Source organism: Catenulispora yoronensis, assembly GCF_039531695.1.
In the GTDB taxonomy this organism is placed as follows: Bacteria; Actinomycetota; Actinomycetes; order Streptomycetales; family Catenulisporaceae; genus Catenulispora; species Catenulispora yoronensis.
In genome coordinates this window covers 1-42345 of sequence record NZ_BAAAQN010000086.1, presented here as the reverse complement: position 1 = coordinate 42345, position 42345 = coordinate 1, and the positions used below count along the sequence as shown (strand labels likewise).

Genomic DNA, 42345 nt, shown 5'->3' with positions numbered 1-42345 from the left:
GAGCGATCCGCCCACGACATCATGGTCAGTATCGAACTCGGCCACGAGCTCCCGCTCCCGGCCACCCAGGAGCAGACCACCCCGGTCGCCGACGTCGCCGAGCTGTCGTCCGCCGTCGACCCGGCGGTGCTGCCGGCGCAGCGGGACGCCGAGCCCGAGCCGCTGCCGCACCCGCTGCCCTGGCAGCGCCAGCACGGCCGGCTCAGCGACGCCGAGCTGGCCAAGGCCTACGCCGCAGCCCAGAAGACCATCGGCACTGGGCAGGCCAAGGCCACCTCCGCCACGACGCAGGCCGACGCCATTGATGCCGGACTCGGCCCGGCGTCCGTTGCCCTGGCCGAGCGCCGGGCCGAACTGGCCCGCCAGGCCGGGGCGATCGAGCGGGCCCGCCTGACCGGCAAGGCCTACCGCGAGGCCGCCGGCCGCTTCGATGGGCTCCAGGCCGAATGGCGCGACGCTCACCGCCGCAAGCGCGAGGCCACCGGCAAGATCAGTGACCGCAAGGACCGCCGGGCCGCCGAGGCCGACATCGTCCGCCTGGACGCGCTGATTGAGCAGGCCGCCCCGATGAAAGCCGCCGCCCAGAACGAGTACTTCCGTGCCCAGGCCCTGCTGCCGCACGGCGGAACCGAGGCGAACGAGCGCATCACCGCCGAACACCGCCACCACATGGACAACGCCGCAGCCATGACCGCCGCGGCCGCAGCCGCCGACGCCGAGCGTGCCGGACAGCTGCGCCGGGAGGCCGCCCAGGCCGCCGCCGCCGTGGCCGCCGCCGAACGCAACGCCGCCGGCCTGCGCACCGAGGCGCAAACCCGAGCGTCGATGCCCGCCGGCTACCGGGCGCTGGAGGACGGCGTCCGGCCGATCGCCGAGCCCAGTCGGTTCGTCGAGCGGGCACTGATTGCCGCGCTGCGCGAAGCCGATCGGCTCCCCGACGGCTACCGGGCGGCGACCGACCGCCCCTACGGCCGCCACAGTCCGGACGGAATCGCCGAGGGCAGAGAGCAGTTGGAGACCGCCGGAGCACAGGCCGCCGCCACCCTGGCGGCCAACCAGGCCGCCTCCGAGGCCCGACGATCGGCAGCCGAGCAGGGCCAAGGCCCGGCGACGGCCGGGCTGCGCGCCGAGCACGAGCGGCTGCGGGCCGAAGCCGCACGGGACGCGGCCTGCGACCCGATCCGCGAACGGCTGGCCGACGCCGAATCCCGAGCCGCAGCAGCCCAACAAGCCCAGGACGAGATCGCCCCCGAACTGGCCAAGCCCGCCTGGCAGCTGCGCGCGCAGCTGAAGAACCCGGCGGCGCTGAAGGCACGGGCCCAGGAGTTCGGCAGGCTCGCCGACGCCGCCGACGCCGACGCCGAGACCGCCCGCCAGCAACTGCGCGCGGCCTACGGCGGCCACGAACCGCCGGAGGAAGGCGAAGGCCGCCAGGCACTGAAACGCTTCGAGGGAAACCTTCCCGTGCGGGCCGAGGCGGCACTGGAGACCGACCTGGCCGACGCGCTGCGCCGCGACTCCCTGACGGCCCACTCCACCATGCAGGCCCGCAAGGCCATCGCGGCGGCCGGTACCGGGCTGGAGCAGATCGAGCAGGAGACGGCGCTGCGCGAACAGCTCCCGCCGGCCGCCGTCGACCTGGAGGGCTACGTCCGCACCGAGGCCGGCCGCCGCGCCGCCGCTGAGGCCGCCGAACAGTCCAGCCGCCGGGCCCAGGCCGCCGCAGCCCGCACCGCCGGGCGGGGCCGCAGCCCTTCACCCGGGCACGGCTACTCCCCCACGCGCTCGATCACCCGCGACCCCGGAGGTCCCCACCTCGGCCGGTAGCCCCGGGAGCACGGTGTAAGCCCCGCCGACGCGGCCGGACGCCCGAGAACACATCGCGCTGAGCAGGAACAGCGCGAACACCACGGCGGCGCTGCAGGCGTCGCCGGCGCGAACCGCACGCCCGCCGACCTGCGGCAGCCCGAGAAGATCAGCGGGTATTACCCGCCGCAGAACGCCAAGGGCGCACAGGCGCGCGTTTGTGCGCACGAGGGGATAGCGGCCGGTCGAGGGTCGGGCCGGGCACCGGACCACGCCTAAGGCTCGTTCGTGAAACTGGTTGCACAGCTGGCAAATGCTCGCTACCTTGAAACCAGTTGCAGACATCAGAGTTCTGCGAAACCAGGGGAGGGCCCCATGGCCACCGCGCCGACCGCACCGCCGCTCACCGTCCAACACCTCACCGACCAGGACGCGCGCAACCTGCTGCCCGACAACGGCGACTGGTCCCGCAACGGGATCATGTACGTCGTCGTCGACGTCGCCGGCCGCACCGTGTACCCGTACGTCCCGCAGACGCACGACGACCACGGGCCCGGCCAGCACATCAGCTTCGGCGAGGACAGCTATCTGTACGCTCCGCCGGTCATGCGGTTCGTGCTCAACGTGAGCCACCACCCGCAGCTGGCCGCCGACACCACCGCCCTCAACGGGCTCCTGGACGAGGTCGCCTCCGCCGTCGCCGAGATGATCGAGGGCATGGTCCAGGGCCCCGGCGGGGTCCCGGACTGGTCGGTCCGCTCACGGCAGATCGCCGAGGAGCTGGACCACCGCATCAACCGCCGCCCCTACCGGGGCACCGAGCACGATTTCCCGCACAAGCCGAGCATGGTCATCGACGCCGAGGAGCTGTTCGCGACCTATCCCCAGTTGGTCAAGGCGGAGTGGGCCGAGATGGACACCGAGGAGCTGGACCGGCAGGCCAAGCACACCCTGCTGACCGCCGAACGCCTCGGCGGTGAGGACCAGCGGCTGCACGTCGTGGGCGTCCGCGCCTGGATGTACGGCTATCGCGACCAGAACGACACCGGACGGCGGGCGATGGACGCCGCAGCCTGGCCGGGGATCGTCGCGCACCGCGTCACCGTGCGCGACGACTCCACCTTCGCCGAGCTGGAGCGGGCCGCCCAGGCGGCCACCGCGGCGGCCGACACCGAGGGCGTGCGGCTGGTCGGCGCCGTCAAGTTCATGCGCAACGTGCGCGAGCAGTGCCGCATCGACGTCCGCGCCCAGCTCAAGGGCGAAGGCGAGCGCATCGCAGAGCTCGAAGCGCAGCTCAAGCCAGCCAAGGTCCGTCGCCGGGCCCTGGTCGCTCGCGTCCTGAGCTGGGGCCTGGAGTCCGACACCGACACCACGCTCGGCCGCGAGGCGGCGATGTCCCACACCGCCGTCGGCGGCATCCGCACCAGCCTGAACGCCGACAACGACGACAACGAATAGGCCGGCCTCGGCGGCGGCCGGAGCCACCTCAATTGGCCCCGGCCGCCGCCACCGATCACACCACGACCGGAAGACCCAGTGCCCCGGCGCGTCACGCGCCCGGGGCACTGCCCGTGTGACTCGACGTCCGACCCGGGCGCGTCCGGCGTATCAGGCCACTGCGCCGCCGCCGGGCCGTTGAGTGAACAGGCAACCGTTCCCGCGCCCTGTTCCCGCGGATAGCGTGGAACCGAAGCCTTGAGCAGATGGGGGGAAGCGCCGTGAGCGAGGACAACGTCTCGGGCGAAATGATGGCGGAGGTCGCCGGCCTGCCGGACATCTTCGAGGTACAGCAGGCCCGAGCGGTCCGCGACCTCCTACGCGCCGGCCGCTACGAGGAGGCCTCCCGCGTAGGGGAACACCTCCTCGCAGAGGCGGCCACCACCCCGGAGGAAGAGGCCACTTTCCGGCGAACGCTCCTCCTGTCGACCATGCTCGCCGAGTCGATCAGCATCAGCGGCGAAGGCGACAAGCAGCGCGGCGACGAGATCATGACGATGATCACGGCCATGGCCACCCGGGAGGAGATCAAGCAGCTGCTCTGCGCGCTGTTCCTCCAGATCGGCCAGCACCAGGGATGGCTGCCGACCGAGCACTACGACATGGTGACCGACCACATCGGCGCCGGATCCCCGGACCTCCAGAACCTGACGGCCGGCATCACCCGAGGCAAGCCCTCCTGATCCGCTGGCGCTGAGGCGGCGGCGGGCACCAGGTCCGTCGCTGACGGCCCCTGCTGCGCAGCTCTTGCGTCCTGCGCCTCACTCGACACCTAGCCGGTGTGCACAGACGCCCGTCTGTGCGCGTGTGGCGGGCTGCCGTTCGGCTGGCGTGTTGGGCGTGTCGCCGAACCAGGGGGCGCCCGGAGCGGGCCAGCCTCTACGGTCTGAGTCAGGGAGCTCCGGCTCCCGGCGACAGTAAGCGCCGCGCGATCCGCGTGCGGAGCCGAAACAGACCCACAGGAAGCGAGGCGGCGATGGCCGCTACCCGGAAGCAGAACGTCCAGGCCGCTGCGGGCCTCGTGCCCGCGCCCCGGCGGCGGCGCACGATCGTCCTGGCGATGATCCACGGCAAGGGCGGCGTCGGCAAGACGATGATCGCCGTCCACCTGGCGGCGGTCCTGGCCCACATGATCGACCCCGGACACACCCGGCCGCACCGCGTCGCGGTGGTGTCCTTCGACCCGCAGTTGTCCGCTGGCGAGTGGGCGGCCTCGGCCGGCCGCAGGGGCCTGCGTCTGCGGTTCGACTACTACCCGCTGCACAACGATCCCGAGGGGATCGAGGAGCTGATCGAGTCCGGGCAGTACGACTACATCCTGATCGACACCGGCGGCTGGCTCGACAACAACGAGGGGATAGACGTCGCGATGCGGCACGCCGACCGGGTCCTGATGCCGGTCACCCCGGACTACCTGGTGCTGCCCCCGACCGTGAAGACCGTCCGCGAGGTCATCGTGCCCTCCGGCCTGCCGTGCTCGGTCATTCCGAACCTCTGGGACACCCGCAACGGCACCCGGAAGATCGACAACTTGAAGGGGTGGATCGACCGGCAGGGCTGGCCCCGGCCGCAGCGGGCGATCCGCCGTTACGACGACCTGTCGGATTCCCCCGAGCGCGGCCTGACCGTGCCGGACTTCGAGGCCCCGCACATAAGGCTTCAGACGATGCTCGACTTCTCCTCCCTGGCCCACGCGGTGTGCCCCGAGGCCCAGGACGCCCTGCGGCCGATCGTGGCCATGCTGGAGGAGCAGGAAGAGCAGGCGGAGATCGCGAAGATGGCGGCGAAGGCACGATGACGAAGAACAGCTTCGGCGACTACGACGCCGACACCCAGCAGGCCGACCGCGACGAGCAGCTCAAGGCGCCGGCGCACACCGCGCCGCTGCGGAAGTTCGCGCTGAACCCGTTCAACCGGGTCCTGCCGCCCGGGGACGTCCGGGACATGGCCGCCTCGCTCCGGCGCTGGGGCCAGGTGCAGCCGATCCGCGTCGTCACCCGGGGCGCGTTCGAGAAGCGCTTCCGAGGCCGGGACTACAAGCCGTTCAAGACCTCGGTCGACTTCGTGGTCATCATCGGCAACAAGCGGCTCGCCGGCGCCGACCTGACCAAGCTGGACAAGCTCGAATACGTCGTGGACAACGCGCTGGTCACCGACGGCCGGCACCCGGCGGAGATGATCCTGGAGGAGAACAGGCGGCGCACCGACCTGACGTGCATGGACGAGGCCCGCCAGGTCGTGGAGCTGCTGCCGCTGCACGGCGACAACCTCACGCGCCTGGCCGAGCACCTCGGCCCCGGCTACGGCCGCTCCTGGGTGTCCACCCGCAAGGCGCTGCACGACAAGCTCCCGCAGATCGCAAAGGACGCCGTCGACCTGAGGCTGATCGAGTTCACCCAGGCCCGCAGCCTGATCACGCTCGCCCTCCCGGAACAGCTCGCGCAGCTGGCCGAGTGGGGCGTCGACGTCGGCGGCCAAAAGCCGGAGGGGACCGTTACGGCGGAAACGCTTGTCGTCACTCCGACGAGAAGCGTTACGCGCGTAACGGCTCCCCGCGCCCCTTCCGAGGCGTTCATGGTCCAGAAGGTGCGGGCGTTCGCGGGCAAGCACGGTCCGGCGACGGCCGGCCGGGTGCTGCGCGAGCAGCTCGACGACGACCAGGCCGTCCAGGCCGTCGAGGCGATGGTCGAAGGCCTGAACCCGGCCGCGTTCGAGCGGCTGCTGGACTCCCTGGCCCAGAGGCACGCCGCGACGCGCGCGAGCGTCCCCGGCCAGGGAACCGCGCCGTGAGGGGCTAGCCGTTGCAGCACGAAGCGCCTGCCGGAGGAGACCCGGCAGGCGCTTCGTCGTGTTCGGAACCCTCGTGGTCGGCGCAGCGCGTCACCCGTGGGACTCGGCGGCCATCAGACGGGATCGCCGGCGTCGCCGGCCGCGTCGGCGTTGGAAGCCAGGATCATCGCCAGATCGCGCAGTCCTGCGATGCCCGACCACTCCTTGTGCATCGCGGGATTCAGCCCGTCAGCCTTGGCCTGGGTCCAGACCCGGTCGGCGTGGGAGTACAGGGCCCAGCGCGCGCGGGACTGCCGGGCAAGCTCCTCGGCGCTGAGCGCGGCCAGAGCTGCGACGTCCTTGGGCTCGATCGCCTCGATCACCCCGGTCATGGCGAACTGCGCCCATCCGGGCCTGGCCGCGCCGATCCCCTCCGACCGCGTGGCGTCGTCCGGGCTCTGCACGACCGTCAGCCGCCGGCCGGACGTCGCCGCCGGGGCGGCCGGGCTGTCCGAGGCGGGCTCGACGCCGGCGGACAACTGCGGGCTGCGGCCGTCGAAGATGATCGCGGGGCGGCGCCGCCAGGCCCCACGGAATGCCAGGACGGACAGCAGCGACCAGCCGATCACCACGACCGCGGCGGCCAGGGCCCGGCCGCCAGACGGGCTGCCGGAGTAGGCCATCGCCGCGGTGGCCGCGCCGTACAGGACCCAGCCGATCCGGGCGCCCCATGAGGAGGCGAACGCCAGCACCAGCAGCGCCACCCCGGCGACCGCCCAGCCCTCGTACAGCGTCTGGGCCGAGGCCGGCAGGTTCGCGGCGTGGACGACCAGGTAGTCCTTGACCGGGTCGACGACCACGGCCGCCAGGCCGCCGTGCGACCGGTTGCCGACCATCCCGGAGCCTCGGCCGCTGCCGATGAGGTGGCCGACCGACCGCAGCGTCATGGCGATCAGCCCGAACAGGCCGGACACCACCACCGCGACGAGCCCGAGCGCGCCGGCGGCCACGCCGAGCACCGCGGCGGTAACCCACCACGGCCCGGCGTCGATCGTCGGACCGGTCTCGACCCCGGTGGCCCGGCCCAGGGCCTCCAGGGCCCGCCGCGAGGCGGCGATGGTGCGGCTCCAGAACCGGAACCAGACGTCGACGTACATGGGATCCCCCTTCGGAAAATCGTGATCGCTTTAGATGGCCGTGACACCCGTTACGCCCGTGACACCCCGCGAGGAAGGGCCGTTTTCGGCTCTCGGAGCCCGGAAACGGGCCTCGCGTGACGGGGGCGTCACGGGCGTAACGGGGGCCTGTAACGGCCGGACGTTCCAGCTCAGAGGCTGTGACACCCCTGTCACACCGAGGCGTGACAGGGGTGACACCCGTGACGGGCCCGGGTTACGTCTGCGGCGTGTACGGCGGCAGCTTCCAGTCCCGGACCTCAGGCGGCGGGACCAGCTCGCCGGACAGGATTCGGGCCACCGCCTCCTCGACGGCGGCCCGCTTGTACCCGCGCTTCTGGGACCCGCCGATCCGCAGCGGGTTGGGGTGCGCGCTGATGCCGGCCGCCGACATCAGCCGGTTCGTGTTCTCCACGGTGGTGTTGAGCCGGATCGCCAGCAGCTCGGTGTGGATCCCGTCCTCGCCGCGCAGGATGGACAGCACCTTGGTCAGTAGCGCCGGAACGGCCGGCGTCGCCGACGCTGGTGCTGACGACTCCGACGGGGGAGTCGGGGCGGTGGCCGGGCTTGGCCGGGGCGGGGCGGGGGTGCGGGGGCCGGCGTTGCGCTGCGACTCGTCGATGGTGCCGAACTGTTCCTCGATCTCGCGCATGAGCTCGGCGGCCTGGTCGGCCAGCAGGCCCTCGGCGGCGGCCCGCGTCGAGCTCAGGTTCAGTCCCGGCGTCACCGGCATGGGTGCCGGCGCGGCCGGCGCGGCTCCGGCGTTCCACAGCCAGCCGGCGCGGTCGGTGCTCCACCGCTGCGCGTAGACCTCACCGACTGCGACCGACGAAGCCTCGTCCAGCCATGGCCGGCGGTGGTTGGTGGCCAGGCTGACCCGCCTGGCCAGCGACGGAGCGGTGCGCCACCCCTTGAACGGCCCCGGGGCGAATCCTTCGGAGCCGTAGGATCCGATGACGCCCGAGCCCTTGGCCGTCAGCTGCGAGGTGTCGATCCGCACCCCCGGGAACAGCTTGGACAGGTTGTTGCCGCTGGACTCGCCCGAGGTCAGGGCAACACCCAGCGGGGAGAACTTCCTCACCGACGTGTCGCCCAGCGCCGAGACGTTCCCGTCGACGGCGGTCAGGACCAGCCGCTCGCCCATGGCCCGGGTCATGCGCATCAGCTTGAGCACGGCTTCCTTGAGCTCCCGCAGCTCGGGATCCCGGTGGTTGACCGACAGCAGCTCCGCGCCCTCGTCGATCAGCACCTGGATCTGCGGGATCCGCGAGGAGACCGGCAGCAGCGTGGTGTCGTTCTCGTGCATCAGGTCCGCATACGCGTGCTGACGTGCGACGTTAATGACCAATGCGGCCTTGACCAGCAGCAGCGCCTCCTTTGGGGTGGAAGCCAGCCAGTCGATGCCAGGGCGGGTGTCGGCCGGCGGCCGGTCGTCGCCGGTGCGGGGCTGCTTGTAGCCGCGGGCCTCCAGCCACGGACGCACCCACGGGATGCCGATCGCCCCGCCCTTGAGGTCGATGACCCAGGTCAGGACATCGGTGCAGCGGGAGAACCCCGCCAGTACGACGTCGCAGAACGTGCTCTTGCCGGATCCGGGCGGGCCCAGGATCAGGGCGCAGGCCTCCCGCAGGAACACCAGGATCGGGTCCTGGTTGGTCCACATCCCCCACGGCAGCCCAGTCAGGATCGATAGCGGGGAGAAGTCCTCCGGGTAGTCCACGGTCTCGGTCATCAGGTTCACGGTGGGGACGTCCAGGAGCACCCGGCCCTGCCGCACCCCCTCGATGACGTTGATGGCGCAGCCCAGCGGCAGCCGGGCGTCCGAGGCCAGCGCGCGGGAGACGTTCCTGATCCGGTCCCAGGTCGCCGCCGCCGGGAGCTCGGCCTCCAGGGTGTAGCCGCTGCCGTTGTCCCAGTCCTCCACCGCGATGATGCGGACCTGGACGCCGGCGACCGCCTTGATCCGGGCCTCCCACTCGGCGGCCACCGAGCGGCGCCCGGCGCCCTCGCGCCACTGCTCGGCGGCCTCGCGCTCGGTCTCGACCGCCTCTTCGTGCAGCTCCGCCTCGGTCACGCCGGCGCCGATCCCGACGCCGAGCGCGAGCAGCGAGCCGACCGCGGCCCAGGACAGCGGGCCGTAGCCGATCGCCCACCAGGTCCAGCCGCCGGCGGCCAGCCAGCAGCCGGTGCGGATCCCGATGCTGCGCCCAGTCAGGTTCTTGGCCAGGCTGCGGACGATTCCGTGCCCCAGGCCACCGGCCGCGCACACCGCCGCCGGCACCCAGCCGGGCATGTGCGAGGCGTCCGCCAGCAGCGCGGCGGCGTAGGCCCCCGACGTAGCCGACAGCGCCCCGGTGATGGGCCCGTGCGGGGCGGCCCAGTCCAGCGGCGGGATCAGCGGAGGCTTCGGCGGCACTTTGGTCCTCGTCGTCTTCGTGGTGGTGGTCGTCATGTCATCTCCTCACGCGGAACGGCGCGGGGCGGACCCGGCCAGGGTCCGCCCCGCGGTGGTCGGCTAGTTGTTGGTGGTGTCCCACATCGGCTCGCCCGGACGCGGGTCGGTGTGGCGGGCGATGTCAGCCTCGTGCTCGGCCCGGAACACCAGCCCGACCTGCTCGGAGGCGGTCACGATGGTCTGGAGCAGGTTGTGGACCTCGTTCAGCGCTTCGCCGACCGGCGGGTGCAGCGGGAACTCGGTGTCGCAGCGCTCGGCCAGCATCCGCACGGCCGCGCCGATCGAGGTCATCGCGGGCGTGAAGGACTCCAGCGTGGCCAGGACCTCCATCGCGCCGGACGGCGAGTAGTTCGCTGCCGCCGCCTCCATCTCGGAGGCGGCCTGGTCGAAGAGGAAGGTGTCGGACATGGTGTCTCCCGTGGTCGAAGTGGTCTGAGGCGCGGCGGCCCCGGTGTTCTTGGGCGGGCGTTCGGCCGTGGCGGCCGGGGTGATGACGGTCTGCTCGGCGTCGGTGTCTGCGGCGTCCCGCTGCGCGCGGATTGCGGCGTCGCGCCGCTCGCGGGCGGCCCTGGCCGAGGCGGTCAGGCGCCGGTGCAGACGGCGGCCGGGCTGGCCTCCGAACACCCCGAACAGCGCCCCCACCAGCCCTGCGGCGACCGCGCCGAAGGTGCGGCGGATCCCGTAGCGGGCTGCGGACCTCCGCAGCCGGCGCCGGGCCGGACGGCGGTGGGGGGTGTTGCGGATGCCGGCCTGGCGGTCGCGCAGCTGCCCCGCCCTGCGGGCGTCCCGGGCGGCCCGGGACCGCTGGATCGAGACCGGGTGGCGCCGCAGCAGCCCGGAGCTGCTACGGCGACGGGCGTTCCTGGCCGCCCGGCTGCGAGCCGCCGAGCTGGGGCGCGACCCCACCCCGCCACGACCCGAAGGGGTGCGGTGCGGGGTGCGCCCAGCGCGCTTGGCAGCGACCCGGGCACTCCTGGCCGCCCGCCGGGCGTCGGCGACGCGGCGCCGGTTGGAGGTGTCCCGCATCCGCCCTTCGGCCCGCGTCGCGGTGGCCGCTGCCCGCTGCCGGCGTGCGGCCCGGACCTGGGAGGCCCGGCGGCCGGAGGACGTGGACGCCGCAGACCGGCGCACCCCGCCGGGACGCGCCGCCCCAGAGGCTCCGGAGGACCGGGTCGCGGCACCGGATCGGTTCGCAGCGTTGCGAGCTGCGGGTTTCCGGCCGGGCCGAACCAGTGCGACGCCGACGGCGGCCAGGCCGACGCCGGCGGCGACCGCCAAGCCGACGCCGCCGCCGACGATCGATGTCGCCGATACCGCCGCGACGGTGCTGTTGCCCGCCAGGACTGCCAGCGGCCCGGCGGGCAGGCCGCCGGGCGTGGACCCGGACACCGGTCCGTCAGGTTGTGCAGGGCGCTGCGAGGGCCGCTCCGGGACCGAGACGGGAGACTCGGACTCGGAGGAGGGCTCAGGAGCCGTAGACTCCTGCGACTCTTGCTCGGCGTCCTCAGGACGCTGAGCAGTCAATTGGTTGGGTGTCGTGGGATCCGACATGATTTGGCTACCTCCGAGTCATTTTCGGGGGGAGCGGGACCCGGCCTCGCCCGTCAAAGTTCGGCCGGGTCCCGCGCTTGCGGGGGGTGGATCTTCGGTTGTTAGCTCAGTGTGCTGGTAAACAGCCGATTGCGTAACCGACTTGTCAGATCGCCCTACCGGACGCCGTCGGCCTCCAGGAGCTCGGCCAAGCCCTCGATCGGACCCTCGAAGGTGTCGGTCAGCGGGTCCGCCGGCGGGTCGGCGACCAGCCGGGCCCCCTCCAGCAGTCGCTGTGCCCGCTTCGTGCTGACGCGCAGGCTGTCCTTCACCTGACGCACCGGCACTGAGCCGTCCCGGTTCCGGCGGATCTCGTCCCGCTCGACCATGCCGAGCAGCCGCGCGATCAGAGCCGTGTCCGAGCGGTCGCCCGTGTCCACCGTCTCGTCCGTGTCCGTGTCCATCACCGGTGCGGACACGTCCTGCCGTGTCTGCGTGTCCGCGTCCTGTGCCGTCCAGTCCGTGTCCGCCACGCGGGTGGACACGGAGGCGGACACGGGGGCGGACACGGGGGCGGACACGGGGGCGGCGAACTCCGGGGACACGGCGACACGGTCGGCCGTGTCCGTCTGGGCGTGTCCGGCCGAGGGGCGGACACGGATGTCGGCGCCCGTGTCCGCGAGCGTGGCGGACACGGTGGGGCGGGTCGTCCCGGCCGCCGCGAGCGCGGCGGAGTAGCCGGCGCCGGTGTCGGCGGCCGGACGGGAGTAGGCCGCCGTTCCCGCCTCCTCCAGAGGGGCGGACACGGCCTGACGTGCCGACTCGTCCGAGGCCGACGGGGTGTGGCGGGGGTGCGGGAGCAGTCCGGCCAGCGTGTCGCCCGCCGTGTCCTGCCCCGTGTGTCCGTTCGCGAGGTGAACGCGCTGCACCGTGTCGGCCGTCTCGGCGGTGTCCCGTGCGGAACGCATCCACTCCGGCAGGATCACCGGGACGGACACGGCGGGCGTGTCCACGACAGCCGTGTCCATCGGAGTGGACACGGCGACCGTGTCCACGACCGGACCGGACACGGCAGGCGTGTCCGTGTCCGCGACGGCCGTGTCCACCGTGTCCACCGTGTCCACCGCGCTGACCGTGTCCACTGTGGCCGTGTCCACGACCGGGGCGGACACGGCGGCCGTGTCCGTGTCCGTGCCGTCGATCGCGACGGCGGACACGGCGGCCGGGCGGTTCATGTCCCAGGGGGCGATGCGGCCCTTGGTCGTCAGGCCGTCGGCCGCGCCGAGCGCCCCGAGGTAGGCCAGCAGCGCGTCCTGGATCTTCGTGTCGGTCCCGAGGGAGGCGTGGGTGATCGCCCTGGCCATGGCGGTCTCGACCCGGCGCTTGGCCCGGCGGGAGAACCGCGGTCGGCGGTCCACCTTGCGGACGGCCTTGGCGAGCTTGGCGATCCGGCGGTGCGCGTCGGCCTCGGCGACCGTCTTCAGCGACGGATCGGCCAGCCGGAGCCAGACCAGGACCCGCTCCGGGGTGATGCGCCACTGGATCGAGGTCGCCAGGCCCCGCTCCAGGCGGGCGCGGTGCCGCACGACGTGCGCGGTGATCTCCACGGCCAGGACCCACAGACACGGCAGGACACCGTGGCCCAGAACCGCGAACGCGCTCTTGGCGTCGGCGACGTTGAGGTAGATCGTGGCGGCGGTCAGCGTCCAGGGGACGAACCGCAGCCAGGCCTTCCGCATGTTGAGGCGGGCCAGGATGATGTCCGTCGCGGAGAACGCGCCGATGCCGATGTCGACGCCGACCGGCAGCGACCAGGCCCACCAGCCGAACGAGGGCCTGGCGGCGATGTCGACGTTGTGGAAGGAGTTGGCCAGGCCCAGCAGGCCGAGCACGCCGACCAGGACCGCCACCACGACGATGGCCTTGCGCTCGCCTTCGGTGAGCGGCTTGTAGGGCTCCTTGTCCGGGGGCTGGGGGGCCGTGGCCGGCGCGAGGGGCGCGCCGGCCACGGAGTTGATGCCGTTCACAGTGCGGGCTCCATCTCGGGCTCGTCCTCGAGGCCCTGGAGGAGCTCCAGGCGAGGCAGCGGGTCGGGGGTCGGGTCGGGGAGGCGGACGACGGTGATGGTGACGGGCTGCGGCTGACCGTCAGCGCCATCCCACCAGGCTTCCACTCCGGTCTGCGCCGCCACGGTCTGTGCGGCCCCGGTCGTGGTCTCGGTCGTGGTCTCGGTCGTGGTCTCGGCGCTGGTCTGCGCGCGGGCAGTGTTGTCCGAGCGGTCCAGACGCACCACCTCGCATGCCGCGTAGCCCAGGCAGGCCATCGGCAGGACTGCGTACGGCCAGCCGTGCTGTCCGGTGATCGAGGCCCAAGCCGGGCCGACCATGGCGACGGTACCGATCCCCAGGGACACCCGGACGCGAATTCCGAGGCGGCGCTCCTGCTGGATCGTCAGAGTGCTGCGCGTCATCAGAACAACCGCCCTTCGGGCTGGACGAGCTCGGGAACCGGTGCGGTGCAGGTCTGGGCCTTGTTGTCGCGGTAGGTGGCGCACGGGCGGCACAGCACGACCAGGGCCGTGGCCGGGTCGCACGCCGTCGACGCCGACAGGGTCGGGTCGGCCGGGACGACGAGCAGCTGGCCGGCCGCGCCGCAGTGGTCGGAGTACAGGTGCCGGCGGCTGCACCGGCCGGTATCCGGCTGGACGTGGCCGCACTGGTGGTCGGCCGCCTGCAGAGCGGCGTCGCAGCGTTCCTGCAGGCTGGTCATCGGTACCCCAGCCCGTGGCACTCGTCGCAGATCTCCGGCGCCCCGGACATCGAGGAGCCGTTCGCCAGCCACACCGTCGGGACGTAGCCGCCGTGCCCCTTGCACCGCTCGCAACGCGAACGCGCCGGCGCGACCACGACGAACAGCATCGCGTTCTGCGCCGACCCGGCCGGGGTGGACGCGACGACGGCGGGGGCGGTCATGCCGCCACCGCCTGGGACTCGCGGTGGATCTCGCGGATGATCCGGCAGCTGGTGGACTGCGAGCACCCGGCCAGCAGGGCCAGGGCCCGGCTGGACAGGCACGAGCCGTCCGCGGTGAACATCCCCAGGTAGAGAGCCTTGACGGCCTCGTGGTCGACCCGCGGCTTCCGGCCCGTCTTCTTGGGCCGTGCCGAGATCGAAGCGGCCTGCTTCGCGGCCCGGTCCTGCGACCCGGCGACGGCCGGGAGCGGGAACGGGCAGCAGTCGCAGTCGCAGCCGACGGCGTGGCCGCACTCCAGGCAGGAGGCGACAGAGGTTTGGGCGTGAACCGCCAGCTTGCGCAGCGGCTCGTCGGACAGGTCGAGGTGCAGCTCAGCACGCTGCGCCATGGCGAGGTCGAGCCCGGACGGTGCGCGACGACCGGCGGCGGAGGGCCGCCGGTCGCTGACGCGCGCAGGGACATGCGAAAGGATGGACATGGTCGAGCTACCTCCGGCGTTCACGGAAGTGGTCCGGCAAGGCGGCGTCGGGGAGGTCAGAGCCCCCGGCGCCGCCGTCGTCTCCGGGTGGAAACGGCCGGTGGTTCAGCGTTCTGACTCAGCATGCGCCAATCATCTAGATGAGTCAAGCATGTAGATGTATGGTTCTCTCATGGCGAAGATCCCGATCTACCAGCAGATCGCAGCAGAGCTGCAAGCTGCAATCGAGGACGGGACGTACCTGCCCGGCGCCCAGCTCATGACGATCACAGAGCTCGCCGAAGCGCACGACGTCAACGCCCTAACCGCGCGAGAAGCCTATAAATGGCTTGAAGACGAGGGGTACGTTGTCCTGCTCAAACGGCACGGAACGATCGTGCGAGACCGCACGAGGATCCGGGTTTCCCTAAGTCGCTACAGCAGCGTCATGGCCCCGGGCGGAACGAAGGGCCCCTGGGAAACCGCGACGGCCGCGCTGGGTATGGACGGCCGGATGGTCATGGTCGACGTCGGGACGGTCACGGCCGATCCCGAGACCGCGACGACACTCGGCCTCGAACCCAGTACCCAGGTTCACCGCCGGCGTCGACGAGCGATGATCGGCGACGAGCTGCATCACTTGCAGTCCGCCTGGTATCCGCTGGACGTTTCCAACCGCGCAGGCCTGACCAGCACTCAGACCATCATTGGCGGCATCTATGGCGCGATGACCGGGGCTGGCTGGCCCCCGGTCGAGCTGGATGAGACCGTCAGCGCACGTATGCCTACCCAGCCCGAGGCCGACGCGCTGAGGATCGGCAAGCGCGTGCCCGTGCTCCTGGTCGACCGTGTAACCCGGGACGCCACCGGCCGTGCGATAGAGCGGCTGCACGTCATGGGCCCGGCCGACCGAATCGAGCTGGTATACGAACATCTCCCGCTGATTCGAGGAGGATCCTGATGACCACTCCCGCCCGCGACCTGGCCGAGCAAACGCTGACGGCGGCACAGAACACGCTGGCAGCGGTCGCCGCCGAGGCGGTCCGTGCCGAGCACGTGGCCGAGCTACTTGCCCAAACCGGCCTCACCTACGGCGATCTCGGCGACGGAACCCACTACGTGGCCAACGACGGCGAGCACCTGGGCGATGTCCGTCGCCAGGCAGAAGGGACATCACCCCTGCTCAACTGGTACGCCTATCCCGTGGACAGCAGCGAACCGAGCGGTCCGTATCTGACTGCCCGGATAGCCGCCACCGCGCTGCTCCGCCGCCGTGCCCAGGCCGAAGAAGAGTCGCCGGCTGCGACGTAACGGCGTACCAGGCCGGTGAAAAAGTTCGAACCCTTTCCGCGCGCCGACTCGACGTAGAGGACGCGGAAAGGGCAAGGTCTGGAACCAGAAACGACAACGGCCGCCCGAAGGCGGCCGATGCAGTGATCCGCTTGCGAGTTCGCGAAAACTCGGGACGGATCTAGTTCAAAGCAAGACCCAATGCCAGTGGGGACTTGCCAGCAGCACGGTCAGGAAAGCTTCGTGGACGCCAATCCGTTCCTGATCTGACGCTGGTGCGTCCCTCGTCTTCACGAAGGACGTCACGAGTATGAGAGTACCCAGCGTTACGGCCCTTGGCCACACGACCCCGGCCTCCGACACGCCGAATCATGGCGCGATCACCCCCGGTGGAGACTCATCGGCCACACCAGCCCCGTTACCCACGCGCGTCATCCGCCGGGCGCGGCCGGCGACCCCGGGGCCCAGGCCTTCGCGGGTGTCTCCGATGTGGCTGCGGCGCGGCGGCAACCTCCCGGCAGCCGACAGGGCGGAGAGGGTCGCCCTGGACCTGGGTCTTCGGGAAGCGCTCCTGCGGGTGCTGGTGCTGCTTGCTTCCCACGCCGAGAAGGAGAAGGACGCCGAGGGCAACATCGTCGGCGACTTCGGCACCTGGGACAGCATTTGTCCCTCGATCGACTACATGGCGACGTGGACCCGCCTGTCGCGTAGCGCCGTCGACCGCGCGCTGCGCGAGCTGCGCGACGACTGGCTCCTGCTGGCCTACGACGGCCTGGCTCCGGAGCGGAACCGGCCGAAGGAGACCCTGCCGCCGAAGCGCTACCGCCTGACCGGCACCCCGCAGCATCCGCTGCCCGAGGCCGTCGAGCGCCAGCGCGCCCTCGCCAGGGGCGAGATCTGGTTCGGTGAACCCCTCCAGCCCGACACGGAACCGGCGTCAGGACCCGTGGATAAGCCTGTGGATAACTCCGCATCCCTTATTTCTGAAACCCGAATTGACGTGGCCTCTGACCTGCGAACTGACGTAGAACCCAAAATCTCTACCGGGTTCCCCCCACTCACCCCAGGTACGAAGCCTCCGGTTTTCGAGAAAGATGGAGCAATCGCTCGCCCCGACGCCGTAGGCGGCGGTTCCGTACCAGGCCGAGCAAAGTCGGAGCGGCAAGCCGCACTGACCAAGAGGGCTGCCCCGACCGCGCCGAAGGGCCGTCCCACCAACCCCAGAGGCCCCAAGAAGGCCCCTGAGCGCCACGCACAGCCCCGAACGCTGGTCGAGTGGGCCGTGATGGAGCTGACCGAGCGGATGACCCCCTGGCAGCGCGATGACACCCTCGCCATGGCCAGGGCCGTTCTGACGGGCGAGGCAATCACCGAGGAGCAGCTGGTCCACCGCCTGCGCGCGAACCTGCGCATGATCGGCGGCGGGAACCGGTCCACGTCGCCCTACGGCTTCGCCAGGAAAACCCTGTTCAGGAAGCCGTTCGGCTGCGACGACCCGTACTGCGAGGACGGCAAGGTGTTCACCGCCGACCCCGCCCAGCCCCCCACGGACTGCCCGCGCTGCGCCGAGCGGCGCATGGACCGGGCCGCCAAACGCCGCCAGGACCAGGCCCAGCAGGCCCAGCCCCCCACCTGGCGGGAACCCGGCCCCGGGGCCGCAGGGCCGGCCCGCGGCCCCCGGCACCCCAGCGACCGGGAACAGCCCTGGTGCGGGGCCTGCGACCAGCGAACCCGCCTCATCGAGATCGGGTTCTGGGACCGCGAACCCGCCCCGTGCCCGGACTGCGCGCCGATCCCGGCCTGGATGGTCCCGAGCCAGAAGACCGGACCCGGAAACCTAACGGATCCGTTAGGAACCTGAGACCCGAATCCCCAGGTCAAGTAACGGAAAACGCCGAAAGGCAGTACACTGACGAGCATGGAGACCCGCAGCCGGAAAGCGCCGCACGGCGACGTGATCCTGTGCCTGGCCGTCCCGGCCGGGACGGAGACGGTCTCGTGGTGACCGCGGTGACGAAGCTGAAGCCGGCGGCCCGCCGGAGAATGGCCCGCGCTGTCACCCGCCTGATGCCCTGGGACATTCAGGACCGCGAGTACTACCCGCCGCAGGCTGCGGTCATTGATCTCGCGGTCCGAATCGCCCTGGCCGTTCTCGACGAGGGCCGGGACGTCGAGGACATCACCGCCGACGAGAACGCCGAACTGGTCCAGGCCCTGGTGCCCATCGTCCAAGTCGCCCGCGGCCTCGCCGAGTACGCGCTGGCGCAGGGCCCAGACCACTGCTCCCCGGAGGAGCTGGCGTCGGCGCGGGCCTGCCTGGACGGACGGTGCGAGGCCGAGCTGCTGGACGAGACCCGCTGGGCCATTGCCCGGGGCGCCCAGATGTTCGCCGGCGCCAACGCCCCGACCACCGCCCTCCAGGCCAGGAAACTCGTTGATGACCTGGTCGAACGCCGAGACCGGTCCGTCCAGAGGCGCGAGAAGTGCGCCGTCGACGCGACGGCGGCGCACGAAACGAAACCAGGAGAAGGGCGCGTACAAACGCGCGTTTGTGCGCACTAGGCGAGGCGACCACCCCACCCCCAAGCCCCTGACCAGGCCGGATACCCTCCGGCCTGGTCTTTTTCGTGCTCCGGACGATGATCGCGGCTCGAACGCTCACAAACGCGCGTCTGCGCTCACTTACGTTTCGTTTCGTCAAATAGACTAAACGAAACAAAACGTTTGACGAAAACGAAACGAAAGGCTAGACTGTCAGGAATCGGGCATCCCGCCCGTTGGCCGAGCGTGTAGAGGGAGAATCCTGCGATGACTACCGATCCGAACCCCGCCGCGCTCGTGCCGCCGCCGTCCGGCCCGGCGGCCCCGTCCCTGGCTGTGGCCGCGGTGGCGTCCCGGGACGCCGTGGTGACGCCGTGGGGCGAGACGAAGACGCGGGACCAGTGCAAGTTCCCGTGGTGCAAGAACCCGGCGGAGGTCGGGACCTCCGGCGGCCGGCCGCTGGGCTACTGCGTGCTGACGAAGAAGGACGGCTCCCGGGCGCACACCCGGGGCACCGCCTACACCGAGCGGGAGCGGCTCAAGGCCGAGGCCGCCGGCGGCGCGGCCGTCCCGGCGGTGGCCGAGGCCGACGAGACGCGCCCGTACGAGACGGCGCAGCTACGCGGGGCGGTGCTGCTGGCGGCGGTCCAGGAGACCATCGAGACCGGGCGCGCGGCCATCGCGGCGCTGGTGACGCAGTTCGAGTCGCAGTCCGAGGCGCTGGTCCGGCAGCTGGAGGTGATCGGCGACCCGGAGGCCGCCGGCGTCGACCTGGAGGCCGAGCGCAGCGCGGCGGCCGGCGAGGTCGCGGCGGCCAAGGGCGACCTGGCCCGGGAGACCAAGGCCCGGATCGCCGCCGAGCTGGCCGCCGAACAGGCCCGGGACCTCGCAGAGGAGGCCGAGGGCGCGATCAGGGAGTTCCGCGAGGAGGAGAAGGGCCGGCTGGCCGCGGCCGACACCGCCGTCGCCGCCGCGCGCAGCGCCCAGGCCGACGCCGAGACCGCGACGGCGGACGCGCAGCAGGCCGCCGCCACGGCCAAGGCGGACGCCGAGCGGCTGGTCGCCGAGGCGGCCGAGCGCGAGCGGCAGGTCCGTTCCCAGGCCGCGGCCGACGTCGCCCAGGCGCAGGACCAGGCGTCGGCGGACATCCAGCAGGCCGCCGAGGCCCAGCGGCAGGAGCTGGAGACGATGCGGACGCGCTGCGACACGGCCGTTCACGAGGCCCTGGAGCGCGAGCGCCTGGCCGTCGAAGCCGCCCAGGCCGACGCCGAGACCGCCCGGATCCAGGCCGCCAAGACGGTCCAGGACGCCGCCGAGGCCGCAGCCCGGGACGCCGCCGCGCTGCGCGAAGCCCTGGAGCAGGACAGGAAGGAGACCCGGGACGCCGCCGACCGCGAGGTCAAGCAGGCCCTGGCCGCCGTCGAGACGGCGCGCGCCGCGCAGGCGAAGGCCGAGCTGGACGCCGGCCGCGCCGAAGAACGCGCCGCCGCCACCGGCAAGGCGGCCGAAGCCGCGGCGAGCGCCCACCGCGCGGAGCTCCAGCGGCTGGAGGACGCCTGCAACCAGCAGAACGCCGCGATCGGCAAGACTGCCGAGGCCAACGAGGCACGGGCGCTGCGGGCGGAGAAGGAAGCCGACGCGCTGCGCTCCGAGCTCACCGCGCTGCGTGCCGCCGCATCTCCCGCGAAGAGCCCGAAGGCCTAGGCGCCGGCGATGTCCGAGGACGACGCGATAGCCCTCACCCACCGTTTTCAGGTCATCTCCGATACCTACGACGACGCGGTCATGGCCGCCGGAACTCTGGCCCTGACCCCGGTGACCGACCTGGAGCGCACGGCCCGGATCCTGCGCCGCGCCCTGGAGCAGATCACCGGGAGCTTCACCCTGACCGCCACCATCACGCCCCTGTTCGCCAACGCCGAGGACGCGCCAGCGGCGATGTCGCAAAGCACTGACGACATCTTCGCCGCGCTGGACCGCGGCGAGCGGCCGGCCCCCAGAACGGACACCGGCCCGCCCGAGAAGAACAGGGCAGGGGCGTGAGCGCCATGACGACGAGGACCGTCATCGACGCGGGCGACGGCGGGTACTGCCCGCCGTTCGCCACCGCCAAGGCCTGGCGCCGGTTCCGCCGCAAGGTGGTCGAGACCGCTGGCTGCTCGATCTGGATCGGGGCGATCGGCGACGACGGGTACCCGCGGTTCCACGACCCGGCCTACGGCGACGAGGACGCCGGGGCCGACCGGCGCTCGGACATCGTGCGGGCATCCCGCTGGCGCTGGTGGGCCGAGTACGGGCCGATCCCGGCCGGGCGCAAGGTGCTGCACGACTGCGACGTCCAGCTGTGCGTGCGCCTGGACCACCTGCTCGCCGGCACCCAGTCGCAGAACCTGCTGATGGCCGCGCACCGGGACCGCACCGCCCGCGTCGCGGCCTGGGGCACCGCCCGCCGCGACGCCGGCGACCGGCGTAGCAAGTACGAGCAGTCCCTCGCCATCCGCGACGCCGTGGTCGACGCGGTGGCCGCCGGCCAGCGCGACCGCCACGCCCTGGCCCGGATCGTCGCCGCGGTCCTGGACGCAGGCAGCCCCCTGGCCGGGCAGGACGCGCTGTTCGACCTCTGACCCGGCCCCGGCAGCTACCGGCCGCCGGCGATGCCCAGGCCGGGCGTCGCCTTCTTCACCTGCCCGGTCACCGCACCGAGCCTGCCGACCGCCCGGCGCAGCGCCCTGGCGTCGTCCTGGCTCGGCGTACCCGTCGGCAGCTGGGCGACCATCGTCTCCAGGTCGGCTACCACGGCCTCGATCCGCCGCGCCATCTCGCCGTAGCTCCTGGCCGCCCCCGCCCCGGCCGGCTTCCCGGCGGCCGGCGGGTTCTTCTTCGGCTTCGCCGGGCTTCCGCCCCTGGCCGGCCTGGCGGCCGGCACCGTTTCGGCCCCGGACGCGCCCGGGGGCGCCGCAGCCGGGGCGGCTACCGTCGTCGTCCCGGCCGGGGCGAGGAACGCGGCGGCGGGAACCGCGGGATTCGTGAAGGAGGGCATGGCCCAATCCTCGCCACTGCCGGGCAGGCCGGGCAAACACCCCCGGCTACGGGCGCGGCGGCGCCAGGTCCCCGAGAGCCGCCCGGACCTCGCCGTCGTTCTCCCCGGTCAGCCAGCCGGCCGCGTACAGCTCCGCGACGAACGCCGCCAGGCGCCCCGCGAGCTCCCGATCCTCCCGGACCTCTGCGAGCAGGGCCGTCAGCACCCTGGCCACCCCGGCCGGGTCGACCAGCGGCTCCCAGGACCCGCGCCGGGTTCGGTACTCGCCCCGGACACCGGCCCGGCACGCGCGCAGCTGCTCCGCCAGCCACGCTCCGGTGCCGACCCACGGATCACACTCCGTCGACGCGGCCTTCCCGGCGCCTGCCTTCTCGACCTTGACCGTCGCCATCGGCACTCACCACTTCCTTCTCCGGGGGCTCAAGCGCTGGTCGCTTCCCCAGTAGACCACCGCTCGCGCGGCCACCGCGCCGACCACGCCAAGACGCCCGGTTTCGACGAGTCCTGACGAAGTGTCCCGATCATCACAGCCGCATGCTAGGCTGCTCACAGACGGCCGTTTGTGAGCAGATGCGGCCCAGGATCTCAACGATCTTCGAGGGGATGGACGCATGACGGACATGGTGAGCATGAGCGCCGACGCCGCCGGCACCGTGGCGGCCCGGCTGCGGGCGGTGAACGGCGAGCTGGCGGACCTGTACCTGGAGCGCTCGGACGTGGTGCGGGCGCTGACGGTCGGGGTGCTGGCCGGCCAGCACTCGCTGCTGCTGGGCCCGCCCGGCACCGCGAAATCCGAACTGGCCCGGGAGCTGACCTCGCGGATCGACGGGGCGCGGTTCTGGGAGATCCTGCTGTCGCGGTTCTCCGACCCCAAGTCGATCTTCGGTCCGATCGACGTCGCGGCGCTGACGGCCGGGCGCTACGTGCAGCTGCTCGACGGCCGCGCGACCACGGCCGATGTCGGATTCGTGGACGAGATCTTCAAGTGCGGCCCCGCGGCCTTGAACTCGATGCTGGCGTTCATGAACGAGAGGGTCTACCACCCGGAGAACGGCGACGCCCCGGTGCGCTGCCCGCTGCTGTCGCTGGTGTGCGCCTCGAACGAGCTGGCTTCCGGCGACGAGCTGTCGGCGATCTTCGACCGGCTCCTGATCCGGCTGGAGGTCGGCTACCTGCGGGATCCGCAGAACTTCAGGGCCCTGCTGCGCTCGTCGGTGGCCCCGGCCGTCCCGCCGACCCGGACCACGCTGGACCTGGCCGACCTGCGCGCCGCGGTGAAGACCGGCGTTCCGGCCGTGAAGATTCCCGACGCGGTGATCGAGGCGGTGGCGGACCTGCGCGCCGGGTTGCGCGCCCAGGAGCTGACCGCCTCGGACCGCCGGTGGAAGCAGTGCATGCGGCTGGTCCAGGCCAGCGCGTTCCTGGATGGCCGGCCCGAGGCGGGCCCGGACGATGTCCTGGTCCTGGCGCACGCGCTGTGGGAGACGGTGGAGACCCGGGTCGCGGTCGAGCGGGTGGTGCTGGAGCTGGTCCACCCCGCGTCCGGGGAGGCCCTGACCCTCGGCGACGCGGTGGCCGAGCTCGGTCATGAGCTGGACGCCAAGGCGGGTCAGAGCATCGAGAAGCTCTCGGACTGGGTGATCAAGAAGGCGAATCCGGAGCTGCGCAAGGCCGCCAAGCGCCTGGCCGAGCTGCTGCGCGAGGCCGAGGTCGCCGGGCGGCCCACCGCCGTGCTGCGCGAGGCCGCCGCCCGGTGTGCCGAGCTCCAGGAGCGCATCCGGAACGAAGTCCTGTGACCGGCGCGGACAGCGGGAGGAGGAGATCGCGATGGGGAGACTGAGCGACCTGGCCGGGCGCGCCAAGCGGTTCCTGGGGATCGGCGGCGGCACCGGGCCAGCCGGGGCGGCGGCTGTCGCCGAGGCTCCGGGGCCGTCGGCGATGGCCGCCGACCGGTTCGACGTGATGGCCTGGAACGAGGTCAGCGCGCAGTCCCGGCGGCTGCGCACCCTGGCCGATGAGCTGGCCCAGGAGTTCGACTACTCGGCCGACCTGCTGCGCGACGTGTTCCTGTCGGCCTACCAGATCGAGCCCAGGCTGCGGGACCGGGAGCAGGTGCTGCCCAGTCGCTGGCCCAACCACCAGATCATCTCCGCGATGCTGAGCTCCCCGGAGACCGAGGAGCTGCGCCGGGACACCGCCGGCGACCCCTACGCCTCGGCCCTGGCGGTGCTGTCGTTGTCGGCGGCGCTGCGCGAGGCCCTGCAGAAGGCGAAAGACGCCGAGCAGAAAGCCGAGGAGGCCGAGGCCCGGCGCGAGCAGGCCGAGCAGGCCGCGGACGCCGTCGGCGTGGCCCTGGCCGCGGCGGCCGGGCAGGCCGACGCCGACGGCGAGGTCCCGGCCGAGGCCGAAAGCCTGGTCATGGCCGCCATCGGCGAAGCCGAGGCCGCCGGTCAGGCCGCCGGGCAGGCCGAGGCCGAAGCCCGGGAGGCGTGCGACGACGCCGCAGCCCCGCTGCGCCAGGCGGTGCGCCGCGGCCTGTCCCAGGCCATCGCGGACGTCGAGGAGGAGGCCCAGATCATGGCGGCCTGGGGCGTCGGGCCGGGCGATCTGGAGCGGATGGACTACGCCGCGCGCGCCGAGCTGGCCGAGCGGCTGGCCGGCGACCGGCTGTCGAGGTTCACCGAGATGATCGGCCGGTTCCGGAACCTGGCGGCCGGCGAGCGGGCCCGGCGCATGGAGAACGTGCGCGGCGAGATCGTCGGCATCACCCTCGGCGACGACCTGTCGGCCCTGATCCCCTCGGAGCTGGCCGCGCTGGCGATCCCGGCGCTGCGCGCGGACTTCGCCGCCCGCTACGCCGAGGGCCGGCTGATGGTCTACGACACCCGGGGCGAGGACGACGCCGGGATGGGCGCGGTCATCGCCCTGATCGACTGCTCCACCTCCATGAACAGGGCCGGGCCCGGCGGCGTCACCCGCGAGGTCTGGGCCAAGGCACTGGCGTTGGCGCTGCTGCAGCAGGCCCGCGCCGGGGACAGGGACTTCGTCGGGATCCTGTTCTCCTGGGCCCGGAACCAGCGGGTCTACCGGTTCCCGGCGGGCCGCCCGATCCGCGTGGAGGACCTGCTCGATTTCGTCGAGACCTTCGACGGCGGCGGGACCGACTTCGCCGCCCCGCTGACGCTCGCCACCGGGATCCTGGCCGAGTCCTACGCCGCGGACGGCACCCAGCGCGGCGATATCGTCCTGGTCACCGACGGGGAGTGCGACGTGACCGAGGACTGGATGCGCGCCTGGAACCAGGACCGGGAGCGCCTGGGGTTCCGGCTGTTCGGCGTCGCGGTTGACACCGGCGTCGGCCGGGTCCTGGACGCCCTGTCCGACAACGCCCGCGCCGTCACCGACCTGGCCGACGTCGGCCAGATGGCCGACCTGTTCCGCATCATCTAAGGAGGCACCATGTCCGAGGCCTACATCCGCGACCACTACGGGGTCCCGGCCCGGGTCGGGGTGCGCGTCACCGTCGACGGCGCCCCCGGCGTGATCACCGGCTTCGACCAGGCGTCGCTGCTGGTCCATCTGGACGGCGACGCGCACCCCGTGAAGGCGCACCCCACCTGGCGCGTGGAGTATCACCCCGCCGTGCCTGCGGTCCAGACCTGCGGCGGCGGGCGGTGAGCGCCCCGGCCGCCGCGCCGCAGGCCGGCCTGGAGGCCTACCTGGCCCAGATGGACGCCGCCGGCGCCCCGGTGCTCGGGTTCGTCGTGTTCTACACGGTCTGCGACGCCCCGGTGACCCGCGACGACCTGGTGAACTGGTTCCGGGAGCTCGGCCTGAGCGAGGACTACCTGCCCAACGAGCTGCGGCCGATCGACGCCGCCGAGCGCGCCACCGGCAGCACGGTGCGCCTGGCCTACCTGCTGGACGGGGCCGAACCCGAGCGGCTGCCCAACGGCCGGCGCAAGCGCAAGTCCCGCGCGGCCCTGGACCGGGAGGCCACCCTCATGGTCCGCCCGGTGTCCCGCACCAAGACGCAGGTCGTGCGGCACGTAGTCCGCGAGGTCCGCGACGAGGCGCAGGTCGCGCTGTCCTACGACCCGCGCATGGCCGACGCGGTGTTCACCAAGGACAACTCCGAGAACTCCGGCTTCGGCGCCGGCAGCTTCGGCATCGTCCCCAACCACCCGGCCATCAACGCGCTGCCGCCGGTGGAGCAGGAGAAGGTGAGGCAGTTCCTGGACGACATCCAGGAGGCCTACCGCACGAACCTGGCGTTCGTGCCCGGGGACCGGCTGCGGGACGTGGTGCGCGCCTTCATCGAGGACGTCATGGCCGGCACCCGGCTGCGCGCCTCGGGCGGGGTGTACTTCGTGGCCCGCGAGCACCACGCGGTCCTGGAGGCGCTGCGCGAGCTCATCGGCCGCTTCAACGAGCGCGCCGTGCTGCGCACGCCGGAGGAGAAGAAGCTCTCCAGCCTGCGGCGGATCCCGCTGCCGGACCAGGGCGAGATGCGCGACATGGTGGAGGAGGAGTTCACCAACCGGGCCCGGGAGGAGCTGGACCGGCTGGCCGTCGAGCTGGCGGTCCTGCGCCGGGCCCCGGAGCCGGACCCCGAACTGGTCGCCGCCCTGCACAAGCGATACCTGGGCCTGAAGGCCACCACCGACAAGCACAGCACCTTGCTGTCCACGAGCCTGGAGGACACGCAGGCCTCGCTGGAGACCGTCAAGGACCAGTTCGCCAGGCTGATGGCCGGCTCCGACGACGACTGAGCGCCCGTCGACGGCAGGGGCGTTCTGGCGTAGAAGTTGGTGGAAGTCCTCTTCCGGGTCCGAGGGGTCGGCTGCAAGCTCGTAGGAAGACGCCTTGCGGCCGACCTTCGGAGGACACCATGTCATTCACGTTCCTGGCGATCGACCCGGACACCGGGAACACCGGATCGCCGACGCTGTGGATCGACGAGCAGACAGGAGACCTGATCATCCAGGCATACCGGGCCGACGGCGCGACGCTGGACGAATGCCGCCGCGTCGGGTCCGTCGCCGGCCACTCCGTCGACGTCCCCGAGGGGGAGACGATCGTGCGGCTGCCCGCCCGCATGATCCCCCTGCTGCCCCGCAGCTGAGAGCGAGAGCGCCACCATGACGACAAGCCTGGACTTTGCGACGGTGCTGGCCAGCGCGCGGCACTCCGCGGTGCACCTGGAGATGCGGGACAGCTACCTTCGCGACGGGCTCGACGATCCCCAGTTCATCGACTGGCGCGACAACGGCGTGACCGAGTCCGACGACAAGGACTCCGCCGACTGGCGGGCGCTGGTCCGCCAGACGGTGGCCCGGGGCGTGGTCATGCGCCGGGCCCGCATCGTGTCCGAGCCGGTCACCGACTACATCCGCTTCGAACACGCCATCACCGCGGGGCACAACATCGCGGCCGGGGAGCTGGTCCGCTGGCTGCCCCGCCAGGACTCCATCGGCATCGCTGTCCCCACCTGCGATTTCTGGCTTCTCGACGACCACACGGTGATCCTGAACCACTTCACCGGCGACGGGTCCTGGGCCCCCGCCGGTGGGATGGACGTCCGCACCGATCCGGCGCTGGCCAAGCTGTGCGGGGAGGCGTTCGAGGCCGTATGGGCCAGAGGCGTCGACCACCCGTCGTTCGCACTGGTCTGACGTTGGCCGTCTCCGTCAGCGCCCAGCGCAGCCGCCAGCTCCTGGCCCGCCGGCTCGTCGAGATCCGCGACGACGCCCGGCTGAACTCCCGGGGCCTGGCGGCCCGCCTGGGCTGGTACGAGTCCAAGGTCTCCCGCATCGTCAACGCCGTGACGCTGCCGTCGGCCGCCGACATCGAGGCCTGGTGCACGGTGTGCGACGCGGCCGAGGAGATCCCCGCCCTTCTGGCCGCGCTGCGCAACGTGGAAGCGATGTTCACCGAGTGGCGCCGCCTGATGCGCGGCGGCCTGGCCCGCGTCCAGGCCGGCCTGCTCCCCCTGTACGAGGCCCACACCCGCTTCCGCGCCTACTCCAGCTCGACCATCCCCGGCATGCTCCAGACCGCCGGCTACGCCGAAGCGGTCCTGCGGACCTTCCAGCAGCGCGAAGGACTGCGCGACGACGTTGCCGCCGCCGTCGCCGCCCGCTTGAGCCGCCAGGAGCTCCTGCGCGACGCGGGCCGCCAGTTCGCCTTCGTCATCGAGGAGCACGCCCTGCGGACCGCCGTCGCCGACGCCGAGACCATGAGCGTCCAGCTCGGCCACCTGCTGACGGCCGTCGGCATGCCGAACGTCTCGGTCGGGATCGCGCCCATGACCACCGGCCGCGCCCACTGGCCGATGGAGGACTTCTGGCTGCTCGGGGACTCCGTGGTCAAGGTCGAGATGACCTCCGGGGAGCTGTCGGTGACCGAGCCCGCAGAGGTCCAGGCCTACGCCGCCATGTTCGCCAGGCTCGCCGACCAGGCCGTGAACGGCGCCGCCGCCCGCCGCCTGATCGCCGCGGCCCTGGAGTCGCTCGACTGAGGGGACGCGCCGGAAAATCGGCGTGGAAACCGGTGGAAGTCCATGGATTCCCGGCCGCCGCCGCGATCACAGTGCAATCATGACCAAGACGTCGCAGACCCCTGCGCGCCGCCGCGACCGGCCGACCCGCAACCAGGCCCGGCCGTGACAGCGGCCCCGAGGACCGATCCGGCGCCGGCGGCCGAGGCGCTGGACCAGTACGAGGCCGGGGACGGCTCGGACAACGCCGCCTGCCGGGTGTGCAGGGACTGGGGGACCGTCATCCACAAGGCGTCCGGGACCGAGGTACCGTGCCCGGCGCCCGAGTGCCAGACCGCGGCCCGACTGCGCGCCCGCGCCGCCGAGGCCGCGATCTCCGGCGGCGACCGCCGCCAGGTGGAAGGGGAATGAGAATGCCCGCTTCGGCCGGCGACCGCATCGACATCGGCAACGGCAAGGTGGGGATCATCGTGGAGGTCCGCGCCGAGAACGTGTTCGTCGTGTCCTGGGCCGGCGGCGGCCGGTCGACGGTCGCCCCGGACCACCGCGCGCACATCGAGTCGGGCTACTTCGCACGGCTCGTCGAGGACGCCCAGGCCGCGGCCCGCGCCGCCCGCTCGCAAGCGGCGTCCCGGGGATGGGACACCCGCCGGCGTACCGCCGCGTCCGCGTCGTGAGCCGGTCCCATCCCCGGTTGCCGGGGGCGTAGAGCGACGCCGCGAGGTCGCCGCCTCGCACGGGTGCGCTAATTCTGCTGTAGCGATGTGCATCAGATCTGACGCGTTCTAGTCTGTTCGCTATGACGACGAAAACCACGCACAAGCGGATCACGGTGTCGTTCCCGGCCGACCTGGCCGACCGGATAGAGCGCAGCGCCGGCGGGAACGTCACCGCCTACCTCAACCGGGCCGCAGCCGCCCAGGTCCGCCGCGACGAGATTGCCGCCGCCGTGACGACGCTGGCGGCGTACGACGTCCTAATGCCCGAGGGCATCGGCGACGCCGCGTGAGGCGGGCCGAGGTCTGGGACCTCGCGGGCGAGGGCCCCCGGGTCCTGGTGGTGTCCATCACCGAGACCGCCGGGTTCGGCGCCGCGGTGGTCCTGGTGCTCCACCCGGCCGGGCAGTACCCGGACACGGTGCTGTCCGTCGAGCTCAAGCACCCGGCCCCGGCGTCTGTGTTCGCGCTCAACCTGGCCCAGATGCGCGCGGCCCGCTTCGACCCGGCCGCCGGCGCCCGGCGCCTGGGCTCCGTCGACGAGGCCGACATGGCCCGCGTCGAGGAGGCGCTGCGCGCGGCTCTCGGCCTGTAGCCGGGCGCTCCGGGCGGCGCGCCGTTGCCGACGGCCATCCGGAAGCAGCACAACGGCCCCGCACGCAGCGGCACAGCGCTACGTACGGGGCCGGGAACGGCTCTACTCCGCGACGGGCAGGGCCCGGTTCAGGAACTCATCCAGGGTCTTCTCGTCGAGCTTGCCGTCCAGGGATAGCGCGGTGCTGATGGTGTTGACGGTGACGTGGCGGGGGACGCCGAACCGGTCCTGCGCTTCGCCGATGACGTCGGCGATGACGTTCTGCCCGGACGCGGGGTTGTGGCGGATCAGCCAGTCCAGCATCTTGGCGATCCGGAAGTTGATCCCGTGGAACTCCCAGCTCGCCACTTCCGGGCCGGTCTTGCCCGTGTCGCGGTCGAGCTGCTGGCTGGAGGCGATCTCGTCGAGGATCGCGTGCTTGATGGTGAACGCCAGCTCCTCCATCGGCACGATGTTCGCCAGGTTGCCGGCGACCGACCATCCCAGGTCCTGGGCTACCTGCCGGACGCGCTCCTCGGTCCGCCAGCGCAGCGCCCAGCGTTGGCGGAAGTCGCCTCGGCTCCAGAGCCTGCCGAACATGATGTTGGTGTAGCGGGTCCAGAGCTCGGAGACCCCCGTCGCCACGGGCACCCCCGCGTGGTCGACCGCGACGGCGTCCTGGACCGACTCCCAGGAGCGCTTGCGCTGCTCGACCCAGTCCATCGCCACCGGCCGGGACCAGGCGTTGCGCCCGCTGACGGTGGCCTGCGGTTCGGGCACGCCTGCTTCCCCGCGGGCGGTGTAGGCCCGGAACGTGGACGGCTCGATGTCGGCTATCTGCGCCATCTCGGCGGCGCTGATGAGCTGGTCCCCGCTGAGCTCCGGGGCCGCCAGCCGGACCACGCACTCATCGAGCGGCTTGCCGCCGTTGCGTCGTTGCGCCCACAGCGCCAGGTCGTTGAGCCACTGTCGCGGTGCCGGCGCGTCCAGGTCGAACTCCGCGACGGTGAGGATCCGGGCGCGCGAGGCGTCGGCGGCCGAGTCCAGGAGGTCGGCGGCCGTGACGGTGGTCGCGCCCGGCACGGCGCGGGCCACGATCCGCTCGGCCGCGCTGTCGAAGATCTGCGCCGGGCGGTACCAGAAGGCCCCGTCCCACCAGTAGCCGCCGGCGCGGAACGCCAGGGCGGTGGGCATGTCCCACACGAACGTCTGGTGCTGGAGGGAGGCGTCGTCGTCCCTGACCAGCATCACCGAGCGGCCGTGGCCGGGGTGGAAGCGCACGTACCACGCGAGGTCGGTGCGCTCGGCATCGGTGGTGAAGGCCGCCCAGCCTTCGCTGCGGGGGACGTTGTCCTGGCGGCCCCAGGTGGAGCCGCCCTCCTTGCGGCCGACCGCCTCGATGGCGCGCGGGTCGGTCGGCAGGTGCGAGTCGTCGACGAAGGGCAGGTCGGGGATCGGATGATCGGTTCCCAGGCCGTTGGCTACCGGCCGGAACGTGTAGAACGACACAAGCTTCTCCTCGGTGTAGCTGTAGATGGCTACAGCATCAGAACTCTTATGCTACAGCGTGGTACCGGCCAAACATGCAGCAATCAGTCCTCTGGCGCGGCCCTCTTTGACCTCTGACCCGTGATAACGCCTGATATCATGGGTCAGAACCTTGATCCACAGGGGGTGGGAGGAGTACCGGATGGACACCGCCGGCGGGGCCTCGGCAGGCCTTGAACCGTCACAGCCCGGCCGCGCCGCAGCCGCCGCGGCCCCGGTCTTCGACGCGGCCACCGAGGCGATGCTCGAGGAGCTGGACGCCGCGAGCGACGAGCACGCCTCGGCGCTGCGCCCGGCCAACACCGTGCGCGGCTACGCCGACGACTGGCGCGTCTGGACGGCGTACACCGCCGCCAAGACGCTCCCGGTCACCGCCGCCCGGCGCGGCACGCTGCGCGGGTTCGTCCACTGGCTCTGGACCGAGCAGGCCGCCGCCCCCGCCACGGTCAACCGGCGCCTGGCCGGAGTCGTGGTCACCCTGCGCCGACAGCACCGCGTCCTGGTCGACCCCGACGACGTCGCCGCCGCCCGGGAGCTGCTGAAGGACTACATCCGCGAAGCCGCCGCCGCCAAGGCCCCGCCCCGCGGCCGCGGGCAGGCCCCGGTGCTCACCCTGGCCGACCTGCGCGCCATCAGCGCCGCCTGCCCCGACACCCTGGCAGGGACCCGCGACCGCGCCCTGGCCCTGCTCGACTTCGCCGTCGCCGGCCGCCGCGCCGAGGTCGCCGGGCTCCTGGTGCTCGACGTCGCCGACGACCCCAACGGCCTGGTCGTCGACATCCGCGCCAGCAAGACCAGCCCCCGCACCGTCGCCGTCCCCTACGGCTCCAACCCCGCCACCTGCCCCGTCCGCGCCTGGCGGGCCTGGCGGGACGCCGCCGGCCTGGCCGCCGACCCCGAGGGCCCGGCGTTCCGCCGCATCGACCGCCACGGCCGCCTCCTGGCCGCCGGGCTGTCCCCGGCCGCGGTCGGCGACGTCCTGACCCGCGCCGCCGACCGCGCCGACGTCAAGGCCGTCACCGGGCACTCCGCCCGCGCCGGGCTGGCCACCGAGGCCCGCCGCGCCGGGAAGGACCGCAAGGCCATCGCCGCGATCACCGGCCACCGGGAGAACTCCGCCTCCCTCAACGGCTACCTGCGCCGCTCCGACCGCTGGGACGAGGCGGAGAACGCCCTGATCGGCATCGGCCTGTAGGCCGGTAGCGCTGGGTCCTGGACGTCACCAGCACCATCGGCAATCCAAGCCTCGGCTAGCGGTCGTTGCCCTTGCCGCGCTTCTCCGCGTCCTGCCGCCGCAGCTCCTGCATCCTGGCGCGGGCGGCGGCGAGGCTGGTCCGGGACGCATCGATATCCGCCGGGCCGGCCCCGCGCCGGCCGCGGATATCCCTGGCGAAGGCCGTCAGCGGGCTGCGGTCGTAGTTGAAGATTCCGTCGAGCCACTCCAAGGCCACCTCAAGAGCGGTGAACTCGCCCGGCAGCAACGGCAGGTTGATCGGGCTCCCCGGCGGGTCTGCGTCGATCGCCGTCGCCAGGCGCCGGTCGAAGTGCCTGTTCCGCACATTCGCGAACAACTCCGAGTACGGGCCCCAGTTGCCGCCGTACGGCTTCAGCCGCCCCAGCAGCTCCGGCTCCAGCCGCCCGGGGCTGCGGTAGAAGGGACGCTCCAGACTGCCGGCGGACCCCGGGCTGACCCGCAGGGTCGTTGCGAAGATCGCTACCCGTTCGGGATCGGGGACCAACCCCTGCCCCAGCCACCGACGCTCCTGATTCTCGCTGTCCTGCTCTCGCTGGAAGAACCAGCCCGACGCCTCGTTCCAGCCCAGCGTGCATTCCCGGGCCCCGAGCCCGCTGTTGAAGTCGTAGGGGAAGTACAGCCAGGCCTCGCTCTCCTGGCGCTTGCCCTGGGACAACTCCGGCGGCCCAAGGATGACGTCGACGACTGGAAGCCCCTCAGCCAACGCCTGTTCGGCAACGGCCACGGTGTAGCCGCCGACGAAGCGATCGAAGTCCTTGATTTCTTCGCTGCTCGGCTCGGCAGCGGCATCCGGAGTGACCATCGCATCAGAATACTGAGTCCACGACCTCGCCCGTTCGCCGTGAGCGACCGGCCCATTGCGCCTGGTTCGCTGCTGCTCCGGCTGCCAGTGGCGGTGAGGTCAACAGCCCTGCCGGACCCGCCGCTTCGCAGAGCCTTGACGCGCCCCCACCGCGACCGTATGTTTCTGAATACGGAAAGACGTATTCAAATGAATACGTCGAGTTGGGAGGATCATGATGGCTCACTCACAAGACGAGGCCGAAACCGGCACCGATGTGGTGATCTCGCTGACCAGCCGGGAGCGGCAGGTGCTGGGCGCGGACGCGCACATCGTGGCCGGCTACGCCGAGACGCTGCTGAAGCAGCTCGCGGCGCTGCGCCTCGGCGGCGTCCCGGAGTCCTGGCGACTGCTGGTCCCGGGCGCGCCGGGTACCTGGGAGGCCGCGATCGGCGAGGACGCCACCGCAGACCTGCTGTGGCAGGAGCGGGCGCTGTCCGACCTGTCCGCACTGGACACGATGCTGGGCGGCGCGCTGGACGCGACGCTGCGGCGCCACGCCGACCAGGGCGGCACCTACGGCGCGGCAGGCCTGGCCATGGGCGTGGTCAAGGCCACCGCGCAGAGCCGCCGGCTGCGGCTGCACAAGCGGCCCCTGCCGGAGGAGCTGTGGGCCGCTGGCGCCCATGGCGAGACCGACCACCCCGGCATGGCCGTCCCGGACACGCTGCGCTCCTGGTCCCGGCCGTGGGCCGGATACCTGCCGGTGGACATCACCCCGCCCGCGCTGACCCCCGGCATCGGCCTGGAGCTCAGCGTCATCGAGGGCTGGGCCGAAGACGCCGCCACCCCGTACGACATCACGCCCGAGGCGTGGCGGCAGCGGGCGCGGCAGGCGCTGGTGCCGTTCGACCTGGACGACCGGGGCTGGCCGCTGAATCCGGCCGGCCGGACCGGCCGGACCGGCCGGAACCTGAACCGGTGGGGCGAGAACACCGCCGCCGACGCCGCCATGGTCTGCGGCGACTGGATCCTGCTGATCCAGCGCGACGACGTCCTGCAGTGGGCCATCGTGGGCGGCATGACCGAGGACGGCGAGACTCCCGAGCAGACGATGGTCCGCGAGGTCGGCGAAGAGGCCCACGTCGACCTGTCCGGCCGCACCCCGACGATCGTCCGGCGCGGCTACGTCCCGGACTGGCGCAACACCGACCACGCCTGGGTGTGCAGCAGCCTCGGCGTGTTCGAGCTCGACGAGCGCGTCGAGGCGGTCGCCGGCGACGACGCCGCCGCCGCGCGCTGGTTTCGGTTCGACAGCATCGAGCAGCTGGCCGCCGACACCGAGCCCCACGGCGGGCTGTACCCGGCGCACATCCCGCTGCTGGAGACGGTCCTGCGGCACCGCAAGACCCACAGCTAAGCCACAGACGAACAGCCAGCGACACACCAACTAGAAGGGACCACGACCATGGCCAAGGAAACCCCCGCCGACCGGATCGCCCGCATCCTGGCCGCGTCCGAGGACGAGCTGGACGCCGAATTCGAGGCCGCCCAGCGCAAGAGCGGCACGGTCAACATCTCCACCGGCGGCACCGTCGGGATCCAGGCGCCGGGCAACGTCAACGGCGCGAACGTCGTCATCGTCAACGGCCGCCGGGTCGGGTAACGCGCAACACCAACCGGCAGCTCGACAACCGCGACGGCTCCACCCGCAGCAATCGGGTGGAGCCGTCGCCATTGTCCGGCTCGCCCGAGCACCGGCAAAAAGAATCTTGGTCCGGCGCGTCACAACGGGCCGTTTCGGCCGGCCTTCCCTTAATGCAGGCAGTTTTTTTCGACGCGCGGGAGGGCCGACCGAACATGTATGCCAGTGGAACCCTTAGCGAAGCCTTACGTGAACCCTTAACAGGCCAGCTCAGGACGCCGAGATTCGCCACCGACGCCGTATCGCAGCCGAGTTGCCGGGCATCGTTGAACCCCGAACGGCCCGGGTTGCCGTGTGACCCGTTGAGGGTTCAGACCAGGGTTCAGACGCGGGTACAACCAGCCCTCGGTTGCCGAGCGGTTCTTTCCGCAGGTCAGTACGGCTATGGCAACCGGCCGCCGAAGCCCGACAACCTTCTGACCCTCCGACTGCCCTGGTGCTGGGATGTGGCGCACTGGGCAGGCTCCGGGTCAGAAGGCGTCCACCACCCTGATCGCGGTGCGCGATGAGCAAGCCGCGGACCGCCGGTCCGCTGACCGCCGCCGACGCCGCCGCGCTGGCGTGCGTCTACACCCACCGCATCACCACCACCGGCCAGCTGCTCGCCTGGCTCGGCCTCCCCGCCGGCGACAACCGCTACCAGTACCGGGTCCTGGAGTCCCTGCGCGCCCGGAAGCTGGTGGCCAACCTCCGCCGCCCCCGCCAGACACAGCTGATGTGGTACGCCACCGCGGCCGGGGCGACGGCCGCCGAGGACGCGCACCTGGTCGTGCCCCGCCGCTGGCGCCTGACCGAGGCGAAGGCGGACTCCATCGACCCGAGCCACACCCTGGCCGTGAACGACGCCGGCTCTGCCCTGCGGGCGATCGCCCTGACCGCCGGGCACGAGTGCAGCCCGCTGGACTGGAACCACGAGATCCGCCTGCTGTCGGGCAAGGACGGGACGATCGGCGGCCGGTCGGTGCTCATCGCCGACGCCGTGGTCCGGATGACGGTGAACTCCCCGGATGGGCGGTACGACCGGACGCTGTTCCTGGAGATGGACCGGGCGACCATGAGCCTGGCGCAGCTCGTGGACAAGCTGGGCGCCTACCGCAAGTACTTCGAGCAGGGCACCCGTCACTGGCGGCCGATCTTCGGGCAGTTCCCCGAGATCCTGATCGTCCTGGAGGGCCTCACCGAGCCGGGCCTCCGGCAGCGCCGCGACGACCTGATCCGCAACGCCTGGCACCGCCGACTGCTGCGGACCGACAGCTCGACGCTGCCCTGGCTCCCGGCCGGGGTGGCGACGCTCCGCGAGTTGAACGCCGGCGTCATGCCGACGCCGATCCCCTCACCGCTGGTGTCACGCCAGTGGTGAACACGGAGGACCCGAGCGGCCTCCGGCGGGCCTTCGCTCCGAGGGGAGACCAGACCCTCTCCGGTCGGCCCTCGCCGCTTCGGTCGCCGCCACGGGGCCAGCCCGGCGCGGCGGCGGTCAAGCCCGGCCGCAACCCCGGCGGCCGGGCCGGGCCGCTTCGCGGTTGACCCCGCAGCCCCGGCCCGGCTGATCCCGTCGCGCCGAAGCGACGAGGACCGACCGCACCACCACGGCCAACCGCCACGAGGCGGGCCAGCGGCGATTCCCGCGGGCTTCCCGGCGGCCGTCAGGTCGACGGCCTCCGGGGCCCGGGTCGCTTGGGGGCGGCCCGCAGCTCGGCGGCGGCGATCCGCCGGGTGAGGACGCGGGCCTCTGGGGAGAGGTCGGCGGCGGCCTGCGACTGCGCCGGCCAGATGGCCGGGTCGTCGTGCTTGCCGGTGGTGCAGGTGGGCCGGGTGCCCTCCATCCATCCCGGGAGGCGCTGGAGGAAGCCCGGAAGCCACCGGTCGTGCCAGGCCTGCGCGTCGGCGATCCTCGCCCCGGGGGCGTCGAACGCGAGGTAGCGCGACCACCACAGCGTGGTCAGCTCCTCCAGGATCGAGCCGTGGGCCGGCCAGCACGGAGGGATCAGCTGCCCCGGCGCCCAGGCGTAGCGCAGGTTGTAGTCCTCCACGAACGCGGCCAGCAGATCCATCAGCGCGGCGGCCTCATCGCCCGGCAGCTCGGTCCAGGACCACGGCGGGGCCGCCTGCTCGTCGCCCAGGCGCGCGAACAGCGCCGCGGTCGCGTTCTCCGCACGGCTGCCGGACGGCGTCCAGGCGTCGGGGTCGCCGTCGGCGAACAGCTGGTCCTCACTCATGATCACCGGGCTTCCCGGGGACGCGGAGCAGGAAACCGGGCGGGCCGGGCAAGGCCCGGAGGAGCCGCCTTCCGGCGGACGCGCACGGCCACATCTCCGTGGCCGGGCGCGTGACCATTTATCGGAGGAGCGTCCGGATCCACATATAAAGTCTGGTCGTCCAAGGGTGTTAGCATCTAGCCGCTGACCAGGGGAAACGGGCCGTTTCCGGCGGCCGTTGCCCCATCCGTTCTTAATCGGCGGGGGCAACGGCCCAGCGAACGGCGCAGGGAGCGGACCCCCTGGCGGCCATGCCCGTTCTCAGTCGTTCTGCTGCTTTCTCAACGGATCTGTACGAGCCCTGGCCGAACCGACGCGGCCGAAAACCTGCAACCTGCGTGTAACTCTCGGCGCTGAACTGCGGTTTCGCCGGACTTCGGCTACGTCGAACAGTGCTCAGGGCTCTGCGACAACCGCGTGTCCAATTGGTGGTCCAATCAGTGATCCAGTCACCCGGTCCAATCAGTGGTCCTGCTGTGAAAAGATCACCCTGCTTCGGCTCCGTCCCAGGTCGCGGCCGGAATAGGCACGGCTGAGACGACCAGACTGATCGGTAGAAGTGCATGTCATCCCGATCTCTCGCGGCGGCGGCCGGCGCGAAAACCCCTCGGTCCTGCGCGTGCGTCCCGTCGACGCCGACCGTACCGGCTGCCCGGCGTGGCCATCCGTCCCTACGTGACCCACTGCCCGTCCGGGTACCGCTCGCCGTCGGCGATCTGGTCGCCAATCAGGTCGGCCTGCACATCCGCGACCATCTGGTCGTACTCGGGGTCGCCGGCCCCGGCGGCGTGCTCCTGGCGCGCGGCGTCGGCCTGCTCCTGCTGTGGATCGCTCACGCGGTCCAGCCTGCCATTGGCATCTCCGTGTCGCGGGTACTGACACGACCTGCCGCCGTCGCGGCGTCGCCCCGCCGGACGGCCCCACGCGGCCCTGTCGCCGCCGCCGGCGTCCCGGTTCGGCACCCGGGCCCGGTACGGATCACTGCGCCCGCGTCGGTGCCGACAGGGCCCGCCAGGAGCGCCGGGGCCCGCGGCGCGCCGTTCCGGACAGATCCGTCCAACCCCCGGCGGCACCGGCGTACCGGGTACTACCGTGACGCAGATGACGCAGACTCCCGATCGGGACCGGCCGATCTACGACGCGGCCCATCGGATGATCGCCGCCGTCAGAGCCGGGGACGCCGACGCCGTCGCCACCATCGCCGAGACCCCGGACCCAGCGGTCGGCACCCGGCAGGAGTGGCAGACCCACGTCATCCTCGCGCTCGCCGGGATGGTCGCCGACCAGCTGCGCCCCCGCGTCCCGGCCGGCACCACCGCCGCCCAGATCGAGCAGGTGCTGCTCGTCCCCGGCGACGGGCGGCAGGCCCGCACGGAGCTCGCCGAGGATGGGAAGCAGATCACCCCGGAGCAGGCCGACGAACTCACCCCGGTCCTGGCCAGGGCCCGGCGGACCGTGGCCGAGGCCATCGCCACCACGCTGCCCGCCCAGCCGCAACAGGCCGCTGGCTTCGCCCTGGTGAAGTCGCTGATGGAGATGGCCGGCCGCGACCCCGACGGCGTCACCGCGGTGACGGTCCTGCTGGTTCGTATCGCCGCCGACCTCGTCCCCACGTCCTGACCGATCTCTCACCGCGCCGCGCCGTCGACAGCGCGCTCCTGGCGGACGTTGAGCACCCCGGCTGGCCCCGCGTCGACGTCTTCGCCACGGCGGCGAGCGCGCGACCGGACATCAATGTGACGGACAGCAGGATGCGGCCGGCCATCGTCACCGGGCCGCCCCATGAGGCGAACCCGTGCCCGTCGACCGGTCAGGTCTGCGGTTCGGGCCGGTCGGCGAGGGCCTGGTAGCAGTCGCGGCACAGCACGATCGTCCCGTGGTCGTGCTCCGGGAGCTCTGGGTAGATCTTGTCCTTGGAGACTACGTGGGCGAACAGCCCCGGCTCCGCCGCCCGGGTGCAGAACCCGCGCGGCCCGCGGCCCCTGTGGAAGCCGGAGCAGGCGCACCGGCAGCCGCCCGGGGCGCGCTGCTCCCACTCCATGTATCGGGTCAGCAGGACGGACAGGACCGGCAGTTCTATGTCAGGCGATGGCACCGCAGCATCCTCGCAGACCAGAGCCCCGACACTGCTCCGGGCCCCGGACGACCCACTCCCCGACTACTCCCCGCACCGTAGGCATAACACCAGGTCATAGGCACGCCGTAGGCACGCATATTCCTGGACAGCGCCGAGTCATCGACGTACCCTGAAAATCACAAGATCACAAGTCAAGATCACCAATAGAGCACCAAGGTATGCCCATACGGGGGAAGATCGCGAAGAGCGGTACAGCGCCGACGGTGGCGGCCGATGGACATCGGTCGAGCGGCGAGGGGAGGTGACGGGGCATGGGGTGGGTGACGGCGATCAGGGCGAGCGCGCAGGTGGACTACCGCCTGTCGCACTCGGCCGGCTGCGGGGTGGGACACGAGCACGACGCCGAGGCGCGGACAACCGGTGTTGTCGAGGCCGATCCGGCCGAGCACGCGGTCGAGTACCGCCTGGACTCCAGCCTCCCGCTGCGCTGGATCGGCTCGGGTCTGCCCGCGGTCGGACTCACGCCGGGTGCCGACTTCGCGGCCGGGGACGAGGCGAAGGCCCGGATGCTGATGGCCGGTCTGGACCCGCGCACCGGCGAGATTCTGGTGAAGCCGAAGTTGGTCACCGACCCGCGCGGGACGCTGCCGGCCGTCGTGCTCCTGGCGGCGGTCGACGCCGCCGCGGCGGCGCGTTCGGTCGAGGTCGCCGAGCTCCTGGCCGACCACAAATGGGCGGCGGCCCGCCACGGCCGGGCCCAGCGCGGCGTTGCGCGCGAGGGCGACTCCCACCGGATCCCGTACACCGACGCCCGCCGTCTGGCCGGGGCGGCCGGGGTCGACCTGACGGACATCTACGACCCGGAGCGGCTGGCCGAGGCAGGCCGGTACGCGAACGCGAAACTGCGCGTCGGGTTGATGGGCAACGACGTCGTGTTCGACCTGACCAAGAGCGCGAGCGAGGCCTGGGCCCTCGCGCCGGCGGACCTCGCGCAGGAGCTCCTGGACCTCCACCTGGCATCGGTCACCGAGGCAATCGGCGCCTACGAGGGCTGGGCCAGCTACACGATGCGCGGCGAGCACGGCGACGGGAAGAGCGCCGAGCGCGCGCCCTCCGGCGGGTTCCTGGGGTGGACGATGGGCCACCAGGTCGCCCGCCCGGTCGGCGCCGACGCCCCCGATCCCCACGTCCACATCCACGTCACCCTCGCGCACATGGTGCAGACGACTGCCGACGGGAAGTGGAGGACGCCGGGGGCCGGCGGCCGGGACCTGATGCGCCACGCCCACGCCGTCGACGCTCTCGCCAAGGCCATGTTCCGGCAGAGGCTCACCGAGAAGTACGGCGTGGAATGGGTCCGCGACAAGGCCACCGGGGCATGGGAGCTGGCCGGGATCCCGGCCGAACTGGTCCGGGCGATGTCCAAGCGCCACGACCAGATCGAGAAGGAGAAGGAGAGGCTCGGCCTCGTCGAGGCGACTCTCGGCCAGGACAAGACCGTCTCGGCGTCGACCCGGGAGGCGAAGGCCAGCGGCGTCGGCGGCGAGCTGCGTGCCGAATGGCGCCGCCAGGCCGAGGCCGTCAAGGTGGGCGGCGTCCGGCTGGACGTCGACGCGATGATCGCCGCAGCCTTCCCGGACTGGCCGGCCACCGGCCTGTTCGCCCACCGGGCACCGCGCCCGCCGATGCCGGTCGAGGAGCTGGCGGCCAAGGTGTTCCACACGGAGACCGGCGTCACCGCGCACCACAAAGCCTTCCGCCGCGCCGAGCTGCTGGCCGCCATCGCCGAGGAGCTGCCCGGCATCGGGTCGGCGGCGGAGCTGGAGGACTACGCCGACCAGCTGCTGGCCGACGGCCGGTTCGCGCAGCCGATGCCGGAGCTCGGCGCGTCGCACATGTCCAACCACCAGCGGTACACCACCCCGGACATCTACGACGCCGAGCTGACCATCCTCTACAGCGCCCGCGACCGCCTGCACGAGGGCGCCGCGGTCGTGCCGGCCCTCGCCGCCGAAGGCGCCGTCGGCATCTTTGCCGCGACCCACGGCTACCCGCTGTCCGAGCAGCAGCGGGCCGCCGTGATGCGGTTCCTGCGCGACGGGCACGGCGTCGACGCGCTCGTCGGCGTCGCCGGCGCGGGCAAGACCACGCTGCTGACGGCGGCCTACGACGCCTGGAAGGCCGCCGATTACGTGGTCGTCGGCTGCTCCACCGCCGCCACCGCGGCGGCCAACCTGCAGGCCGGATCCGGCATCCCGTCGACGACCCTGGCGTCCTGGCTGGGGCGGATTCGGGAGGGCGAGGGCCTGGCCGGCGTGGACGTCCTGGTGGTCGACGAGGCCGGGATGGTCGACGACCGGCAGCTGGCCGTCGTCATGCGCGAGGCCGTCGAGACCGGCACGAAGGTGGTTCTGGTCGGCGACGGCAAGCAGCTGCGCTCCCCCGGCGTCGGCGGCAGCTTCGACCCGGTCCACAAGGTGGTCGGGGGCCTGGCCCTGACCGAGAACCGGCGCCAGGTCGACGAGGCCGAGCGGGCCGCGCTGGCCGTGTGGCGCGACGGCGACCGCAAGGCCGCGCTGGCCGCGTGGTGCGACGCCGGCCGGGTCCACGCCGTGGCCGGGGCCCCGGAGGCGTTCGCCGCGATGCTCGCCGCCTGGGACATCCGGCGCGAGGACTACGCCAGTGCCCACGAGCAGATTGACGGGCTGCTGATGCTGGCCGCCACCAACGCCGACGTCGCCACCCTCAATCACGGGGCGAGAGCGATCCGGATCGCGGGCGGCGAGATCGGCGAGGGCCGGTCGTTCGCGCTGGCCGGCGGAGGGGAGCTGGAGGTCAGCGTCGGGGACCTGATCCTGACGCGCGTCAACGACTACCGCAGCGCCAAGACCAAGGGCCGGGACGACGACGTCCTGAACGGCTACCGGGGCGTGGTCACCTCCGTGTCCGAGCGCGGGATCAGCGTCGCCCTGGCCGAGGGCGCGGACCCGGTGTTCCTGAGCGCGAACTACGTCTGCCGGGGCGGGGTGCAGCTCGGCTACGCCATGACCGCAGCCAAGTCGCAGGGCCTGACCTCTCGGGAGGCGCTGGTCTACGGCGCCGGCCTGGACGACCACACTCTGTACCCCGCGATGAGCAGGGACCGGGAGAGGGTGGATCTGTACCTGCCGCACCAACTCCTCGAGGACGAGGAGACCCGGATCCGTCTGGGCGAGCCTGCCAGCGATGTCGAAGCGCTGGACCGGGCGGTCGCCGCCATGGTCAAGAACCTGGAGCGATCCGCCCACGACATCATGGTCAGTATCGAACTCGGCCACGAGCTCCCGCTCCCGGCCACCCAGGAGCAGACCACCCCGGTCGCCGACGTCGCCGAGCTGTCGTCCGCCGTCGACCCGGCGG

The 42345-nt window shown here is 72.2% G+C and carries 44 protein-coding genes; 29 read left to right on the top strand and 15 right to left on the bottom strand.

The window, feature by feature from the left end; genetic code table 11:
* The 5 genes from ABD481_RS42505 to ABD481_RS42485 form a co-directional block, all read left to right on the top strand.
* Window positions 1-1827 (top strand): hypothetical protein (locus ABD481_RS42505; protein ID WP_344671600.1); only part of this gene is annotated, 1827 nt, incomplete at its 5' end.
* A gap of 354 nt (window positions 1828-2181) precedes the next feature.
* Window positions 2182-3264 (top strand): hypothetical protein, encoded by a 1083-nt coding sequence (locus ABD481_RS42500; RefSeq protein ID WP_344671599.1) that lies wholly within the window; start codon window positions 2182-2184, stop codon window positions 3262-3264.
* Between the two features lie 260 nt (window positions 3265-3524).
* Entirely contained in the window at window positions 3525-3986 is a 462-nt protein-coding gene (locus ABD481_RS42495) for a hypothetical protein (protein ID WP_344671598.1), read from the top strand.
* Between the two features lie 293 nt (window positions 3987-4279).
* Window positions 4280-5101: a ParA family protein gene (locus ABD481_RS42490; protein ID WP_344671597.1), complete on the top strand. Its 822-nt coding sequence runs from the start codon at window positions 4280-4282 to the stop codon at window positions 5099-5101.
* Window positions 5098-6093: a ParB/RepB/Spo0J family partition protein gene (locus ABD481_RS42485; protein WP_344671596.1), complete on the top strand. Its 996-nt coding sequence runs from the start codon at window positions 5098-5100 to the stop codon at window positions 6091-6093. Before ABD481_RS42490 ends, ABD481_RS42485 begins: the two co-directional genes overlap by 4 nt.
* Window positions 6094-6206: 113 nt before the next feature.
* Here ABD481_RS42485 and ABD481_RS42480 read toward each other — a convergent pair whose 3' ends face one another.
* The 8 genes from ABD481_RS42480 to ABD481_RS42445 all read right to left on the bottom strand — a co-directional run bounded on the left by ABD481_RS42480 (window position 6207) and on the right by ABD481_RS42445 (window position 14683).
* Window positions 6207-7229 carry a hypothetical protein gene (locus ABD481_RS42480; RefSeq protein WP_344671595.1) on the bottom strand — a complete coding sequence of 341 codons (1023 nt, stop codon included), beginning with the start codon at window positions 7227-7229 and terminating at the stop codon, window positions 6207-6209.
* 235 nt (window positions 7230-7464) lie between these two features.
* Window positions 7465-9699 (bottom strand): P-loop NTPase family protein, encoded by a 2235-nt coding sequence (locus ABD481_RS42475; protein WP_344671594.1) that lies wholly within the window; start codon window positions 9697-9699, stop codon window positions 7465-7467.
* A gap of 63 nt (window positions 9700-9762) precedes the next feature.
* On the bottom strand, window positions 9763-11091 hold the full coding sequence (locus ABD481_RS42470) for a hypothetical protein (RefSeq protein WP_344671593.1): 1329 nt from the start codon (window positions 11089-11091) through the stop codon (window positions 9763-9765).
* A 317-nt stretch (window positions 11092-11408) separates the two neighbouring features.
* Entirely contained in the window at window positions 11409-13259 is a 1851-nt protein-coding gene (locus ABD481_RS42465; protein ID WP_344671592.1) for a DUF2637 domain-containing protein, read from the bottom strand.
* On the bottom strand, window positions 13256-13702 hold the full coding sequence (locus ABD481_RS42460) for a hypothetical protein (RefSeq protein WP_344671591.1): 447 nt from the start codon (window positions 13700-13702) through the stop codon (window positions 13256-13258). The genes ABD481_RS42465 and ABD481_RS42460 overlap by 4 nt, the downstream gene beginning before the upstream one ends.
* On the bottom strand, window positions 13702-14001 hold the full coding sequence (locus ABD481_RS42455; protein ID WP_344671590.1) for a hypothetical protein: 300 nt from the start codon (window positions 13999-14001) through the stop codon (window positions 13702-13704). The genes ABD481_RS42460 and ABD481_RS42455 overlap by 1 nt, the downstream gene beginning before the upstream one ends.
* The gene (locus ABD481_RS42450; RefSeq protein ID WP_344671589.1) at window positions 13998-14204 is read right to left on the bottom strand and encodes a hypothetical protein; all 207 of its coding nucleotides are present in this window, start codon (window positions 14202-14204) and stop codon (window positions 13998-14000) included. The genes ABD481_RS42455 and ABD481_RS42450 overlap by 4 nt, the downstream gene beginning before the upstream one ends.
* Entirely contained in the window at window positions 14201-14683 is a 483-nt protein-coding gene (locus tag ABD481_RS42445) for a hypothetical protein (RefSeq protein WP_344671588.1), read from the bottom strand. Before ABD481_RS42445 ends, ABD481_RS42450 begins: the two co-directional genes overlap by 4 nt.
* A 172-nt stretch (window positions 14684-14855) precedes the next feature.
* On the opposite strand from ABD481_RS42445, the gene ABD481_RS42440 reads away from it, so the two are divergent.
* From ABD481_RS42440 to ABD481_RS42410, 7 genes are all read left to right on the top strand, one after another.
* Window positions 14856-15623, top strand: coding sequence for a GntR family transcriptional regulator (locus ABD481_RS42440; protein WP_344671587.1), 768 nt, complete (start codon window positions 14856-14858; stop codon window positions 15621-15623).
* On the top strand, window positions 15623-15973 hold the full coding sequence (locus ABD481_RS42435; protein ID WP_344671586.1) for a hypothetical protein: 351 nt from the start codon (window positions 15623-15625) through the stop codon (window positions 15971-15973). The genes ABD481_RS42440 and ABD481_RS42435 overlap by 1 nt, the downstream gene beginning before the upstream one ends.
* Window positions 15974-16439: 466 nt before the next feature.
* Entirely contained in the window at window positions 16440-17813 is a 1374-nt protein-coding gene (locus tag ABD481_RS42430) for a hypothetical protein (protein WP_344671585.1), read from the top strand.
* Window positions 17814-17962: 149 nt separating this feature from the next.
* Window positions 17963-18514, top strand: coding sequence for a hypothetical protein (locus ABD481_RS42425; protein ID WP_344671584.1), 552 nt, complete (start codon window positions 17963-17965; stop codon window positions 18512-18514).
* A gap of 246 nt (window positions 18515-18760) precedes the next feature.
* Window positions 18761-20197 carry a coiled-coil domain-containing protein gene (locus ABD481_RS42420; protein WP_344671583.1) on the top strand — a complete coding sequence of 479 codons (1437 nt, stop codon included), beginning with the start codon at window positions 18761-18763 and terminating at the stop codon, window positions 20195-20197.
* A gap of 9 nt (window positions 20198-20206) precedes the next feature.
* On the top strand, window positions 20207-20536 hold the full coding sequence (locus ABD481_RS42415; protein WP_344671582.1) for a hypothetical protein: 330 nt from the start codon (window positions 20207-20209) through the stop codon (window positions 20534-20536).
* Window positions 20537-20541: 5 nt separating this feature from the next.
* Complete coding sequence (locus ABD481_RS42410) at window positions 20542-21117, top strand: HNH endonuclease signature motif containing protein (RefSeq protein WP_344671581.1); 576 nt, start codon at window positions 20542-20544, stop codon at window positions 21115-21117.
* Between the two features lie 14 nt (window positions 21118-21131).
* Here the strand turns inward: ABD481_RS42410 and ABD481_RS42405 are convergent, their stop codons facing one another.
* A complete protein-coding gene (locus tag ABD481_RS42405) occupies window positions 21132-21533 on the bottom strand; it encodes a hypothetical protein (RefSeq protein WP_344671580.1) in 402 nt (133 codons plus the stop codon).
* Between the two features lie 46 nt (window positions 21534-21579).
* Window positions 21580-21930 carry a hypothetical protein gene (locus ABD481_RS42400; protein ID WP_344671579.1) on the bottom strand — a complete coding sequence of 117 codons (351 nt, stop codon included), beginning with the start codon at window positions 21928-21930 and terminating at the stop codon, window positions 21580-21582.
* A 214-nt stretch (window positions 21931-22144) separates the two neighbouring features.
* On the opposite strand from ABD481_RS42400, the gene ABD481_RS42395 reads away from it, so the two are divergent.
* The 11 genes from ABD481_RS42395 (at window position 22145) to ABD481_RS42345 (ending at window position 29343) form a co-directional block, all read left to right on the top strand.
* Window positions 22145-23329, top strand: coding sequence for an AAA family ATPase (locus ABD481_RS42395; RefSeq protein ID WP_344671578.1), 1185 nt, complete (start codon window positions 22145-22147; stop codon window positions 23327-23329).
* A 31-nt stretch (window positions 23330-23360) separates the two neighbouring features.
* Window positions 23361-24983, top strand: a complete 1623-nt coding sequence (locus ABD481_RS42390) for a VWA domain-containing protein (protein ID WP_344671577.1) — start codon at window positions 23361-23363, stop codon at window positions 24981-24983.
* A gap of 9 nt (window positions 24984-24992) precedes the next feature.
* Window positions 24993-25211, top strand: coding sequence for a hypothetical protein (locus tag ABD481_RS42385; protein ID WP_344671576.1), 219 nt, complete (start codon window positions 24993-24995; stop codon window positions 25209-25211).
* Window positions 25208-26305 (top strand): DUF6744 family protein, encoded by a 1098-nt coding sequence (locus tag ABD481_RS42380; protein ID WP_344671575.1) that lies wholly within the window; start codon window positions 25208-25210, stop codon window positions 26303-26305. Before ABD481_RS42385 ends, ABD481_RS42380 begins: the two co-directional genes overlap by 4 nt.
* A gap of 119 nt (window positions 26306-26424) precedes the next feature.
* The gene (locus ABD481_RS42375; protein ID WP_344671574.1) at window positions 26425-26658 is read left to right on the top strand and encodes a hypothetical protein; all 234 of its coding nucleotides are present in this window, start codon (window positions 26425-26427) and stop codon (window positions 26656-26658) included.
* Window positions 26659-26674: 16 nt separating this feature from the next.
* Window positions 26675-27208, top strand: coding sequence for a DUF6879 family protein (locus ABD481_RS42370; RefSeq protein WP_344671573.1), 534 nt, complete (start codon window positions 26675-26677; stop codon window positions 27206-27208).
* 2 nt (window positions 27209-27210) lie between these two features.
* Window positions 27211-28053 carry a helix-turn-helix domain-containing protein gene (locus tag ABD481_RS42365; RefSeq protein WP_344671572.1) on the top strand — a complete coding sequence of 281 codons (843 nt, stop codon included), beginning with the start codon at window positions 27211-27213 and terminating at the stop codon, window positions 28051-28053.
* A 144-nt stretch (window positions 28054-28197) separates the two neighbouring features.
* Complete coding sequence (locus tag ABD481_RS42360; protein ID WP_344671571.1) at window positions 28198-28443, top strand: hypothetical protein; 246 nt, start codon at window positions 28198-28200, stop codon at window positions 28441-28443.
* Between the two features lie 2 nt (window positions 28444-28445).
* Entirely contained in the window at window positions 28446-28709 is a 264-nt protein-coding gene (locus tag ABD481_RS42355) for a hypothetical protein (RefSeq protein ID WP_344671570.1), read from the top strand.
* 122 nt (window positions 28710-28831) lie between these two features.
* Window positions 28832-29041 carry a hypothetical protein gene (locus ABD481_RS42350; RefSeq protein ID WP_344671569.1) on the top strand — a complete coding sequence of 70 codons (210 nt, stop codon included), beginning with the start codon at window positions 28832-28834 and terminating at the stop codon, window positions 29039-29041.
* A complete protein-coding gene (locus ABD481_RS42345) occupies window positions 29038-29343 on the top strand; it encodes a hypothetical protein (protein ID WP_344671568.1) in 306 nt (101 codons plus the stop codon). Before ABD481_RS42350 ends, ABD481_RS42345 begins: the two co-directional genes overlap by 4 nt.
* Window positions 29344-29445: 102 nt before the next feature.
* Here ABD481_RS42345 and ABD481_RS42340 read toward each other — a convergent pair whose 3' ends face one another.
* Window positions 29446-30831: a hypothetical protein gene (locus ABD481_RS42340; RefSeq protein WP_344671567.1), complete on the bottom strand. Its 1386-nt coding sequence runs from the start codon at window positions 30829-30831 to the stop codon at window positions 29446-29448.
* A gap of 181 nt (window positions 30832-31012) precedes the next feature.
* Here ABD481_RS42340 and ABD481_RS42335 point away from each other — a divergent pair, with 181 nt between their 5' ends.
* Entirely contained in the window at window positions 31013-32065 is a 1053-nt protein-coding gene (locus ABD481_RS42335) for a tyrosine-type recombinase/integrase (RefSeq protein WP_344671566.1), read from the top strand.
* 55 nt (window positions 32066-32120) lie between these two features.
* Here ABD481_RS42335 and ABD481_RS42330 read toward each other — a convergent pair whose 3' ends face one another.
* Complete coding sequence (locus tag ABD481_RS42330; RefSeq protein WP_344671565.1) at window positions 32121-32927, bottom strand: DUF6292 family protein; 807 nt, start codon at window positions 32925-32927, stop codon at window positions 32121-32123.
* 217 nt (window positions 32928-33144) lie between these two features.
* Here ABD481_RS42330 and ABD481_RS42325 point away from each other — a divergent pair, with 217 nt between their 5' ends.
* The 3 genes from ABD481_RS42325 (at window position 33145) to ABD481_RS42315 (ending at window position 35971) form a co-directional block, all read left to right on the top strand.
* Window positions 33145-34326: an NUDIX domain-containing protein gene (locus ABD481_RS42325; protein WP_344671564.1), complete on the top strand. Its 1182-nt coding sequence runs from the start codon at window positions 33145-33147 to the stop codon at window positions 34324-34326.
* 48 nt (window positions 34327-34374) lie between these two features.
* Complete coding sequence (locus ABD481_RS42320; protein ID WP_344671563.1) at window positions 34375-34572, top strand: hypothetical protein; 198 nt, start codon at window positions 34375-34377, stop codon at window positions 34570-34572.
* A gap of 544 nt (window positions 34573-35116) precedes the next feature.
* Entirely contained in the window at window positions 35117-35971 is an 855-nt protein-coding gene (locus tag ABD481_RS42315) for a replication-relaxation family protein (protein ID WP_344671562.1), read from the top strand.
* Window positions 35972-36257: 286 nt separating this feature from the next.
* On the opposite strand, the gene ABD481_RS42310 is transcribed toward ABD481_RS42315, so the two are convergent.
* Both ABD481_RS42310 and ABD481_RS42305 read right to left on the bottom strand, forming a co-directional pair.
* Entirely contained in the window at window positions 36258-36830 is a 573-nt protein-coding gene (locus ABD481_RS42310; RefSeq protein ID WP_344671561.1) for a hypothetical protein, read from the bottom strand.
* Between the two features lie 710 nt (window positions 36831-37540).
* Window positions 37541-37705 (bottom strand): hypothetical protein, encoded by a 165-nt coding sequence (locus ABD481_RS42305; protein ID WP_344671560.1) that lies wholly within the window; start codon window positions 37703-37705, stop codon window positions 37541-37543.
* 265 nt (window positions 37706-37970) lie between these two features.
* On the opposite strand from ABD481_RS42305, the gene ABD481_RS42300 reads away from it, so the two are divergent.
* On the top strand, window positions 37971-38489 hold the full coding sequence (locus ABD481_RS42300; protein ID WP_344671559.1) for a hypothetical protein: 519 nt from the start codon (window positions 37971-37973) through the stop codon (window positions 38487-38489).
* Window positions 38490-38679: 190 nt separating this feature from the next.
* On the opposite strand, the gene ABD481_RS42295 is transcribed toward ABD481_RS42300, so the two are convergent.
* The gene (locus ABD481_RS42295; protein WP_344671558.1) at window positions 38680-38964 is read right to left on the bottom strand and encodes a DUF6372 family protein; all 285 of its coding nucleotides are present in this window, start codon (window positions 38962-38964) and stop codon (window positions 38680-38682) included.
* A 293-nt stretch (window positions 38965-39257) separates the two neighbouring features.
* On the opposite strand from ABD481_RS42295, the gene mobF reads away from it, so the two are divergent.
* Window positions 39258-42345: MobF family relaxase (mobF, locus tag ABD481_RS42290; protein WP_344671557.1), on the top strand; the 3088-nt coding region annotated here is incomplete at its 3' end.

Bases quoted from the DNA above. Each gene is read 5' to 3' on its own strand.
- ABD481_RS42500 (WP_344671599.1), top strand. From the start codon at position 2,182: ATGGCCACCGCGCCGACCGCACCGCCGCTCACCGTCCAACACCTCACC.
- ABD481_RS42490 (WP_344671597.1), top strand. From the start codon at position 4,280: ATGGCCGCTACCCGGAAGCAGAACGTCCAGGCCGCTGCGGGCCTCGTG.
- ABD481_RS42485 (WP_344671596.1), top strand. From the start codon at position 5,098: ATGACGAAGAACAGCTTCGGCGACTACGACGCCGACACCCAGCAGGCC.
- ABD481_RS42480 (WP_344671595.1), bottom strand. From the start codon at position 7,229: ATGTACGTCGACGTCTGGTTCCGGTTCTGGAGCCGCACCATCGCCGCC.
- ABD481_RS42475 (WP_344671594.1), bottom strand. From the start codon at position 9,699: ATGACGACCACCACCACGAAGACGACGAGGACCAAAGTGCCGCCGAAG.
- ABD481_RS42460 (WP_344671591.1), bottom strand. From the start codon at position 13,702: ATGACGCGCAGCACTCTGACGATCCAGCAGGAGCGCCGCCTCGGAATT.
- ABD481_RS42455 (WP_344671590.1), bottom strand. From the start codon at position 14,001: ATGACCAGCCTGCAGGAACGCTGCGACGCCGCTCTGCAGGCGGCCGAC.
- ABD481_RS42450 (WP_344671589.1), bottom strand. From the start codon at position 14,204: ATGACCGCCCCCGCCGTCGTCGCGTCCACCCCGGCCGGGTCGGCGCAG.
- ABD481_RS42445 (WP_344671588.1), bottom strand. From the start codon at position 14,683: ATGTCCATCCTTTCGCATGTCCCTGCGCGCGTCAGCGACCGGCGGCCC.
- ABD481_RS42440 (WP_344671587.1), top strand. From the start codon at position 14,856: ATGGCGAAGATCCCGATCTACCAGCAGATCGCAGCAGAGCTGCAAGCT.
- ABD481_RS42435 (WP_344671586.1), top strand. From the start codon at position 15,623: ATGACCACTCCCGCCCGCGACCTGGCCGAGCAAACGCTGACGGCGGCA.
- ABD481_RS42430 (WP_344671585.1), top strand. From the start codon at position 16,440: ATGTGGCTGCGGCGCGGCGGCAACCTCCCGGCAGCCGACAGGGCGGAG.
- ABD481_RS42420 (WP_344671583.1), top strand. From the start codon at position 18,761: ATGACTACCGATCCGAACCCCGCCGCGCTCGTGCCGCCGCCGTCCGGC.
- ABD481_RS42415 (WP_344671582.1), top strand. From the start codon at position 20,207: ATGTCCGAGGACGACGCGATAGCCCTCACCCACCGTTTTCAGGTCATC.
- ABD481_RS42410 (WP_344671581.1), top strand. From the start codon at position 20,542: ATGACGACGAGGACCGTCATCGACGCGGGCGACGGCGGGTACTGCCCG.
- ABD481_RS42405 (WP_344671580.1), bottom strand. From the start codon at position 21,533: ATGCCCTCCTTCACGAATCCCGCGGTTCCCGCCGCCGCGTTCCTCGCC.
- ABD481_RS42395 (WP_344671578.1), top strand. From the start codon at position 22,145: ATGACGGACATGGTGAGCATGAGCGCCGACGCCGCCGGCACCGTGGCG.
- ABD481_RS42390 (WP_344671577.1), top strand. From the start codon at position 23,361: ATGGGGAGACTGAGCGACCTGGCCGGGCGCGCCAAGCGGTTCCTGGGG.
- ABD481_RS42385 (WP_344671576.1), top strand. From the start codon at position 24,993: ATGTCCGAGGCCTACATCCGCGACCACTACGGGGTCCCGGCCCGGGTC.
- ABD481_RS42375 (WP_344671574.1), top strand. From the start codon at position 26,425: ATGTCATTCACGTTCCTGGCGATCGACCCGGACACCGGGAACACCGGA.
- ABD481_RS42370 (WP_344671573.1), top strand. From the start codon at position 26,675: ATGACGACAAGCCTGGACTTTGCGACGGTGCTGGCCAGCGCGCGGCAC.
- ABD481_RS42355 (WP_344671570.1), top strand. From the start codon at position 28,446: ATGCCCGCTTCGGCCGGCGACCGCATCGACATCGGCAACGGCAAGGTG.
- ABD481_RS42350 (WP_344671569.1), top strand. From the start codon at position 28,832: ATGACGACGAAAACCACGCACAAGCGGATCACGGTGTCGTTCCCGGCC.
- ABD481_RS42335 (WP_344671566.1), top strand. From the start codon at position 31,013: ATGGACACCGCCGGCGGGGCCTCGGCAGGCCTTGAACCGTCACAGCCC.
- ABD481_RS42330 (WP_344671565.1), bottom strand. From the start codon at position 32,927: ATGGTCACTCCGGATGCCGCTGCCGAGCCGAGCAGCGAAGAAATCAAG.
- ABD481_RS42325 (WP_344671564.1), top strand. From the start codon at position 33,145: ATGGCTCACTCACAAGACGAGGCCGAAACCGGCACCGATGTGGTGATC.
- ABD481_RS42320 (WP_344671563.1), top strand. From the start codon at position 34,375: ATGGCCAAGGAAACCCCCGCCGACCGGATCGCCCGCATCCTGGCCGCG.
- ABD481_RS42315 (WP_344671562.1), top strand. From the start codon at position 35,117: ATGAGCAAGCCGCGGACCGCCGGTCCGCTGACCGCCGCCGACGCCGCC.
- ABD481_RS42310 (WP_344671561.1), bottom strand. From the start codon at position 36,830: ATGAGTGAGGACCAGCTGTTCGCCGACGGCGACCCCGACGCCTGGACG.
- ABD481_RS42300 (WP_344671559.1), top strand. From the start codon at position 37,971: ATGACGCAGACTCCCGATCGGGACCGGCCGATCTACGACGCGGCCCAT.